The 56636-nt window shown below is 64.6% G+C and carries 57 protein-coding genes and 3 pseudogenes (2 of these 60 cut by a window edge); 33 read left to right on the top strand and 27 right to left on the bottom strand.

Annotated elements, in window-relative coordinates; translation table 11 throughout:
- From AB0L63_RS26640 to AB0L63_RS26625, 4 genes are all read right to left on the bottom strand, one after another.
- Positions 1 to 137, bottom strand: the 5' end (the start) of a protein-coding gene (locus tag AB0L63_RS26640; protein WP_364505832.1) for an ATP-dependent Clp protease proteolytic subunit. The gene continues 469 nt to the left of window position 1, outside the view; the window shows 137 of its 606 coding nt (coding positions 1-137); its start codon is at positions 135 to 137; its stop codon lies off the left edge, out of view.
- A 75-nt stretch (positions 138 to 212) separates the two neighbouring features.
- A complete protein-coding gene (locus tag AB0L63_RS26635; protein WP_364505830.1) occupies positions 213 to 488 on the bottom strand; it encodes a DUF2277 domain-containing protein in 276 nt (91 codons plus the stop codon).
- 263 nt (positions 489 to 751) lie between these two features.
- Positions 752 to 2551, bottom strand: coding sequence for a thiamine pyrophosphate-requiring protein (locus AB0L63_RS26630; protein WP_364505828.1), 1800 nt, complete (start codon positions 2549 to 2551; stop codon positions 752 to 754).
- A 396-nt stretch (positions 2552 to 2947) separates the two neighbouring features.
- A complete protein-coding gene (locus tag AB0L63_RS26625; RefSeq protein WP_364505826.1) occupies positions 2948 to 4204 on the bottom strand; it encodes a serine hydrolase domain-containing protein in 1257 nt (418 codons plus the stop codon).
- A gap of 172 nt (positions 4205 to 4376) precedes the next feature.
- Here AB0L63_RS26625 and AB0L63_RS26620 point away from each other — a divergent pair.
- The 4 genes and pseudogenes from AB0L63_RS26620 to AB0L63_RS26605 all read left to right on the top strand — a co-directional run bounded on the left by AB0L63_RS26620 (position 4377) and on the right by AB0L63_RS26605 (position 6679).
- Positions 4377 to 5046, top strand: a pseudogene (locus AB0L63_RS26620) (SAM-dependent methyltransferase).
- Between the two features lie 52 nt (positions 5047 to 5098).
- The gene (locus tag AB0L63_RS26615) at positions 5099 to 5662 is read left to right on the top strand and encodes a hypothetical protein (protein WP_364505824.1); all 564 of its coding nucleotides are present in this window, start codon (positions 5099 to 5101) and stop codon (positions 5660 to 5662) included.
- The gene (locus AB0L63_RS26610; RefSeq protein WP_364505822.1) at positions 5663 to 5914 is read left to right on the top strand and encodes a BON domain-containing protein; all 252 of its coding nucleotides are present in this window, start codon (positions 5663 to 5665) and stop codon (positions 5912 to 5914) included. It abuts the gene before it with no gap.
- Between the two features lie 21 nt (positions 5915 to 5935).
- Positions 5936 to 6679, top strand: coding sequence for a metallophosphoesterase (locus tag AB0L63_RS26605; protein ID WP_364505820.1), 744 nt, complete (start codon positions 5936 to 5938; stop codon positions 6677 to 6679).
- On the opposite strand, the pseudogene AB0L63_RS26600 reads toward AB0L63_RS26605, so the two are convergent.
- Positions 6657 to 7070: pseudogene (locus AB0L63_RS26600) on the bottom strand (TetR/AcrR family transcriptional regulator C-terminal domain-containing protein); the annotation flags it as partial. The gene AB0L63_RS26605 and the pseudogene AB0L63_RS26600 overlap by 23 nt on opposite strands.
- A 37-nt stretch (positions 7071 to 7107) precedes the next feature.
- On the opposite strand from AB0L63_RS26600, the pseudogene AB0L63_RS26595 reads away from it, so the two are divergent.
- From AB0L63_RS26595 to AB0L63_RS26560, 8 genes and pseudogenes are all read left to right on the top strand, one after another.
- Positions 7108 to 7647 (top strand): annotated as a pseudogene (locus AB0L63_RS26595) (FAD-dependent monooxygenase); the annotation flags it as partial.
- 272 nt (positions 7648 to 7919) lie between these two features.
- On the top strand, positions 7920 to 8099 hold the full coding sequence (locus tag AB0L63_RS26590) for a hypothetical protein (RefSeq protein ID WP_364505912.1): 180 nt from the start codon (positions 7920 to 7922) through the stop codon (positions 8097 to 8099).
- A 138-nt stretch (positions 8100 to 8237) separates the two neighbouring features.
- Positions 8238 to 8765: a hypothetical protein gene (locus tag AB0L63_RS26585; RefSeq protein WP_364505818.1), complete on the top strand. Its 528-nt coding sequence runs from the start codon at positions 8238 to 8240 to the stop codon at positions 8763 to 8765.
- Positions 8766 to 8878: 113 nt separating this feature from the next.
- Positions 8879 to 9550, top strand: a complete 672-nt coding sequence (atpB, locus tag AB0L63_RS26580; protein ID WP_364505910.1) for a F0F1 ATP synthase subunit A — start codon at positions 8879 to 8881, stop codon at positions 9548 to 9550.
- Positions 9551 to 9632: 82 nt separating this feature from the next.
- Positions 9633 to 9890: a F0F1 ATP synthase subunit C gene (locus AB0L63_RS26575; RefSeq protein WP_040687366.1), complete on the top strand. Its 258-nt coding sequence runs from the start codon at positions 9633 to 9635 to the stop codon at positions 9888 to 9890.
- 6 nt (positions 9891 to 9896) lie between these two features.
- Positions 9897 to 10400, top strand: coding sequence for a F0F1 ATP synthase subunit B (locus AB0L63_RS26570; RefSeq protein ID WP_364505816.1), 504 nt, complete (start codon positions 9897 to 9899; stop codon positions 10398 to 10400).
- Positions 10401 to 10403: 3 nt separating this feature from the next.
- Positions 10404 to 11012: a hypothetical protein gene (locus tag AB0L63_RS26565; RefSeq protein WP_364505814.1), complete on the top strand. Its 609-nt coding sequence runs from the start codon at positions 10404 to 10406 to the stop codon at positions 11010 to 11012.
- Positions 11013 to 11055: 43 nt separating this feature from the next.
- Entirely contained in the window at positions 11056 to 11784 is a 729-nt protein-coding gene (locus tag AB0L63_RS26560; protein WP_364505812.1) for a Mut7-C RNAse domain-containing protein, read from the top strand.
- Between the two features lie 298 nt (positions 11785 to 12082).
- Here AB0L63_RS26560 and AB0L63_RS26555 read toward each other — a convergent pair whose 3' ends face one another.
- From AB0L63_RS26555 to AB0L63_RS26535, 5 genes are all read right to left on the bottom strand, one after another.
- Positions 12083 to 12382, bottom strand: coding sequence for a hypothetical protein (locus AB0L63_RS26555; RefSeq protein ID WP_364505810.1), 300 nt, complete (start codon positions 12380 to 12382; stop codon positions 12083 to 12085).
- 253 nt (positions 12383 to 12635) lie between these two features.
- The gene (locus AB0L63_RS26550; RefSeq protein ID WP_364505808.1) at positions 12636 to 12875 is read right to left on the bottom strand and encodes a hypothetical protein; all 240 of its coding nucleotides are present in this window, start codon (positions 12873 to 12875) and stop codon (positions 12636 to 12638) included.
- Between the two features lie 67 nt (positions 12876 to 12942).
- Positions 12943 to 14280, bottom strand: a complete 1338-nt coding sequence (locus tag AB0L63_RS26545) for a glycosyltransferase 87 family protein (RefSeq protein WP_364505806.1) — start codon at positions 14278 to 14280, stop codon at positions 12943 to 12945.
- Between the two features lie 196 nt (positions 14281 to 14476).
- Positions 14477 to 16060, bottom strand: a complete 1584-nt coding sequence (locus AB0L63_RS26540; RefSeq protein ID WP_364505804.1) for a hypothetical protein — start codon at positions 16058 to 16060, stop codon at positions 14477 to 14479.
- A gap of 572 nt (positions 16061 to 16632) precedes the next feature.
- Positions 16633 to 17034 carry a nuclear transport factor 2 family protein gene (locus AB0L63_RS26535; RefSeq protein WP_364505802.1) on the bottom strand — a complete coding sequence of 134 codons (402 nt, stop codon included), beginning with the start codon at positions 17032 to 17034 and terminating at the stop codon, positions 16633 to 16635.
- A 467-nt stretch (positions 17035 to 17501) separates the two neighbouring features.
- Between AB0L63_RS26535 and AB0L63_RS26530 the strand changes: the two genes are divergently transcribed.
- The 5 genes from AB0L63_RS26530 to AB0L63_RS26510 all read left to right on the top strand — a co-directional run bounded on the left by AB0L63_RS26530 (position 17502) and on the right by AB0L63_RS26510 (position 21058).
- Entirely contained in the window at positions 17502 to 18338 is an 837-nt protein-coding gene (locus tag AB0L63_RS26530; RefSeq protein WP_364505800.1) for an alpha/beta hydrolase family protein, read from the top strand.
- A 79-nt stretch (positions 18339 to 18417) separates the two neighbouring features.
- On the top strand, positions 18418 to 18666 hold the full coding sequence (locus AB0L63_RS26525; RefSeq protein ID WP_364505798.1) for a CopG family transcriptional regulator: 249 nt from the start codon (positions 18418 to 18420) through the stop codon (positions 18664 to 18666).
- A complete protein-coding gene (locus AB0L63_RS26520) occupies positions 18663 to 19121 on the top strand; it encodes a PIN domain-containing protein (protein WP_364505795.1) in 459 nt (152 codons plus the stop codon). Before AB0L63_RS26525 ends, AB0L63_RS26520 begins: the two co-directional genes overlap by 4 nt.
- Positions 19122 to 19349: 228 nt before the next feature.
- On the top strand, positions 19350 to 20435 hold the full coding sequence (locus AB0L63_RS26515; protein WP_364505793.1) for an S-(hydroxymethyl)mycothiol dehydrogenase: 1086 nt from the start codon (positions 19350 to 19352) through the stop codon (positions 20433 to 20435).
- Entirely contained in the window at positions 20432 to 21058 is a 627-nt protein-coding gene (locus AB0L63_RS26510) for an MBL fold metallo-hydrolase (protein ID WP_364505791.1), read from the top strand. Before AB0L63_RS26515 ends, AB0L63_RS26510 begins: the two co-directional genes overlap by 4 nt.
- A gap of 89 nt (positions 21059 to 21147) precedes the next feature.
- On the opposite strand, the gene AB0L63_RS26505 is transcribed toward AB0L63_RS26510, so the two are convergent.
- Positions 21148 to 21990: an alpha/beta hydrolase gene (locus AB0L63_RS26505; protein ID WP_364505789.1), complete on the bottom strand. Its 843-nt coding sequence runs from the start codon at positions 21988 to 21990 to the stop codon at positions 21148 to 21150.
- Between the two features lie 93 nt (positions 21991 to 22083).
- Positions 22084 to 22923: a DUF72 domain-containing protein gene (locus AB0L63_RS26500; protein ID WP_364505787.1), complete on the bottom strand. Its 840-nt coding sequence runs from the start codon at positions 22921 to 22923 to the stop codon at positions 22084 to 22086.
- Positions 22924 to 23021: 98 nt separating this feature from the next.
- On the opposite strand from AB0L63_RS26500, the gene AB0L63_RS26495 reads away from it, so the two are divergent.
- The gene (locus AB0L63_RS26495; protein WP_364505785.1) at positions 23022 to 23333 is read left to right on the top strand and encodes a pyrimidine/purine nucleoside phosphorylase; all 312 of its coding nucleotides are present in this window, start codon (positions 23022 to 23024) and stop codon (positions 23331 to 23333) included.
- A 20-nt stretch (positions 23334 to 23353) separates the two neighbouring features.
- On the opposite strand, the gene AB0L63_RS26490 is transcribed toward AB0L63_RS26495, so the two are convergent.
- The 3 genes from AB0L63_RS26490 to AB0L63_RS26480 all read right to left on the bottom strand — a co-directional run bounded on the left by AB0L63_RS26490 (position 23354) and on the right by AB0L63_RS26480 (position 25897).
- Positions 23354 to 24220, bottom strand: coding sequence for an NAD-dependent protein deacetylase (locus tag AB0L63_RS26490; RefSeq protein ID WP_364505783.1), 867 nt, complete (start codon positions 24218 to 24220; stop codon positions 23354 to 23356).
- A gap of 108 nt (positions 24221 to 24328) precedes the next feature.
- Entirely contained in the window at positions 24329 to 24877 is a 549-nt protein-coding gene (locus AB0L63_RS26485) for a YceI family protein (RefSeq protein ID WP_364505781.1), read from the bottom strand.
- A gap of 318 nt (positions 24878 to 25195) precedes the next feature.
- Positions 25196 to 25897, bottom strand: coding sequence for a TetR/AcrR family transcriptional regulator C-terminal domain-containing protein (locus AB0L63_RS26480; RefSeq protein WP_364505779.1), 702 nt, complete (start codon positions 25895 to 25897; stop codon positions 25196 to 25198).
- A 53-nt stretch (positions 25898 to 25950) separates the two neighbouring features.
- Here AB0L63_RS26480 and AB0L63_RS26475 point away from each other — a divergent pair, with 53 nt between their 5' ends.
- Together AB0L63_RS26475 and AB0L63_RS26470 are read left to right on the top strand one after the other, a co-directional pair.
- Positions 25951 to 27408, top strand: a complete 1458-nt coding sequence (locus AB0L63_RS26475; protein ID WP_364505777.1) for an MFS transporter — start codon at positions 25951 to 25953, stop codon at positions 27406 to 27408.
- A gap of 177 nt (positions 27409 to 27585) precedes the next feature.
- Positions 27586 to 28380 carry a hypothetical protein gene (locus AB0L63_RS26470; protein WP_364505775.1) on the top strand — a complete coding sequence of 265 codons (795 nt, stop codon included), beginning with the start codon at positions 27586 to 27588 and terminating at the stop codon, positions 28378 to 28380.
- A gap of 144 nt (positions 28381 to 28524) precedes the next feature.
- Here AB0L63_RS26470 and AB0L63_RS26465 read toward each other — a convergent pair whose 3' ends face one another.
- Complete coding sequence (locus AB0L63_RS26465; protein WP_364505773.1) at positions 28525 to 29091, bottom strand: TetR/AcrR family transcriptional regulator; 567 nt, start codon at positions 29089 to 29091, stop codon at positions 28525 to 28527.
- Between the two features lie 66 nt (positions 29092 to 29157).
- Here AB0L63_RS26465 and AB0L63_RS26460 point away from each other — a divergent pair, with 66 nt between their 5' ends.
- The gene (locus AB0L63_RS26460) at positions 29158 to 30030 is read left to right on the top strand and encodes an alpha/beta fold hydrolase (RefSeq protein WP_364505771.1); all 873 of its coding nucleotides are present in this window, start codon (positions 29158 to 29160) and stop codon (positions 30028 to 30030) included.
- A gap of 4 nt (positions 30031 to 30034) precedes the next feature.
- Here AB0L63_RS26460 and AB0L63_RS26455 read toward each other — a convergent pair whose 3' ends face one another.
- On the bottom strand, positions 30035 to 31165 hold the full coding sequence (locus AB0L63_RS26455) for a serine hydrolase domain-containing protein (RefSeq protein ID WP_364505769.1): 1131 nt from the start codon (positions 31163 to 31165) through the stop codon (positions 30035 to 30037).
- A gap of 126 nt (positions 31166 to 31291) precedes the next feature.
- Positions 31292 to 31945 (bottom strand): SDR family oxidoreductase, encoded by a 654-nt coding sequence (locus tag AB0L63_RS26450; protein WP_364505767.1) that lies wholly within the window; start codon positions 31943 to 31945, stop codon positions 31292 to 31294.
- Between the two features lie 224 nt (positions 31946 to 32169).
- On the opposite strand from AB0L63_RS26450, the gene AB0L63_RS26445 reads away from it, so the two are divergent.
- From AB0L63_RS26445 to AB0L63_RS26420, 6 genes are all read left to right on the top strand, one after another.
- Entirely contained in the window at positions 32170 to 33714 is a 1545-nt protein-coding gene (locus AB0L63_RS26445; RefSeq protein WP_364505765.1) for an LCP family protein, read from the top strand.
- 125 nt (positions 33715 to 33839) lie between these two features.
- Positions 33840 to 35054, top strand: coding sequence for an Ig-like domain-containing protein (locus tag AB0L63_RS26440; protein WP_364505763.1), 1215 nt, complete (start codon positions 33840 to 33842; stop codon positions 35052 to 35054).
- 355 nt (positions 35055 to 35409) lie between these two features.
- Positions 35410 to 36006, top strand: a complete 597-nt coding sequence (locus tag AB0L63_RS26435) for a TetR/AcrR family transcriptional regulator (RefSeq protein WP_364505761.1) — start codon at positions 35410 to 35412, stop codon at positions 36004 to 36006.
- 96 nt (positions 36007 to 36102) lie between these two features.
- Entirely contained in the window at positions 36103 to 38553 is a 2451-nt protein-coding gene (locus AB0L63_RS26430; protein WP_364505759.1) for a glycoside hydrolase family 3 C-terminal domain-containing protein, read from the top strand.
- Complete coding sequence (locus AB0L63_RS26425; protein ID WP_364505757.1) at positions 38550 to 39470, top strand: alpha/beta fold hydrolase; 921 nt, start codon at positions 38550 to 38552, stop codon at positions 39468 to 39470. Before AB0L63_RS26430 ends, AB0L63_RS26425 begins: the two co-directional genes overlap by 4 nt.
- A 788-nt stretch (positions 39471 to 40258) precedes the next feature.
- Positions 40259 to 41119, top strand: coding sequence for a class I SAM-dependent methyltransferase (locus AB0L63_RS26420; RefSeq protein WP_364505755.1), 861 nt, complete (start codon positions 40259 to 40261; stop codon positions 41117 to 41119).
- 114 nt (positions 41120 to 41233) lie between these two features.
- Here the strand turns inward: AB0L63_RS26420 and AB0L63_RS26415 are convergent, their stop codons facing one another.
- The 6 genes from AB0L63_RS26415 to AB0L63_RS26390 form a co-directional block, all read right to left on the bottom strand.
- On the bottom strand, positions 41234 to 41779 hold the full coding sequence (locus AB0L63_RS26415) for an Rv3235 family protein (RefSeq protein ID WP_364505753.1): 546 nt from the start codon (positions 41777 to 41779) through the stop codon (positions 41234 to 41236).
- Positions 41780 to 41944: 165 nt separating this feature from the next.
- Positions 41945 to 43141 (bottom strand): ROK family protein, encoded by a 1197-nt coding sequence (locus tag AB0L63_RS26410; RefSeq protein ID WP_364505751.1) that lies wholly within the window; start codon positions 43139 to 43141, stop codon positions 41945 to 41947.
- A 62-nt stretch (positions 43142 to 43203) separates the two neighbouring features.
- On the bottom strand, positions 43204 to 44445 hold the full coding sequence (locus tag AB0L63_RS26405; RefSeq protein ID WP_364505749.1) for an ABC transporter permease: 1242 nt from the start codon (positions 44443 to 44445) through the stop codon (positions 43204 to 43206).
- On the bottom strand, positions 44442 to 45212 hold the full coding sequence (locus AB0L63_RS26400; RefSeq protein ID WP_364505747.1) for an ATP-binding cassette domain-containing protein: 771 nt from the start codon (positions 45210 to 45212) through the stop codon (positions 44442 to 44444). The genes AB0L63_RS26405 and AB0L63_RS26400 overlap by 4 nt, the downstream gene beginning before the upstream one ends.
- 75 nt (positions 45213 to 45287) lie before the next feature.
- Positions 45288 to 46370: a substrate-binding domain-containing protein gene (locus tag AB0L63_RS26395; RefSeq protein ID WP_364505745.1), complete on the bottom strand. Its 1083-nt coding sequence runs from the start codon at positions 46368 to 46370 to the stop codon at positions 45288 to 45290.
- 70 nt (positions 46371 to 46440) lie between these two features.
- Complete coding sequence (locus tag AB0L63_RS26390; protein WP_364505743.1) at positions 46441 to 46941, bottom strand: hypothetical protein; 501 nt, start codon at positions 46939 to 46941, stop codon at positions 46441 to 46443.
- A gap of 198 nt (positions 46942 to 47139) precedes the next feature.
- Between AB0L63_RS26390 and AB0L63_RS26385 the strand changes: the two genes are divergently transcribed.
- Both AB0L63_RS26385 and AB0L63_RS26380 read left to right on the top strand, forming a co-directional pair.
- Positions 47140 to 47592 carry a hypothetical protein gene (locus AB0L63_RS26385; protein WP_364505741.1) on the top strand — a complete coding sequence of 151 codons (453 nt, stop codon included), beginning with the start codon at positions 47140 to 47142 and terminating at the stop codon, positions 47590 to 47592.
- A 231-nt stretch (positions 47593 to 47823) separates the two neighbouring features.
- Entirely contained in the window at positions 47824 to 48402 is a 579-nt protein-coding gene (locus tag AB0L63_RS26380; RefSeq protein WP_364505739.1) for a TetR/AcrR family transcriptional regulator, read from the top strand.
- A gap of 439 nt (positions 48403 to 48841) precedes the next feature.
- Here AB0L63_RS26380 and AB0L63_RS26375 read toward each other — a convergent pair whose 3' ends face one another.
- Positions 48842 to 50131 carry a diguanylate cyclase gene (locus AB0L63_RS26375; protein WP_364505736.1) on the bottom strand — a complete coding sequence of 430 codons (1290 nt, stop codon included), beginning with the start codon at positions 50129 to 50131 and terminating at the stop codon, positions 48842 to 48844.
- Between the two features lie 24 nt (positions 50132 to 50155).
- On the bottom strand, positions 50156 to 50965 hold the full coding sequence (locus AB0L63_RS26370) for an SAM-dependent methyltransferase (protein ID WP_364505734.1): 810 nt from the start codon (positions 50963 to 50965) through the stop codon (positions 50156 to 50158).
- Between the two features lie 283 nt (positions 50966 to 51248).
- On the opposite strand from AB0L63_RS26370, the gene AB0L63_RS26365 reads away from it, so the two are divergent.
- From AB0L63_RS26365 to AB0L63_RS26355, 3 genes are read left to right on the top strand one after another with little or no spacing between them, the layout of a single operon-like run.
- The gene (locus AB0L63_RS26365) at positions 51249 to 52241 is read left to right on the top strand and encodes a cation diffusion facilitator family transporter (RefSeq protein WP_364505732.1); all 993 of its coding nucleotides are present in this window, start codon (positions 51249 to 51251) and stop codon (positions 52239 to 52241) included.
- A gap of 51 nt (positions 52242 to 52292) precedes the next feature.
- The gene (locus AB0L63_RS26360) at positions 52293 to 53384 is read left to right on the top strand and encodes a MerR family transcriptional regulator (protein WP_364505730.1); all 1092 of its coding nucleotides are present in this window, start codon (positions 52293 to 52295) and stop codon (positions 53382 to 53384) included.
- A complete protein-coding gene (locus tag AB0L63_RS26355; RefSeq protein WP_364505728.1) occupies positions 53381 to 53896 on the top strand; it encodes a hypothetical protein in 516 nt (171 codons plus the stop codon). Before AB0L63_RS26360 ends, AB0L63_RS26355 begins: the two co-directional genes overlap by 4 nt.
- Positions 53897 to 54074: 178 nt before the next feature.
- Here AB0L63_RS26355 and AB0L63_RS26350 read toward each other — a convergent pair whose 3' ends face one another.
- Positions 54075 to 54980 (bottom strand): sigma-70 family RNA polymerase sigma factor, encoded by a 906-nt coding sequence (locus AB0L63_RS26350; RefSeq protein ID WP_364505726.1) that lies wholly within the window; start codon positions 54978 to 54980, stop codon positions 54075 to 54077.
- A 72-nt stretch (positions 54981 to 55052) separates the two neighbouring features.
- On the opposite strand from AB0L63_RS26350, the gene AB0L63_RS26345 reads away from it, so the two are divergent.
- Positions 55053 to 56636, top strand: the 5' portion of a protein-coding gene (locus tag AB0L63_RS26345) for an MFS transporter (protein ID WP_364505724.1). It continues 189 nt past the right edge of the window; 1584 of the gene's 1773 nt are visible here — the first part of the coding sequence; the start codon lies at positions 55053 to 55055; the stop codon falls past the right edge of the window.

Genomic DNA, 56636 nt, shown 5'->3' with positions numbered 1-56636 from the left:
GCCAAGGTGAGCAGCTGTGTCATCAGCAACGTGCCGTTATCGTCGTCGAGTGGGCCGTCCAGCACCAGAATCCGCCTGCTGAGCAGCTGCTCCCTGGCGCGCCAACTGAACAACGGTGTCTTGTCATCGTGAGCCATGACTCCACCGTGCCCGGCGCCTACCGGAAAAATCTCGCGGCGCTGCCCTCGGCAGATCTGCTCACAGCAGCGTGATCAGTCGTGCGAATGCGCGCGGATGCGCGCCTGCACCTCGGGCCGCCGCAGCGGCGGCACGGTCTTCGGCGGCACCTTCCGCTCGGGCAATTGTTCGAGCAACCGCATGGTCGCGGCCGCGATATCAGCGACGGCGGCGTCGACCGCAGGCCGCGTAGCCGCGGAAATGCTGGACAGCCCGCCGACCTTGCGGACGTACTGCAACGCCGCCGCATGCACTTCGTCCGGGGTGGCCGCGGGCTCCAGCCCACGCAGAGCAGTGATATTTCGGCACATGACCCGAGGCTATCTCGGGTCGGCCCGGGTTTTGAGGGGCCGACCCGAGAGTAGGCCATACCGGCTCGGCCTGAGTCGATCAGATGAATGCCCAACGAGCGCGTATTCCTCGCGCCGACAGCCTCGCAGGTCTGCCGAAGGTCGGCAGATACGTCGCATGTCCCCTGATATGGCCATTACTCTGGATTCGCCAGCGGCAGCCTTCGGATGCGGCCGGGCCGCGGCCGTCAACAGATCGACGACATCCTCGGTCGATGCGGTGGTCATGTCGACGACCGCCGATGCGGGGCGAATTCCTGCGCTTTGGTCTTGGCGCCCTGCCACATCAGATGCCAGCCATCCGGATCGCCGCGCATCACCGCCTCGGCGGTGTCCTTCATCTGCTCGAAGCTCGCATGCGGCGGAATCGGCGGAACCTCGGGGTCGCAGCGCACATCGAGCAGCACCGGACGATCCGCGCTCAGCGCCTGGCTCCATGCGTCGGCGAGCTGGTCTGGGTCGTCGATCGCGATCGACGGCAGACCCATACCGCGCGCGAGATTCGCGTAGGAGGTCTCCGGAAGTATCTGCGACTCTTCGAACTTCGGCGCGCCGCCCATGGCACGCAGCTCCCAGGTGACCTGGTTGAGATCGTTATTGTGGAAGACACAAACGACCAGCCGAGGATCACGCCACTGCCGGTAATAGCGTGCGATTGTGAGCAGTTCGGCGAGTCCGTTCATCTGCATGGCGCCGTCGCCGACCAGTGCGATCGCCGGCCGCCCCGGATGCGCGAACTTGGCGCCGATGGCATAGGGCACACCGGATCCCATGGTCGCCAGGGTGCCCGACAACGAGCCGCGCACACTGAGGCGGAATCGCAGGCAGCGGGCATACCAGTTGGTGGATGAGCCGGAGTCCGCGGTGACGATCGCATTATCCGGAAGCTGTTGCGACAGTTCCCAAACCACGCGCATCGGGTTGACCGGCCTGGCCTGCAACATGGCTTGCCGCTCGACCGTCTCCCACCAGCGGGCCACATTCTCCTCGATCCGCTTCCGCCAGGATCGACCCGGCTTGCGGCGCAGCAGCGGAATGAGTTCGGCCAGTGTGGCTTGCGCGTCACCGACCAGATTGACCTCGGTCGGATAGCGCATGCCGATCATGGTGCCGTCGATATCGATCTGCACCGCGCGCGCCTGACCGAACTCCGGCATGAACTGGGTGTACGGGAAATTCGACCCGATGATGACCAGGGTGTCGCAGTCGCGCATCATCTCATAGCTCGGTCTGCTGCCGAGCAACCCGATCGACCCGGTGACGAACGGCAGATCGTCGGGCAGCACATCCTTGCCGAGCAGCGCCTTCGCCACGCCCGCACCGGTGATTTCGGCGAGTTCCACCACCTCGCGCGCGGCCGAACGGGCGCCCTGGCCGACGAGCACCGCGACCTTGGATCCGGCGTCGATGATCTCGGCGGCGCGTTCGATCTCGGTGTACGGCGCGATCACCGTCGTGGTCACCGGATGCGGTGGGCTGGACGGGACCTGTTTGAACTCGTGTTCGGGCGGTTCGTAAGGTTCGTCCTGCAGATCGGCGGGAATGATCATGGCGCTCGGCGCATGCCGGGTCATCGCCGTGCGGAATGCTCGGTCCAGCGCGTTGGGCAGCTGGCTCGAGACATTGACCTCGACCAGATAATCGCTGGCAACATCCTTGAACAGGCTCTGCAGATCGACTTCCTGCTGATAGCTGCCGCCCATGGCGCTGCGCGCGGTCTGACCGACAATCGCGACGACCGGGACATGGTCGAGTTTGGCGTCGTAGAGACCGTTGAGCAGATGGATCGCACCCGGCCCCGAGGTGGCCGTGCACACGCCGACCTTCCCACTGAATTTGGCGAAGCCGGTAGCTTGGAACGCCGCCATTTCCTCATGCCTGGCCTGCACGAATTGCGGTTTGTTGGCCGCGCGACCGAAGGCGGCGAGCAGACCGTTGATGCCGTCGCCGGGGTAGCCGAAGACTTGGTTTACGCCCCACTCCCGTAGCCGTTGCAGGACGTAGTCGCCAACCTGTTGTTTCATGAGGATCTCCTGTTGATATCCGGGTTGGTCAGACCCGTGATACCCAGCGAATGGGCAGGCAATCAGCAGATGTGCCGGGTGTCGGAGTGGGTGCCGAATGATTGATCTCCCACTGACGCGACTCGCGGCCGACCGTACCCGGCAGGTCGCCGGGGAAGTACGTTTCGATCCCGGATCCGGGCCACATACTCCACCGATGCCTCGAACTACCACGCGGTGCCGCTCAGCAAACCGGTGCGACCTCCACGATGCCGACCATCCGCCACCGAGAGCGCGAAACCCTGGTTCTGGCAGCTGGTTTCAGCTGTCGCACGCAAATCGAACACCTGGATCCGCGAGCCCGGCCGCAGCATTCCGCAGAAGTACTCGCCGCGGCGATCCGCCGCCACAACGGAATCAGTCGGTGTCGAACAGCCGATCGGCGGGCGCGAGTTGGCTGATGGTGTCAGAAATCTGGGCGACCAGGGCCCAGGGGCGTTCGGTATCGGTGGTGGCCTTGCCGCTGGTGAGGATCGCGCCGGAAAGTCCGCGGGTGGGGTCGGCCCAGCCGTATTGGGTTGTCAGGCCGGTGCGGCCGAAGTGGGACTGGGTATTTCGCCCGAACTTCGAGCGACGGGCGCCGAGTTCGAAGCCGGCGCGGCTGACGCGTCCGGCCAAGCCGGGCATGCGGCGGGCGGGGCGGATCGCTTCGCGGAGGGTGTCCGGCTCGATGATCCGGACGCCGTCGAGTTCGCCACCGCGGGTGAGGATTTCGTAGAAGCGGGACAGTTCATCGGCGGTGGTGACGATATTGCCCGACGGCAGTTCGGCGGCCAGGAAATCCCGATTCGCGGACCTGGCGGTCGCACCGTCCATCCGGCCGCCGAGCGCCTTGCGCGTCAACAGCATCGACATTCGCGACGGTGGCGGGCCGGTCTTCACGCTGGGCACGACCTTGTCGACATCCTCCGGCCGGACCCCGAAGTTGTTCCAGCGGAAACCCAATGGTTGGAGTACCTGTTCGGCGAGATGCTCACGCATCCGCTTCCCGGTGGCGCGCTGCACCAGCAGCCGTTGGATCAAACCGCTGGTCAACGCGTGATAGACCCGGAATCGCCCAGGCGGCCAACTCGGCACCAGATCGGCCAACCCCTGCACGGCCAACTCCTCGTCGAGCACCAAATCGACGCCCTTGTACGGCGGGGTAATGAACGGCACACCCGCCGAATGCGACAACACATCGCCGATGGTGATCGCGTCCTTGCCGTGCGCCGCGAACTCCGGAATGTATTTGCATACCGGATCATTCAGCTCGAACGCACCCTGTTCGATCAGCATGAACATCAGCGTCGCTGCGACGCCCTTGGCGGTGGAGAATCCGCAGAACAGCGTCTCCGGCGTCGCGAGCACCTTCTCCGCATCCGGACCGTCGCTCGGCGCATTCCCCCAGCCGTGCCCGATCGCCCGGTTCAGCACGATCTGCCCATTGCGCCGCAGACACGTCTGAATCGCGGGCGTCGTCCCCATTCGATACCACGCCTGCACCGAGGCCCACAGCGCCGCGACGTCCCCGTTCGTCAACCCCGCGGCCGCCGGATCGTCCTCGTGTCCGACCGTCGTCACCGCGTCCAGATCATCGGCGACGGCCACCATCGTGCCAGGTAACACCTTCACCTGGCCAGCATATCGACGCTGATCCGGCCCACGGTCGAGCCCACGCCGCGGCCTTGGTTTCGCGATGCGAGGTACCGACGGGCCGGAGGTATGGCAAGCCTCGTAGGCGTCTGAGGATGCGCTGCTCGGTGGGAAGGACCACTATCCCGTCGACGAAGAGGTTCGCGACCAGTTGCGCGCGGTCATGCCGAAGATCGATGATCTGGCGAAGCTCAACCGCGAGATCCTGGGTCGTGGCGTGCGTTATCTGGCAGGTGAGGTCGGACTGCGGCAGTATCTCGGGCCTGCCGACCGCGGAGAACACCCACCAGATCGTGCAATCGCTGCAACCGGGGGCGCATATCGTCTATGTGGACAATGATCCGATCGTTTTGGCGCACGGTCGGGCGATGCTGCAGGAAAACGCTGACACCGTTGTCGTCACCGCCGATCTCCGGCAGCCCGATACGGTGCTCGAACTTCCGGATGTGCGGCGCTTGATCGACTTCGGCCAACCGGTCGCCATCATGCTCGTCGGCGTGCTGAACTATCTGCACGACAAGGTGGATCCGGCAGGAGTGGTGGACGGATATCTGAACGCCGTCCCTTCGGGCAGCCATCTGTTCATCACGCACTTCTATGACTGCGGCCCGCAAGCCCAGTTGATCGAGAATGCCTTCCTGCACTCCCTCGGCACCGGCCGCTTCCGCACCCAGGACCAGATACACGATCTGTTCCGCGGCCTGGACCTGGTCGACCCCGGCCTGGTCTACCTGCCTCAATGGCGCCCGAACCGCATCGTGCGCGATAAGCCGACCGTCATCGAACGCCTGATGGTCGGCGGCATAGCCCGCAAACTCTGACCGCGCCACCGCGGCGGCGATTAACCGACCCAACCGCGGGTATGGCGCAGATATGGTCCCGACGATCGACGAACTACTGCACGCGCTCACCCGCGCGGTGAATACGCTTGCGGATGCCGGTATCCGCTTCGCGGTCGCGGGTGGCTGCGCGGTGTACGCGCGCGGCGGGCCCGCCTCGGAGCACGATGTCGACATCCTCATCAAGCCCACCGACCTGTCGCGGGCCCGCGGTGCGCTGGTCCGCGGCGGACTGCGGATCGCAGATCCGCCCGAGGACTGGCTGACCAAGGTCTATGACGACGGCGTCCTCATCGACCTGATCTACCGACCGAACAACCGTGCCGTCACCGACGAGCTACTCGATCGCGCGGACATGATGCGCATCGGCCCGGCGGTGGCACCGGTGATCAGCGCGACCGATCTGATGATCGACAAGTTACTGGTCTTCGACGCGCATCGACTGGACCTGAGCCCGCTGCTGGCGATCGCGCGCGATCTGCGCGAACAAGTGGAGTGGGAGCGGGTGCGCAAGGAAACCGATGTTTCGCCCTATGCCCGAGCCTTTCTCGGACTGCTGGACGATCTCGGAGTAGTCGAGCCGAAGCGGGTGGTGTAAATGGATCGACCGCAATATCTGGTCGCGCACCTGCGCCGGGCACTGGCCGAGGATCCGCGCACCGCGGAACTCGGTGTGCAGGTGACGATCCGCGGCGATGTCGTCGTCCTCGACGGGGAGGTGAGCACTATCGAACGCAAGCTGCGAATGGAAATGGTGGTGCGCGAACAGCTTCCGCGCGCCCGTATCCACAACGACGTGCACGTCACGCCGCCGTGCGCGCCGGGGGCCCCCGAGGCGCTGGCGGACTGAGCCCGGAAAGGAGCGGGGCACATGCGGATCGCGGCAATCGGAGACGTTCATCTCGGCGCCGAGTCGGGCGGCGAACTCCGCCCGGCATTCGCACAACTGCCCGACCGCGCCGACGTGCTGCTGCTGGCCGGTGATCTCACCAGGCACGGCACGGTCGAGGAAGGTCGCGTCGTGGCGGCGGAATTCGCCGATCTCGGTGTCCCGGTCGTCGCGGTACTCGGCAATCACGACCACCACAGCGACGCGCAGGACGAGATCACCGCCCAGCTCACCCAGCACGGCATCACCGTATTGGAGGGCACCGCAACGGAATTCGCGGTCGACGGACAGACCCTCGGCATCGCGGGGACGAAGGGCTTCGGCGGCGGCTTCGCGGGCAAATGCGCGAGCGTCTTCGGCGAACGCGTAATGCGGGAATTCGCCGCGCACACCGTCGACCTCGCGGAGATGCTGCGTGCGGCACTGGCCGGCCTACATACCGATATCACCATCGCGCTGACCCATTACTCCCCCATCAGCGACACCCTGCACGGCGAGCCGCGCGAGATCTACCCGTTCCTCGGCTCCTATCTACTCGGCGAAACCATCGACGACCAGCACGCCGACCTCGCCATCCACGGACACGCGCATGCGGGCATCGAACGCGGCACCACACCGGGCGGCATCCGGGTGCGCAATGTGGCCCAACCGGTGGTGCGCACCGCCTACGTCGTCTACGAGCTGACGCCGGAAACAACAGCGGTTACGCCGACACCGTTCGGGTAGCGAGAATTCCGGCCAGGATGACGCGCAGGCCGCGATCGAATTCCACATCGGCATCGGCCTCGAAGAGATCGGCCACCATGCGCGCGGCCCGCGGATAACGCTCGGCGTCGACGGCCTGCTCCAACCGCGCCGGATCGTAGGGGTTGCCGTCGGCGTACTCCGCGCCGGATTGGGCCTGTTCCTCTATGACGAACCCGATCGTGTAGTGCAGCAGGATCGGAAACACCCGCTCGGCATCGACCTCAGAGAAGCCCGCGTCCTCGAGTGTGCGCAAGGTCAGTTCCACGGTGCGCCACATGGCTTCATCGCTGACATAGGTTCCGGCCAGCACCTTCGCCCCGTCCCGATAGCGCAGCATCGACCGGCGCAACCGTCCGGCCAGCGCCACTACCCAGTCCTGCCAGCCCTAGGACGCGACGGGTGTCGAGGTGGAAATCGGCGGCCCGAATCCACGCCGGATTCGCGCTGCCTACCTGGTCGGCTGCGATGGCGGCCGCAGCACGGTGCGCAAGCTGGCGGGCATCGACTACGTCGGCACCGACGCGACGGTGACGGGCATGCTCGCCGATGTCGAACTGGCCGACCCGCCCGCGGAGACCGTCTTCGCACACCGCGCCGGTGCGGGTGACTTCTCAGCGTTCCAATTCGAGCCCGGCTGGTACCGACTGCTCGTACAGCGCCACGATCTGGTCCTGGAGCGCGGCGCCGAACTGAGCTTCGAGGACTTCCGCGCCAACTTCACCGAACTCGCCGATACCGACTTCGGCATGCACAGCCCGCGCTGGATCTCGCACTACAGCGATGCCGCCCGCCAGGCCGACCGATACCGGGTTGGCCGCGTCTTCCTCGCCGGGGATGCCGCGCACATCCACTACCCAGCAGGCGGTCAGGGCCAGAACCTCGGGCTGCAGGATGCCATGAATCTCGGCTGGAAGCTCGCCGCCAGCTTGCGCGGCAACGCATCCGACGAGCTGCTCGACACCTATGAGTCCGAGCGCCACCCCATTGCCGCCCGAGTCCTGCACAACACCCGCGCCCAAACCGCACTCGGGTGCCCGGGCCCGCACACCGACGCACTGCGCGACATCATGAGCGATCTGTTCGATATGGACCAGGTGCGCCACCGCCTCGGCCTGATGATCAACGCACTCGATATCCGCTATGACATCAAGGGCGAGCACCCGCTCATCGGCCGCCGCGTCCCGGATGCCGACATCACCACCGCGGCGGGCGCGACCGAATCGAAATCGTTGCCGCCACGAGGCACAGCAAGCAGTGGACAGTCCCGGGCGTCGGCGAGATCCCGACCCCTGCCGCCGTCCTGCTGCGACCGGACGGCTACGTCGCCTGGGCGAGCGAGGAACCCGATGCCGCGGGATTGCCCGAGGCGCTCACCGTTTGGGTCGGCGCACCGGCCTGATCGAAATCGCTAGCCTTTCCTGCCCGCTATGTCCAATTTGGGAAATTTGTCGCAAATTAGCGCATCGTAAATTGCCGAGCGCAAAGTCTGGTCGATCTTGTTCCGTGGTAGGTATTCAATTGATCTTGATGACTCGGGATGGACACTGACACCACAAGGACACGGCTCGAAAATCCGCCGGAGAAAGATCAAAAACGTTGCCCAGCAAAGGCGTTGTTGATGTGTATGCTATCGATCAATCACGATCCACTACGAGGTGGGCTGATGACCGAGGACGGTGTCGAAGTGGATATCAATGCACTCCGAATGCGCCGTGCGACTGTCTTCGCATTAGGCGTCGGCGTACTGACTCTGGCGGCGGCCGGGTCGCTCGACCGACTGCTGCTCGGCCTGTTCATCTGCATCGGACTCGGACTCGGTTGGCTGAATGCGCAACTGACCCGATTGACGGTCAACCGCGTCGCCGACGCCGAGAAACCGAGGAAGCAGGGCCTGTACCTCTCCTCGGCGACTCGACTGATCGCAATAACCGGTGGTTCGCTCGCAGTGGGTTTCCTGGCAAGGCCGCATGGCATCGGAATCTTCTTCGGCATGGCCGCCTTTCAAGTGATTCTGGTGTTGGTCACCGTCGTGCCTGAAGTGAAGGAGCTTCGCCAGCAATCATGACGAATCAACTCGCCTTCATCGCTCGATCAGCGCTTCCGGTCCTCGCTCAGGAAGCGCCCGCCGAAGAGCCGAAAATCAAGGTCGGCGAACATGCGGTCGCGCATCTGTGGGGCATGGACTTCAATGTCGACACGATCATTTCGACCGCCATCGCAGCGGCGATCGTGCTCGGCTTGGCGTTCTACCTGCGGGCCAAGCTGACTTCGGGCGTCCCTAACGGCGTGCAGCTGTTCTTCGAGACCGTGACGGTCCAGATGCGCAACCAGGTGGAAAGCGCCATCGGCATGAAGGTCGCGCCGTTCGCGCTGCCCTTGGCCGTCACGCTCTTCATCTACATCCTGTTGTCGAACTGGTTGTCCGTGCTGCCGGTACAGTACGGACACGGCGAATTGATCGCACCGCCCGCATCGGATGTCAATTTCGTCTATGCGCTGGCCCTGTTCGTCTTCATCATGTATCAGGGTGCTGGTATATATCGGCGCGGCCCGGGTGGACATGCCAAGCAGTTGCTGAAGGGCCATACCGGATGGGGCCCGATGGTTTTCATCAATGTCATCGAGGAAGTCGCCAAACCGCTCTCACTGTCGCTGCGATTGTTCGGCAACATGTTCGCGGGCGGCGTTATGGTCTCGGTGATCGCGCTGTTCCCGTTCTGGATCAGCTGGGGACCGAATGCCATCTGGAAACTCTTCGATCTGTTCGTCGGGGCGATCCAGGCATTCATCTTCTCGCTGTTGACCGTCCTCTACTTCAGCCAGTCGATGTCGCTGGAGGACGAACACTAGCCCGGCGGCCGCTGTCGGGTCGCTCGAAACAACAAAAGATCGGCGCCGCCGATCGAGCTCCGTAGAGAACAGGAAGTGAAAAATGGCAGACGCAACCACGGCGGCCATCGTCCAGGGCGCGCTCATCGGCGGCGGCATTATTATGGGCGGTGGCGCCATCGGCGCGGGAATCGGTGACGGACTCGCCGGCGCCGCGTTGATCAACGGCGTTGCCCGTCAGCCGGAAGCCGAGGGTCGCCTCCGCGGTAACTTCTTCCTGACCGTTGGTCTGGTCGAGGCGGCGTACTTCATCAATCTAGCGTTCATGGCGCTTTTCGTATTCGCTACTCCAGGTAAGTAATTCAGTATGACTCCGCGAACGGATGTTGTTGCCGAGGGGAACTTCCTCATTCCCAACGGCACATTCTTCGCCGAGCTGTTGATCTTCCTGATCGTGCTCGGGGTCATGTGGCTGTTCGTCGTTCCGCCGATACGCAAGGTATTGGCGGAACGCGAGGCGAGAGTCGCGGAGACCGCGGTCGACAACAAGGAAGCCAAAGCCTTGTTCGCCGACGCCGAAGCGAAATATCAGGCGGCCGTCGCGCAGGCGCGCAGTGAAGCGGTCGGGATCAGGAACCAGGCAAGGCACGAGGGCCGAATCATCCTCGAGCAGTTGCGAAGTGAGGCGCAGGAGGAGGCCGACAGGATCGTCGCGGAATCCGCGACGGAACTGCGGGCCCAGGCGGACCAGGTGGCCGCTGAGCTGCGTGAGGCTGTCGAACCGCTCGCCGAGACATTGGCCGATCGTGTGCTCGGCATCAAGGATCGGCACGCCGGCTTCAGCGCCGGCCATCAGTCAGAACGAGCGTAGCCAATGAACCTCAACAGCGGCATTCTTGCCGAAGGGGCCATCCGCGCAGCCCAGTCCGAGGACTCGGGCATCTTCCACATCACCTTCGACTGGCCGATCTTTTTCAGCCAGCTCTTCGGTTTCGCGGTCATCATCTTCGTCATCGTCAAATATGTGGCACCGCCGGTCAAACGGCTGATGACGAAGGCGCAGAACAATATTCAGAAACAGATCGAGGAGAACCAGCAGGCGGCGGACCGCCTCGTCGAGGCCAAACGATCCTATGACAACGCGGTCACCGACGCCCAGGCCGAACTAGAGCACATTCGCGAGGACGCGCGCGCCGACGCCGAGCGCATCATCGCCAAGATGCGCGAATTCGCCGATGCCGAGGTCGCCCGGGTGCGTAGCCAGGGCCGCGATCAGATCGCGCAGATGCGCACTCAGCTCATCCGCGATCTGAAGGAGGAGCTCATCACCACGGTGATGGACAGCACCGAGGAGAAGGTCCGCTACGAGATCAGCGCCACCCACGTGGCGGCCGACAGCATCGACAAATTCCTCGAGGACCTCGAGGCCATGGCCAACGCGGAGCCGCCGGTCCGACGCCGCGCCCAACCCTGGGCGCTGTAAATCCGGGTGGTCGCCGGACCGCATGCCCTGGCATGCTGGCCGCGTGACCACCGCGCAGATCACGATCGATTTCGCGCCCGAATTGCGGCTGTTCGTCGCGGCCGCACAGCGGCACGGTCCCTGCGCCGTGCCGATCGACAGCGTGTCGACGCTCGGACATATCGTGGAATCGCTCGGCGTACCGCTCACCGAGGTCGGCGAGCTGCTGGTCGACGGTCGGTCGATGAGCCCGGCGCATCTGCCCGCCGACGGCGCGGTGGTATCGGTGCGCGCCGTTGTGCGCCCACAACGATTCGCGGAACCGATGCGATTCCTGCTGGATATCCATCTCGGTACCCTGGCGCGGCGACTGCGGTTGCTCGGTGTGGACACCTCCTACGAGAATCCGGATATCGGTGACGCCGCCCTCGCGACGCGTTCGGCGACCGAACATCGGATCCTGCTCTCCCGCGATCGCGGCCTGCTGCGTCGCCGCGAAATCTTCGCGGGCGCATACATTTACAGCCACCGCCCGGCCGAACAGCTCGACGACGTCCTCTCTCGTTTCGCACCACCCCTGGCCCCATGGACCCGCTGCACCGCCTGCAACGGCCCACTCCGCATTGCCGAGAAACAAACCCTGCGCGGCCACCTACCCAGCGACACCGAACGCACCTACAACGCCTTCGCCCAATGCCTGGACTGCGGCCGCACCTACTGGAAGGGCGCCCACCACGCCCGCCTGGACGCCATCGTCACCCACGCCCTCCAGGACTTCGGCACCAGCCCATGATGGGGCGCACCTACTCGCGCCCCGCCCGCACGCCGCCCACGGTTTCCTACGCCGCGCACGAAATCGCGCGAAAACGGGCGCGCCGCCGAATCGGTGCGCGGGACGCGCTCAGGCTCCAAAGGTGCCGTCCAAGCGGCTGCGGGAGCCTGGGTGGCCCAGGCACCTCGTCGTCGAAATGCATCAGCAGCAAATGGGATACCCAATGGGTCGGCGAATCGTCGACCAAAGCAGTGCTCGCGCGCGAACCCGCTTGTCCCCCTTCCGAGTTGGACAAACGCGTAGGTTTGCGACTGAACGGCTACGAGGCGTGGTGCGTCGGGTGGTAGTGCTCCCAGGCGTCGGCCAGCGCCTTGCGCACGTCCGCGGGCAGGTAACCCCGGATTTCCGCACACAGATGGACGCTGTTCCCGCAGTCATCGCACCAGATCCGGACGGTACGCGCGTCCTTGGCGACCGCGTTGGCGATCCAGTCGGCGCGCATATTCCCGTGGTCGACGGTGGCCACCCACCTGTCCCCATAACCATCGACATCCTGATGGATGGCATTGACCATGGTCACCGCGAACATCGGATTAGGCTGAGCCCTCTTCTTCGTCATGGCGGTAAACCTCCAGCCCGGTCGAGCGATATGTTCGTGCGACTTCAGCAACCCGTTGGTGACCGGTTGTTTCGCGACGCAGACAGCAACCGTAACCCCGGCCGACGTGCCCGGCAAGAGGTCGATTTCGGGTGGAAACCGAAGGAAATCCGCAGGTAAAGAGATCGCAAAGGCGTTAGATCTATTGACGATACGGTGCGGCGGCGGTCCGCGCCGCCACGCTGAACGCCTGTCTGATCTGTGGCCGCAGCAATCAATCCACACACGAGTATTCGGGGAAGAATCCGTTGCAGTCCGCATCGCGCGGCCCGATCTCCAGCAGCAGCGCCGCCACACCCAGCGGGCCATAAGCCTGATCCAGGCTCGTTCCCGAGATGGGATAGCCGACAGTGTCGACCGAGGTGCCGGATGCGAATCCGGCCGGTGCGATCCGCGCGGCCGGATTCCGCAGTTGCGCGGCATTCTCGGGCGCTGCCACCGACGGTGTGATCACATTACAAGGCCACGAGAACGACGGCCGCCCGATGCGTTACGCGGACAGTTCCTCCTCGCCATGTACGTCAGACCACCTTGTCCGCCAACGGTTTCCGGCGTTGGTCAGGGGCAGAGGTTGGGCACGAAGGGGACTCCGGATCGTGCCGGCGCGCCAGCGGGAATCGGATCGAGCGTTCGGCCGAGCGCTCGCCCAGGGCCGACCAGCCGTCCCTGCGCAGGTGTATCCACGCCGCGATCAGGACGATGAGGAATTCGATGACGTAGCCGTTGATCAGTACCTTGGTGACCGGCCACCACGGCGGCAGCAGGAACACCCCGACCGACACCCACGTCTTGCTCCAGTGGTAGCTCCACGAGGCGGTCACGGTGAACAGCACCGCCGCCGCCACCCACCAGCGCCAGTTGTCCAGCCCCTTGTGCACGAGGAAGACGAACAGCGGCACGAACCACACCCAGTGGTGTCCCCAGGAGAACGGCGACACCGCGCACGCGGTGAGACCGGCCAGAGTGACCGACAGCAGCCGCTCACCCCGCTGATACAGCGCCGACGTGACGATCAGGCTGGCGACCGCGACCGAGCCCGCGATGAGCACCCACAACCACATCGGCGCGGGCCCACCGAGCAGATGCGCGATGACGCCACGGATGGACTGGTTGGCCGGGTGGTTGTCCCCGGCGATCCGGTTGGACTGGAAGAACGTCGAGGTCCAGTACTGCCGGGAATCGGTGGGCAGGATCACCCAGGCGAAGGCGAACGAGGAGAGGAAGGTGACGCATGCGGTAACCGCCGAGCGCCACTGCCGCAGGGCGGCGAGGTAGGCGACGAAGTAGATCGGGGTGAGTTTGATACCCGCCGCGAGTCCGACGCCGATGCCGAGCAGCTTGCTTCGTTCCGCGCGCAGCGCGTCCAACAGCACCAGCAGCATCAACACCAGGTTGATCTGCCCGAAGTAGAGCGTCTGGCGGACCGGCTCGATGAATGCCAAGGTAGCCGCGATCAGCACGCTGACCACCACCAGCCGAGTCGTGATCCGATAGCCCAGCAGCCGCCAGCTGAGCAGCACACAGGCGATGAGTACCGAGAGATTGAACACCAGCCAGGTGTTCGTCACGTACCCCCACGGCACCAGGTAAATCGGCACGAACGCGATAGTGGAGAACGGCGTGTAGGTGTACAGCAGGTCGCGCATGGTCGGTTCGGTGTACAGCGGCAGACCGTGCACGATGCGGAACGCACCGTCCCGATAGATGTGCACATCGAGGCCACCAACCAGGAATCCGCCCTTGTCCAGGAAGGGATCGATGGTGGTGAAGAGCAGGATCGCCGACAGCACGGCGCTCCCGGCGAGCAGGTATATCGCTGGTCCCGTACGCGGAAACTCCAGCTTCCGGGTGTCTCGCACCGATCCGCTACGACCGAGGCAATACCGTCACAGGATTGGCGGTAAAGGATCCTGCTGGGTGATAAGACCTCATGACTGGACCGATCCATCCCTTCATCCCGCACCAGCTGCACTACGGCGATAGCCAATTTCAACGTACGTAATGACCCGAGCCTGCATCATGCCCCCGAAGCACCGGGGCAAGCAAGCTGCTGGATCATCGTTGCCTGCTGGCCCTGGCCCGCCTGCGCTCCGCCTGTAGTTCGGCGAGTTCTTGTTCGAGCATCTCGGCGATGCGGAACTGTCCGGTGTCGTGGATATCGGGCGTGCGAACCACCTGCAGGTGCGAATCCGGCTCGGCGGATGCGTTGCCCTTGGCGCGCGCGTTCGCGTTCTCGGTTGTCCTGCTGTCCTTCCTGCCCTCGAGCGAACTGGGCTTGCGCGCCGTCGCCGCAGCCGAACCATTACCCCTTCGCAGTGCTGACACAACCGATTTGCTCTCCGCGGCCGGGTTTTCCGTGCTGGCCGCGGCCGCCTTGCGCGCGGGCGCCTTGGCCGGCGGCGGTGGGGTCTCGACCTTCGCGACCGGCTTGGTCTCGTCCGCGGTGATCGGCTCCGGATCGGCCGGTGCGAACGGGTTGTTCTTCGCGATCACCGGCTTTGCGGCCACCGGCGCGGCCGGCTCCTTGACGACCGCCGGACGGGGCTCGGTCTTCGCGGGCGCGGGCCGTCGCTCGGGCGCCGCATTGTCCGGCGCCTGGCCGTTGGTCGGCGCGCGATGCTTCTCGGGTGCGTCCGAGACATCTTGCGCTACAGGGTTTTCCCCGTCGACCGACTCCTCGACGGTGACCTCTTCGACCTCCACGATCGCGTCGACTTCCAGCTCGGCGTCTTGTTCCGCAGCTTCGGCGGTGGCCAGCGCCTCGTGTTCCGCGGACTCCTTCTCCGCCCCCGGCGCCACCAGGGCGGCCTGGGTGTTCGCGCGATAGGACGCGATCGATGGCATCGTCCGCTTGAGTTGTTCGGCCGGATCGGGCAATTCGCGGACCTGCTCGGTGGCCCGGTAGATGGCCAAGCCGTAGCGTGCGCTCGCCGCGTCGTGGATGAGCAGGGCGACACCGATCATCACTGGCGCGACCGCATGCACACCGGACTCGTACCATTCCCCGTCACGCAGATACGGGTAGGTATTGAGCGTGACAGTCAGTGTCAGCAGGGCAATTTCGGCCGCGGCGACCTGTCGGCGATTGTCGATCACGCCCCACTCGGCGACCTTATTGGTGCCGACCATGATGATGATCAAGCAGACGCTGATCATCGCCTCGATGAGATAGCTGAACCAGTACAGCGGATCGCCCGGCCCACCCGGCGCGATGTTGTGTTGCACATTGACCGCGGACCACAGCATGCCCGCCGCCACCACGCCCGCGAGCGCGCGCAGTGACCATCCGCGGTGCCGGTACAGCGACGCCAATTTGGCGTGCGGGCTCGACTCCCGCCGCTGTGCCGCAATTGCCTTGCGGGCTACCAGTAGATCTCTGATGTCGGCCTTCTCGATCGCTTCGGTGGTCTGCCTGGCGCGGTCGGCCGCGGCGGCCGCGGCCTGGACCTGTTTCCATCGCTGCGCGCGATCCTCGCCGCGAATCTTTTCCGCGAGCTCACGCTCGGCGACTAGTTCATCCTCGGAGAGCGCCTCTGTCAGCGCGGGATCGAACTGGTAGGCGAGTCGGCCCCGGGCCCGCTCGACCCTTCTCGCGAGCTGTCCGACCTCGTCCTCGACGGGATGATGCTCGATGGTCAATTCGACTCCCAGCGGGAGAGATTCGATTGCAGACAAATGATCACGCGTGGGAACGACACCAGACATTCATAGTCGATCCACCGTTGCCAGCGAAACTATCAATTCGCCGCCGGTGGGTCGTCATGCGGCGTGCCGCGCGCGACACACACGTCCGAAGTTTCGATTCAACGACGATTCGGTGCTCCGGAACGCCGCCCACGCTGCGAGGAACGTAAGGTTCACCGGCCCGGATTCGCTGCGGCTGCTTGCCATCAGCAGACGCCCAACCAGTCGGTTCGTTCAAGAGGTGCCAACACATTCAGGTGTATCGATCACTCCGCGTCATGCGGTTTCGCTGAACATGCTGACGTGAGCCCAGCCCGCAACATCGCCGCACGCGGCGCGGCAGCTGGGCAGTGGGTCACGCTGCCGACGACGTGGCCAACCCACGTCCGGACGCGGGGCCAAAGCTCCTACAGGACAGAGAAGTTGACCTCCGCCTCCAGCTCAGCCTCGGGCAGGCCGCGAACGAATGCGGCGAGATCAGTCGACATGCGGCCATCGTCCTCGAGGACGGCCGCTGTCGGGCGCGTTCAGGCCGCGTCCGACAGTGCCTCATGCCAGTGCCAGGTGTCGGTGTATTGATGCAGGGCGAACAGCTTTCCGTCGGCGATATGCCAGATGTGGGCGAATTCGGCGGCCACATGCTTGCCGGTGGCGCGCGCGGTGCCGCGGTAGTGGCCGGTCACGATGACAGTGTCCGGATAGGCGTCGAACCATTCCTCGGCGAAGGGCGCGATCTCGTATTCGCGGAATACCGGCTGCCAGATGCCCGCGAGCACCGCTTGCGGGCTGTGCGCCTGCGTGACGGTCACGCTGGGCATACCGGGGGCCACCCACCCCTGGAAGCGCGGATGCAATGCGTCGAGGATGGCGACGGCGTCTCCGGATTGCGTTGCTTTGTAGAACTTCTCGACTACGTCTCGATTGGCCATATCCTCATATTAGAGGGATCGTTCTATATCAACACGGCGGCAGCCGGTGATCCGCGGCACAACCCGCGGGCGCGAATGAGTTCTGCGCCGAGCGGAGCAGCGCCGAGCGAACGGCCACGCCGACTCGTCAGTTGGTGCGGATGCTGGATCGCAGCGCGAGAACGCCTGCGGCCGAGCCGTTCATGGCGAGGCGGACGACCCGCAGTCCAGCTACTGTCGCAGACGGGCGTGCGACTTCGGAGAGACCGAGCCGGGAGAGGTTGGTAGCTATGGGTGTTGGTGGTCTTCGCGTGGCCTCGGTTGTCGCCGCCGTGGTTGTGCTCGGGACTGGATCCGTGCTGGCCGGACCTGGTTCGAACGCGGCACCTCCGGAACCGGGATCGGTGGTGACCGGGGATGGTTCGAGGATTACCGGGGTCCAGATTCGGGATGATCGGCGTCTCACGTTGACGACATATTCGGGGGCGATGGGGAAAGAGTTTTCGGTGGAGGTGCAGCGCCCTGCGGATAGCAGGGTGCCGCGGCCGACGTTGTATCTGCTGGCCGGGGTCGATGGTGGGGTCGATGGGGCGACGTGGACCACGAAGACCGATGTCATGAGATTTTTCGCGGATAAGAATGTCAATGTGGTGCAGCCGCTCGGCGGGGCATACAGCTATTACGCCGATTGGCGGGCAGCGGATCCGGTGCTGGGGGTCAATAAGTGGCAGACGTATTTGACCCAGGAATTGCCGCCGTTGATCGATGCCGCATTGGGCACCAATGGGCGCAATGCCATTGCGGGGATCTCCACCTCGGGTACGTCGGTGCTTTCGCTCGCGATTTCACGTCCTGGGCTGTACAAGTCGGTGGGCGCATTCAGTGGGTGCGCGCAGATCAGCGATCCGGTCGGGCAGGCGTTCGTCGGGCTGTCGGTGCGCAAGGGTGGTGGCGATCCGGTGAATCTGTATGGTTCGGAGCAGGATCCGATGTGGGCGGCGAATGATCCGTATGTCAATGCCGAAGGCCTGCGTGGCCTGAATTTGTATCTGTCGGCGGGGAGCGGATTGCCCGGGCCGTATGACAATCCCACCGATCCGCATACCCAGAGTTGGGCAGAGGGCGGGCTGCCCCTCCAGGTGACGATGGGTGGTGCGATCGAGGGCGCCACGGCCTGGTGCACGCGCAACCTGCGGGGCAGGTTGCATGAACTCGGTATTCCCGCCACCTACGACCTCGAACCCACCGGCACCCACTCCTGGGGGTATTGGGAACGCGCACTGAAGGATTCATGGCCGGTTCTCGCCGACGGATTGGGTACCTGACGTCTTAACCTTCGCACTCGGATTCGGCGCGACCACGGATCTACGACACCCACGCTGACATATATGACACAATACTCATATGGCTCTCAAACGCACTATGGTCTACGCGGAAGCCAGCGATCTGGCTGTCATCAAAGAGGCGGCGGCACGAAGCAACGTCAGCGAGGCCGAGATCATCCGCAATGCGATCCATCTGGCAGCCCTCCGCGTGCAACGTCGATCGGAGCCGCTGCGGCTGAGACGATTCGCAAGCGGCGATCCCACGCTGGCCGAACGCGTCGACGATTACCTCGCCGATGACTTCGGCCGCGACACAGAACATCCATGACGCTCGGCATCGAAGGCCCCGGGATTGTCATTGCCGACACCTCCGGCCTGATCGCCGCGTTTGATACCTCGTCACCAGACAGTGACGGCGCGTTTCACGTTCTCGAAGCAGCGGGTTTGGTCGTGCTCTCGCCCCTTGCGCTCGCTGAACTCGACCACGTCGCCCGCCGGGCCGTCGGACGCCAGGTCTCCATCAACATGATCGAGGACCTCACCGCACAAGCACGCACCCAACACTTCGAGATTGCGACGGTGACGCCCGACGTACTCGACCAGGCGAACGCCGTCCGCAGGCTGTACCCGTCGTTGCGTCTCGACCTCGCCGACGCCGTCATCGTCGCGTTAGCCGCCGACTACGAAACCAACGCTGTCCTCACCCTCGACCGGCGCGACTTCCGAGTTCTGACGCCGCTCACTCAGCACAGGACCTTTCGCATACTGCCCGACGATCTCTGATACCTCGCCAGATGGCCCGCATCGGGCACCAAACCGCACCGCCGAACGGTCACCACCTGCTCATTCCGGCGTGGGCGAGATCTCCATCAGGTGGATGAACGGTCCGGAAATCGCTGGCGGTTTCCGCTCGCCACAGTCACTCTCCTAGGCTTTAGCGCGAGTGGATACGGCATATGCCTCAATACTTGTATTGGCACTCGGCGACATCTCTAGCTCCTAGGAGGATTCGTGTCCGAAACCGTGCGTGGCGTGATCGCCCGGAGCAAGGGCGCACCGGTCGAACTCGTCGATATCGTGATCCCGGATCCCGGGCCGCACGATGTGGTGGTTCGCATCCAGTCCTGCGGGGTATGCCACACCGATCTGCACTACCGCGAGGGCGGTATCAACGACGAATTCCCGTTTCTGCTCGGGCACGAGGCCGCGGGCATCGTGGAGACCGTCGGGGATGCGGTAGCCCATGTTGCGGAGGGCGATTTCGTCATCTTGAACTGGCGCGCGGTCTGCGGTGAATGTCGCGCGTGTAAACGCGGCCGCCCGTGGTACTGCTTTGCCAGCCACAATGCCAGCAAGAAGATGACCCTCACCGATGGCACCGAACTCAGCCCCGCCCTCGGCATCGGCGCATTCGCGGATAAGACGCTGGTGCATGAGGGTCAGTGCACCAAGGTCGACCCGGATGCCGACCCGGCCGTCGTCGGACTGCTCGGCTGCGGCGTCATGGCGGGTATCGGCGCGGCGATGAATACCGGCAATGTGTCACGCGGCGATACCGTCGCGGTCATCGGCTGCGGCGGTGTCGGCGATGCCGCCATCGCGGGTGCGCGACTAGCGGGCGCGCGGACCATTATCGCGATCGACCGCGATCCCGAGAAGCTCAGCTGGGCAACGGAATTCGGCGCCACTCACACGATCGACGCGACCGAAACCGATGTCGTCGAGCAAATCCAGGCATACACCGACGGCTTCGGCGCGGATGTGGTCATCGACGCGGTCGGCCGCCCGGAAACCTGGAAGCAGGCCTTCTACGGACGCGACCTGGCGGGCACCGTCGTGCTGGTCGGCGTCCCGACCCCGGATATGACCATCGATATGCCGCTGATCGACCTGTTCTCCCATGGCGGCGCGCTGAAATCCTCCTGGTACGGCGACAGCCTGCCCGAACGCGATTTCCCGATGCTGGTCGATCTGTACCGGCAGGGCCGACTTCCCTTGGAACGCTTCGTCACCGAGCGCATCGCCCTGGACCAGGTCGAAAAGGCCTTCTCCGCAATGCATGCCGGTGCGGTACTACGTTCGGTGGTGGTCTGGTGAGCCTGCGCATCGACCGGATCGTCACCTCCGGCACCTTCGCACTCGACGGCGGTACCTGGGATGTCGACAACAATGTGTGGTTGATCGGCGACGATGCCGAGGTGGTCATCGTGGACGCGGCGCATGATGCGCGCGCGATCATCGAGGCCGTCGGCAATCGCAATGTCCGTGCGGTCGTCTGCACCCACGGTCACAACGACCACATCACCGTCGCACCGGAACTCGCGAATCGCCTCGACGCCCCGATCCTGCTGCATCCGAGCGACGATCCGCTCTGGCGCATGACCCACCCCGACGTCAACTACGAATCACTGGCCGACACGCAGCGAATCACCGTGGCGGGCACCGATATCGAAGTCCTGCACACCCCCGGCCACTCCCCCGGCTCGGTCTCCCTGCACCTGCCCGAGGCCACCGCCCTTTTCACCGGCGACACCCTGTTCAACGGCGGCCCCGGCGCCACCGGCCGCTCGTTCTCCGACTTCGGCACCATCATCGATTCCATCCGAGACCGACTCCTGACCCTTCCGGCGGATACGACCGTCCACACCGGCCACGGCGACGGCACCACCATCGGCGCCGAAAAACCCGCACTGGCCGACTGGATCGCCCGCGGCCACTGAGCCCGACTCGAGATCAGGTGGAACCGGTGGCGGCGGCCTCTCGGCCGCTGCCACCTGATCTTGATTACGCCTACGTCGCACCGGGCCATTCAGTGCCGAGCCACATCGGTCCAGAAGGCGACCAGGTCGGCGCAGACGCGGGCCGGGAGCTCGGCGTCCGGTAGATGGCCGACACCCTCGTAAACCGCGGTGCGCGCGTCCAATTCCTCGGCATAGCGTTCATGAACGCTCGGCGGCCAGAGATCGCCGGAGTTGCGGTAGGCGAGCAGGATCGGCAGGCCGATCGCGCGCAGGGCGGCGGTGTAGTCGGTCGGGCCTTCCATGGCTCGCATGATGCCGACCATATTGGCCTTCTTGGTCGTAAAGAAGCGGTTCCGCAGGAATTCGAGTTCGGCGGGTGGGACCAGTGCCGCAAAACTCTGCCGCAGCTGCTCCCACAGCGCTTGCTGGCCACCGCTTTCGATGAGTTGGGCGACCAATTGCGGTGGCGCGAAGGTGATATCGGAGGTCGCCGACGGGCCGGAGGCGAGCAGGGTGAGGCTGCGGAAGCGGTCCGGATGGGTGGCAAGAGCAGCGCGCGCGACGTAGCCGCCGAATGAATAGCCCACTAGGTGAACAGGAGTGCGGTCCGAGATCTGGTCGACAACGAGAACCAGGTCATCGGCGAAATCGGCCATGGTGTATCCCGATACGTCATCGGGACCGTCGGACTGCCATTGTCCGCGCTGATCGTAAGCGACACAACGGAATCCGGCTGCGGACAGTATCGGCAGCATGGGCTCGAAGTCTTCTTTGGAGCCGGTGAAGCCGGGGACCAGTAGCACCGTGCCGTGCACCTCGACGCCATGCGGCGGCGCGGATTCCCAGGCGGCCAGCGTGCCCGCCCCGCCACGCAGGGTGCAGGATGTGGAGTGCGCGGTGGCGTGACTCATCGGTTTCCTCCATCGGCGTGCTCGGCACTAATGCGGCAACACCTGGCATTTTAACCGAACGCGCATTCGGGATTGTTATTTATTCGAGATATTTCAGAATAAAGTCATCGGTTCGGTCGGGATGGGTTCGGGCAGCGGCTCGAGTTCGGGCAGGCAGGCGCGGACCTCGTCGTGGAAGCGGCGGGCGAGGTGTAGCGCGGAGGCATTGTCCGGGGTGTGAATGAAAACCGTGGGTGAGCGGCCCTCGCGCAGCCATGCGCTGACGATCTCGAGCCACGGCTGCCAGCCGGCAATCGTGTGCTCGGCCGAATCGCGCCCGTGATAGCGGACGATCGGGTACTCCGTGAGCGCTCGGGTGCGGCGCGGCACCCGTGGTTTCTTCGCCCGCGCCTCGGCCTCCGCGGCGCTCTCCGCGAGTCCGTCGAAAAGCACCTTGGTGTCGAAGGGCACCCATTCGGCGCCAACGCGCGCGAGCATCTGCTCCAATTGCCGTGCGGCGCTGTCATTTTCGAAGAATGCCGGATGCCGGACCTCGACGGCGGATCGATACGAGCCGGGCAATGTGCGCAGGAATCCGGCCAGCGTCCCGAGCTCGGTCGGCCCGAATGAGCCAGGCAACTGGACCCACAGCGCATGGATGCGCGGGCCGAGCGGCTCCATCGCATCCAGGAAGGCGCGCAGTTCCGGCTCCGCGCCGTGCAGCCTGCGCTCGTGCGTGATCGGCTTGGGCAGCTTGATGACGAATCGAAAGTCGGGATCGGTCTGCTTCGCCCATGACTCCACCGTGTTGCGCGTCGGCGTCGCGTAGAACGTCGTATTGCCTTCCACCGCAGTGCACCACGAGGCATAGTGCCGCAACCGCTCGGCCGGAACCGGTTGATATTCCTGCCATGCCGCGTGCGTCCACATCGCACATCCCACGTGAAGCCGCATGACAGCGACGCTAACGCACCCACCGGCCACCCGTCCGAGCGGTCGGCCGTGGTCACGTACGCTGACGGCGGCAACTCCAACACGTTGGGAAAGAGATCATGACGCGGTTCGAGAACGTCAGTGTGGCCAAGCAGGCCAATGTGTACTTCGACGGCAAGTGCATCAGCCACAGCATCGAGCTGGCCGATGGCACCGCGAAGTCGGTCGGTGTCATCCTGCCGTCCACTCTGACGTTCAATACGGTCGAGCCGGAGATCATGGAGCTGATCCAGGGCGAGTGCACGGTCACCCGGGCGGGCGAGACCGAAGCCGTGACCTATCGCAGCGGCGAATCGTTCGAGGTGCCGGGCAATAGCTCATTCGAGATCGAAGTGGTTTCGACGGTGCACTATGTGTGCCACTTCGGCTGAGCCGGTCAACCCCGAGGGTCTCAGGCTGTTGCGCCGAGTGTCTCGGCCCGCGTCGGAGCCAAAGAATCGGCCACTGCGGTCAGCACCTGCGCGCACCCGGCATCGACGGTGAGCGTGGCGAGTTCATCGCCCCGCGTCCGGCCGCGGTTCACGATGGCGACCGGCTTGCCCTGTTTCGCCGCATATCGCACGAACCGCAGCCCGGACATCACCGTCAACGACGATCCCGCCACCAATAGCGCGTCCGTCGACTCGACCAACTCGAATGCGGCGGCCACGCGCTGCTTGGGGACGTTCTCCCCGAAGTACACAATGTCCGGTTTGAGCATCCCGCCGCAGCGTGCGCAGTCCACCATCCGAAAACTAGCGGTATCGGCCACCACCGCATCCGCATCGGGCGCCACCTCCACCCCGGTCGCCGTCGCCGACGCCGCGAGACCCGGATTGGCCGCCTCCAACCGCTCGGCCAAGGTCATCCGGGAGATCAGCGCCTCGCAGCCGAGGCACCGCACGCGCGCATACGTTCCGTGTAGATCGATGACCCGGCGGTGCCCCGCCTTCGTATGCAGCAGATCGACATTCTGCGTAATCAATCCGGACACAATGCCCGCGCGCTCCAACCGTGCCAACGCCCGATGCGCCGCATTCGGCCGTGACCCGTCCATGGCCCGCCAACCGATATGGTTGCGCGCCCAATACCGCTGCCGAAACGCCGCATCCCCCACGAACTGCTGATACGTCATCGGCGTCCGCTCCGGCGACCCAGGCCCTCGATAATCCGGAATCCCACTGTCCGTGGACACCCCGGCGCCGGTCAGCACCGCGACCCGCCCCGCCAGCAGCCTGGACAACCGCTCGACAGCGGATGCATCGAATAGTGCGGACATGGAATTCAGCGTAAGCGCGGGGGACGGCAGCCGGCGGAGCCGAGGTGGGTAAGCACAGCCGCCCGGTCGCTGCCCCCAGGCAGCGTCGCGGCACTGCACCGGTGCCGATCAGGCCTGGAGGCCGACCTCGATCTCCAAGGTGAGGGTGATCTTGTCGCCGATCACTGCGCCGCCATCGGGGAGCGGCATATCGATGGTGATGCCGAAGTCGCGGCGGTTGATGACGGTCTTGGCCTCGAAACCGGCCACCGGGCCCTGGCCCATGCCCGGGTTGACGCCGAGGAATTCGACATCGAGGGAGACCGGGCGGGTGGTGCCGCGGATGGTGAACTCACCGTCGACGACGAAGTCCTCGCCATTGACGCGGAATCCGGTCGACTTGAAGGTGGCCACCGGGAAGTCAGCGGCGTGGAAGAAGTCCGCGGTGCGCAGGTGGGCGTCGCGCTGCTCGTTGTCGGTGGTCACCGACTCGACCAGGATCTCGGCCTCGGCCGAGGCGGTGCCGTCTTCATTGATGACCAGCTTGCCGGAGAAGTCGGCGAAACGACCGCGGACCTTGCTGACCATCAGGTGGCGCACGGTGAATCCGAGGGTGGAGTGGGCGGGATCGATGACCCAGGTGCCTGCGGTCAGGTCCTTGGCGGTGGTGGTCGACATTGTCGGTCTCCTCATATAGTTGATATTTCAATTACTTGGTTGTGAAACGGGTATTCAGTTCTGGCACTACCGGACCGGTGCGCCGTTGCACCGAGGGATTGGGTCACGGCGGCGAACTCCACCGCGGCACGGTCGATTCCGGCGATCGGCCGGGTCGACGACGGCGGTCGTCGGGTCGACCGTGACATCGCCCACGGTGAAAATTCCGAACCGCACGCCGCCTCCTCTCGCAAAGTGTGACACCCATTTGGTGGATATGGCAACCAACAGGGCGGTGACGTCAACTATTCCCGAGCATCCACCCAAGCCGCTACCGGGTCATTTGCGTAGCCGCGACTCCAGGCCGTCCAGCACGCAGAGCAGCCCGAAATCGAATGCCATCGCGCGGGCGGTCCGAGAATCGGCGGGTAGCGCCTTGCGGTATTCCGCGAGCATCTCCGGATAGTCGGCAGCGAGTGAATCCATGGCGTCGAGCAGCATCTCGGTATCGAAACCCTCGTCACCGAATGCCTTCGCCGCGGTGACCTCCGGAACGACCTGCCCGAGTACATAACTCATCAGTGCGCTACTCGCGAGATAGATATCGACGCCGGTGAATCCGGCACTGATGAAGGTGCGGCGCAGTCGGTCGGTGAGCACGAAGGCATTCGGGCCGACGCTCGGCAGAGAGCCGATCAGGGTGGCCACCCAGCGGTGCTCGAGCATGGTAAGCCGGAAGTTGTAGGAGAAGGTCGTCGCAACCTCGCGCCACGGCGTCTGGTCCGGATCCGGGATGTGGACCAGACCCCAGATCTCGTCGAGTGCAAGTTCGAGCAGTTCATCCTTATTCGCGACATGCCAGTAGAGACTGGTCGCGCCGACATTGAGCTTGGCGCCCAGCTTGCGCATGCTCAGTGCGCCGAGGCCTTCGGTATCGAGAACTTCGAGTGCGGCGGCGACGATCTGGTCGCGGCGCAGTCCGGCCGTCTTCGGCTGGCGCGGCTCGCGAGTCCACACCGAGGAGAACTGCTGCTTTATCACTCGATCAGCATAATTCTCTCGCACATTGTGCGATCCTATCGTACGGTGTTCGAATGGAATCGAACGTTGTACGAGATCCTCGCCGTTGGTGGATTCTGGGAGTCCTCTGTCTGTCGCTGCTGGTACTGATGATCGACGGCACCGTACTCAATATCGCCATTCCGTCCCTGATCCGGGAACTCGACGCGACACCGTCGGATGTGCAGTGGATCCTCGACGCCTACGTCCTCGTCTTCGCCGGACTGTTGCTCACCGCGGGCAGCCTGTCCGACCGGTTCGGCCGACGACGCATGCTGGTGCTGGGACTGGCACTGTTCGGCGCGGCATCCCTCGCGGCCGTCTTGGCGACCGAGCCGTGGGAGGTGATCGGCGCCCGCGCGCTCATGGGTGTCGGTGGTTCGCTGCTGATGCCATCGACCCTATCCATTCTGATGACCACCTTCGCCGAGGACGAACGGCGCAAGGCGATGGCGGCCTGGTCCACCGTCTCCATGGTCGGCATCGTCCTCGGGCCGACACTGGGCGGCTTTCTGCTACAACACTATTGGTGGGGTTCGGTGTTCCTACTGAACATCCCGGTCGCAGTACTCGCGATTGTCGCCGCACTGGTTCTGATGCCGGAATCCACGGGTGAACAGCGGCCGGTCGACCTGGTCGGCGTGCTGCTGTCCGTCATCGCACTCACCTCGACGGTCTACGTGATCATCGAGCGCGAGTGGAATGTTCCGATGATCGGACTCGCGGTCGTCACGGGACTGGCATTCGTGGTCTGGGAGAGCCGGTCGGCTCATCCGATGCTGCCGCTGGCGGTGTTCCGCAATCGCGATTTCACCGGCACCTGCTGCACACTGCTGCTGATGGTGTTCGGTATGGGCGCGATCATGCTGATGCTCACCCAGTACCTGCAGTTCGTACTCGGCTACGGGCCAATGAAGGCGGGTCTGGCGCTGCTGCCGTATGCGGTGGCCGCGGCGGTATGCAACGGTCTGGGTGCGACGCTGGGCAAGAAGCTGAGCAATAAGACGCTGATCGTCGCCGGTCTGCTGGTGATGGGCGGGGCATTCGCGATCCTGGCCGTCGGTTCCGGATATTTCGCGGTCCTGGCCAGCATGCTGGTCATGGGGATCGGCGGCGGTCTGGCGGGCCCGGCCGCGTATGCCGCGATCATGAGCGCCATTCCACTTGAGCACGCTGGCGTCGGCTCGGCCATGAACGACACGCTGCAGCAGGTCGGTATGGCGATCAGCATCGCGATCCTCGGCAGCGTGCTGGCGGGTGTGTTCACCTCGCATATGCCCGACGACGCGCCCGCCGCCGCGCGTGAATCCATTGGCGCCGCTTTCCAACTCGGATATGTCGAACAGGCCAAGACAGCGTTCACCGACGCCATGTCGACCGGCGCTTGGATCAGTGCGGGCTTCAGCATCGCCGCCGCCCTACTCGGACTGGCACTGCTGCGCACCCGACCCGCCCCGCAGGTCGACACACCGGAAGAAGTAACCGTGTCATAGCTGACATCGATATTCGTTCCGAATCCGCTGGCCTCGCACCGCAGGCTCGGCTAGGCTCCCCTCGATCTCCTTGCCGCGCATATGACTACATTGCACGGGGAGTATCTCGGGCAGGAAAGTCGAGCCTGCGCGGGCATTGCGAAGAGCGAAAATGCTGATGACTGAACGGAATACCGAATGAAGCTTTGCGATAGCACTGCGGCGGCGATCCTTGTCATCGGTGCCGTGACCTTGGGCGCCGGAGTTTCGCATGCCGAGCCGATCGCCGCGCCCCCGCGGCAGGACATCACCTACTCGGTCAAGCTAGTCGACAAGACTGTCGTCGCCAGCGTGCGCGGCGGCACCTTCACCCTGTCCAAGGCAGCGGAAAGCGAGCTCGCGGCGGGCAGCGACAAGCGACTGGTCGACCAGGACGGCACGCTGGTCGATAGAGACGGCAAGGCCGCCGATATCGCCGATGTCGTCGATGTCGTCGATCTGGCCGACACCGACGGCCATGTCGTCCTGACGCTGCCGCTGCGATTCCGGGTCGCCGGTACCGAGATCCCGGTCCAGCCGGCGCTCGAGAAGGACGGCACGATGCTGGCACTGGCGCCGCAGAAACCCGCCGGACTCGAGATCACGCAGCCGCTGGCCGTCAAACCGGTCGCATCGATGACCGAAGACCAACGCGCCCGTAATGAATTCGCCACGCAATTCAGTCTGGCCACGGCGGTCGGCAGCTTCGTCGGAACCGCCATCGGCGCGGGCCTCGGCTGCGTAGCCACTCTTGCCATCGGATGCATCGCCGGCTTGATCACCGGTGCGACCCTCGGCGGAATCATCGGCACAATTGCGGTGGGCGGGCCGGTCCTGATCACCTCCGGCGTGGATTTCGTCAATACGATGTTCGCTCCGGACGGCACCACCCGGTTCGCGGATAAGCCGACGACGGCCCAGGCCGCGCCGACTACTCCGGCCGCACCGAAGTAGTCCCACCGAACCGGGTCGAGCTGCGGCGAGGCGTGCAGGTGGCGTCTCTGGGGACTGCTCATCACGGTGGACTCACGTACCGAAAGTGGGCGGGCAATGCCGAGATGAGTCGAATCATCACTCGCCGACCAACATTCGACTCGGCTATACGCGGTCGCCAGCCAAGCGAAAGGCCAGCGACTGCCCTGCCGCGCGTAGCGGTTCGGTGGAGCGCAGGGTGCGACTGAGGATGAACGCGCCCTCGAGTGTGCTCAACAGCGCGAAGCCGAGTCGGCGTGCCTCGGGGGCGTCCAGACCGCGACGGGTGAAGTAGTCGGTGCATTCGCGTACCCACGAATCGATGACCTCGGCTGTGACTTCGCGCAGCGCCGGTTCGCTATCCGCGATCTCGCCCGCGATGGTGACGACCGGGCACATATTGATCCACCCGGCCCGCTCCATCTGCTCGGCCGCCTCGGTGAAGGCGGCGGACACTGCCGCGCGCACATCCTCATGCGGATCCAGCAGCAGCGGCAGCAACCGGATATAGGCCGCACCCGCCGCACGCAGGGCCTCGGCGGCGATCTGCTGTTTACCCTGCGGAAAGTGGTGATACAACGAGCCCATCGGCGCATGCGCCAGCTCGCTCACCTGTTTCACGGTCGTCACGCCGTAGCCCTGTCGGCGCATCAGCTCGGCCATGGCGGTAAGGATCCGCTCCCTGGTTGACATCGCTGCATCCACACCGTAAGACTAGAGCATGCGCTCTAGAGCAATTACTCTAGCGGAGGTTCGCCGATGCCAACTGTCGAAATAGCCGCCGGTCGAATCGACTACGTCGAACGCGGCACCGGGCCCGCGGTGGTGCTACTGCACGGGTTGCTGATGAACCACACCCAGTGGGATCAGGTAATCGACTTGCTGCCCAACGGCTTTCGCTATGTACTGCCCGACCTGCCGCTCGGTGCGCATGCGACACCGATGCATCCCGATGCCGATCTGTCGCTACGCGGACTGAACCGGATCATCGCGGACTTCCTCGCCGCACTGGACCTGCGCGATGTCACGCTGGTGCACAGCGATTGGGGTGGCGGACTGTTCCTCACCGCGTACGGGTTGGATGAGCGCGTCAGTCGGATTATCGCGTTACCGTGCGAGGCGTTCGACAACTTCCCGCCGGGCCTGCCGGGCAAGATGGTCGCCATCGCGACAGCGCTACCCGGCGGCATTTCGCTCGCCCTGCGGCAGTTGCGAATTCGCTGGCTGCGCAGTTCGCCGCTGTTGATGGGCTGGATGGCACGGCGGCCACTGCCCGATGCTCTCGTCCACGGCTGGACCGAGCCCGCATTGCGCGACAAGGCGATTCGGCGGGATCTGCTGAAGTACGCGAAGTCCGGGTTTCCGAAGCCGGAGCTCATCGCGAACACCGAGGCGCTGCAACGCTTTTCCGGCGACGCGCTGATCCTATGGTCGTCCGCGGGCAAGGTCATGCCGCGCGAACACGGCCGCAGGCTGGCCGAATTGCTGCCGAAGGGCGAACTGGTCGAGATCGACGACGCGTACGTCCTGTCCATGCTCGACCGTCCGCAAGCCGTCGCCACGGCCATGTCGGCCTTCCTGTTCAGCGCGAATGCGTCGGCCGCGCCGCACAACCGCACGCTGGAGAGCTGACCCCTCACCCGCACAAAGCGGCGTCTACCAGGTCATCCATGATGGGCTTGTAGCCGAGGCCGAACAGGGGTGGGAGTTGGTTGAGGCTGATGGTTATCGTGCGGGCGGAGGTGTATCCGCCGAAGACGAAGAATCCGTCCATGGCGCCGCCGTGACTCCAGATATCGATGCCGCAGGCGTTGATGCGGTGGAACAGACCGAGGCCGGCATCGCTGGGTTGGGCCGGATCCATGGTCTGGATGGTGTGCTGCATTTCGGCGAGTTCGGTTGGGCGAAGCAGTTCTCCGGCGAGCAGGGCGCTGAAGAAGCGGTTCAAGTCGGCGCCGGTGGCGACGAGCGCGCCATCGGCCAGGCCCCAGCCCGGGTCGATATCGGTGATGTCGACCCGGGCGCCGTTGACGACCTGATATGCGCGTGGGTGTGGACCGCGAATCACGTTCTCCAGTGGGAATTCCGGCCAATAGGTGTCGCGGAGTTCCAGCGGGATCAGGATCCGGTTGGTCACCTCGACCCCTACCGGCCGTCCCGTGACCTGCTCGATCAGCTTTCCGACCAGCAGGTAATCGGTATTGGAGTAGCCGAATCTCGAACCGGGCGGGAACTGCGCGGGCGCATCCAGACCGATTCGGATCAGTTGATCCGGGCTTCGGTACTGCTGTAATGCCTCGGGGGACCGCAGATTCAATCGAACGAGATAGTCCGGAATACCGCTGGTGTGCTGCAACAGATTTCGGACGGTGATCAGATTTCCGTCGCCGCCAGGGCCGCGCACCACATAGGGCAGATAACGCTCGATCGGAGCGTCGAGCTGAATTCGCCCCTCCCCCACCAACTGCAGCACCACGGCCGCCACGAATGTCTTGGTATTGCTGGCGATCCGGACCTGCGCGTCATCTGGAAACGCAGTGCCGGTCACGATATCGCCTACGCCACTATTGATTTGGGTCGTGTCGCCATCGACGGTGACGATCAGCTGCGCACCCGGAACGACAGCCAAGCGGACCAGGCTATCCAGCCGGGCTTGCAGCACGTAGCAGCGCACCGGGCCCGGTTGGGCCGAGGTCGTCCCGAGATTCGGCAGCACCGAAATCATCAGTGCGGCAACCAAAGCCGTCGCTACCTGGAGCCGCCGCATCCCTGCTCCTTCGCCACGGCGACGGCGGCCGATCCTGCGGTGCGGACGGTGCTGGCCGCACGAGTCCCATTCGGCTCGAAGCAGACTGCGGCGCCGGCGCGTCGTTGGTCGGCATGTCCGGGCGGATCAGCCGTTATAGGACACATGCGGTGTCCAGTCGTCGAGGGGGCGGACGGCTGCGGCGTGCAATGCCGCGGCGACCCGCTCCCGAGTGAATGCCCCCTCCCCGAGTACCCCATTGATCTGCACCGCGACGGCGCGGAAACCCTCGGGTGCCAGGGTGGTGTCCAGGCTGGTGACGAGATTGCGCACCGCCGCCTTCTGCACGCCGAGCGATGGCGCCCGATGCCACGGCTTATCCGCCGCCGCGCTTCCCGTCACGAGCACGCGGGCACCGGCGGCGAAGAACGGCCGTGCGGCCTGCACCGCGGGCAGCAGCGCCGCGGCGCCGATCGTGAAGTCCTCGATCAACTCCGCGACCGTCAACCGCAACGGATCCGCCTCCCGGAAGACGCTCGGGTTGAAGTGCAGCACATCGATCCGCCCGTGCCGCTCGCCCACCGCGGTCACGACACGAGTGATATCGGCGGGATCAGCCAGATCCACACCGACGCCTTCGGCATCGAAACCTTCGCCCAGCAACTCGTTCGCCAACGGTTCGGCCTCCGTGACGAGGCGACAGGCCAGCACCACTGAATGCCCGTCGCGCGCGAAAAGACGGCCGACGGACAGCCCGATGCCGGGTCCGGCACCGAGAACGAGCAACACGGGAGCAGCCATACCTAAGAGACTAGATCGTTGATCTGTGCAGATCACATGTCCGATTCTTGCCTGGCCGGAAGGGAGTCGGTAACACTGAAAAGGTTGACCCTTTCGAGTGACCTGCAAGCAGTCATCAGCGGTGCAACTAGTCGGTAGCGGGTATGAACCGGACGTGCCCTGCGTCGAGTGACTCGAGACGAAAGTCGAGGCGGCGAAAATGATCCGGGACCCAGGCCGCCGCCATGGATGACGACACCGTCGAGCTCCCCAAAGTCACCGAGACTCGCCACGCCAAACACCGACGAGCGGCGCCCAAACCCCATCGCGGCCGCAAAGCGGCCAAGATCGCGATGCGTGTGCTGACATCGATGGCCGCTCTCGCCGTCCTGTCCGGCACTGGATTCGTCTGGTCGGCCACGACCGAATTCGATAACGGCTTCACCCACACCGACGCGATCGGCAAGGACGCGCCACGCTCACTCGGCGGCGACTTGAATATCCTGCTGATCGGCCTGGATACCCGCAAGGATCTGGACGGCAAGGATTTGCCGAAGGAGATCCTGGACCAGTTGCACGCCGGCGATGGCGACAACGGCGGCTACAACGCGAATTCGCTCATCCTGCTGCACATTCCGGCGGATATGCACAAGATCGTGGCCTTCTCCATCCCGCGCGACGACTATGTCGCGGTCTCCGGCATTCCGGGCTACGACCACGCCAAGATCAAGGAAGCCTACGGGCTGAAGAAGGCCGCCACCGAGACCAAACTGGAAAACTCGGGCATGAAGGACACGGTGGCCCTGGAGCGCGCGGGCCGCGAGGCGGGGCGGGCATCCATCGTGCAAACGGTGCGCAACCTGGTCGGCGTCCCCATCGACCGCTTCGCCGAAATCTCGCTGGCCGGCTTCTACGACCTGGCCGATAAGCTCGGCGGCGTCGATGTGTGCCTCAACCACGCGGTCGACGACAGCTACTACTCCGGTGCCGTCTTTCCCGCGGGCCCGCAGCACCTCGATGCCGCCAACGCGCTCTCCTTCGTGCGCCAACGCCACGGATTGGACAACGGCGACCTCGACCGCACCCACCGCCAGCAGGCCTTTCTCACTTCGGTCGGCAAATCGCTGAAGGACACCGGCACGCTGACCAACTTCGGCGAGCTTTCCGGACTCATGGACGTGGCGCACCGCGATATCGTGCTGTCCGACGGCTGGAACCTGCTCGACTTCGCCCGCGACCTCGGCTCGGCGGGCTCGATCTCGGTCGAATTCCGGACGCTTCCGGTGCGGCGCTACGACAATATCGACGGTCAGGACGTCAATATCGTCGATCCGGCGGCCATCAAGAAGGAAGTGCGCGCCGCCTTCGGCATCGAGACCACGCCGACCACCTCGCTGCACACCCCGACCGGCATCGTCGATGTCCGCAATGCGAGCGGATATACCCGCCGGGCCGCCCAACTGTCCGCCGCGCTCACCAAACGCGGCTATCCAGCGGGCACGGTCGCCAATGGCACCCGTGCCGACGGCACGACCACCACGATCACCTACGGCATCGGTGCCGAGACCGATGCCACGCAGCTTGGCGATCTGCTCGGCCTCACCCCGACCGCGTCGCCGAATGTCGAATCCGGCCACATCACCGTCGTCGTCGGCAGTGATTTCACGATGCCCGCCGAACTCGTGCCGACCACCAGCGCGACTCCGACCAAGTCCTCCGCCGAGCCCGTACCCGATGCGGGCAAGCCGGTCGCGACCACGATCGGCAGCAGCGTGCCCTGCGTTAACTGACGCCGATGTCCGCGCAGGTCACACCCGCGGCGGCGAAGTGGGCTCGAAATGGCCGGTAAACTACGGCACGGGCCAGTACATCGCAGGTGCACCACACGGAACGCACGGCGCAACACAGGAGAGTCATGTCGAGTCGCCGCTTCCGTTGGAGAGCAGCTGCGGGTTTTGCATTGGTGATGACGTTGCTCGTCGCCGGATGTTCGTCGAAGTCGGAAGCACCGACCACCAAGGTCGGACCGCCCCCGCCGGCGATCGTCATCACTCCGGGCGGCGGCAATAATGTCGATCCGCTCGCGCCGGTCGTGGTGACCGCGAATGACGGCATGCTGACCTCGGTGAGCCTGACCAATGAGGCGGGCCGCGCGATCGAGGGCATCTACACCCCGGACAAGACGGCGTGGAAGCCCACCGAACCGCTCGGCTACGGGCACACCTACACGATCAGCGCCGAAAGCCTCACCATCACCGGCCGCGTCGGGCCGACCACCTCGACGTTCAATACGCTGGCGCCGAACAACCAGACCAAGGTGTATCTGACCACCACCGGCGGCACCCCGCTGACCGACGGCGGCACCTTCGGTGTCGGCACCGTCGTCGTCGCACACTTCGACGAGGACGTCCCGGATAAGGCCGTAGCGGAGAAGCGGCTCACGGTGACGACCAACCCACCGGTCGAGGGTTCCTGGTATTGGCTCGACAAGCGCAACGCGCACTGGCGGCCGCAGCAGTACTACGCACCGGGCACCAAGGTGACCGTCGCGGCGAATATCTATGGCGCGGACCTCGGCGGCGGTCTCTACGGCCAGGAGGACAGCAAGACCACCTTCACCATCGGCCCGTCGCATATCTCCATCGCCGATGACAACACCAAACAGGTGCAGGTCTTCGAGAACGGCAATCTGATCCGCACCATGCCCACCTCGATGGGCATGGGTGGCAGCGAGGTCATCGCGGGTAAGACGCTGTCCTTCTGGACCCAGCCGGGCATCTACACCGTGATGGATAAGGGCAATCCGGTGATCATGGACTCCTCGACCTACGGTCTGCCGGTCAATTCCCGGCTCGGCTACAAGGAGGCCATCGGCTGGGCCACCCGTATCAGCACCGACGGCATCTATCTGCACCAGCTCGATTCCACTGTGTGGGCGCAGGGCAGCCAGAACCTCTCGCACGGCTGCCTGAACCTGAGTGGCGCGAATGCCCAGTGGTTCTACAACTTCGCGATTCCGGGCGATGTGGTGGAGGTCCGCAATACCGGCGGCGCACCGCTGCAGGTCTGGCAGAACGGCGACTGGGGCCTGCCGTGGGACGAGTGGGTCCAGGGCAGCGCGCTGCACTGAGGTCTTTGCAGCGCACCGCACTGACTCTCTGGTGCGCCGCGTGCTGTGCGCCGCACCGGATTCCTGGGCGAAAGGCCGTAGGCGGACAGATCGAAGCAGCGCCTACATCAGTGGCTCCGCCAGGCCGGGGATGGCCAGCACCGAGTCGGCGATATTCGCCACCAGTTCGGTGTAGGGCGTACGGTTCACGACGGTCGGCGTCGGCTCGACGATCGACTGGCCGGAGGCATTTATTTGCTCTGATTTCTATCAACGCTAGAGCTAGCGTTGATAGAAAGTAGACGCGCCGAAACCGCCGCCGTCAATGGCAATTCGCTAGTCTGCGAACAATGGACGCAGCAGAAGAGTGCACCACATGAGACGGGCCCAGGGCCGGGTCGGTCACGAGGTTCGACGCCGGGCAATCCTGGAGGCAGCCCTGGAGGTTTTCGCGGAACGCGGCTACCAGGGTGCGACCATCGCGATCGTCGCGGAGCGGGTCGGGTTGAGCCAGCAGGGCGTGTTGCACTATTTCCCCAATAAGCAGACGCTGCTGACGAATGTGCTCGAACTGCGCGATCAGAACGATCTCGACGTGCTGCTCGCCACCGCGCAGGGCCATGCGACAACCCTGGATTTCCTTGCCGAACTGGTGGAACGCAATGCCGAGCGCCCCGGAATCGTGCAGTCGTTCACGGTGCTCGCGGCCGAGAGCGTCACCGAGGATCATCCCGCGCGCGAGTACTTCGTCGATCGGTACGCGCAGGCCCGGGAGCGGCTGACGGCGTTACTGGAGCGCGACCTGGGCGGCGATCCGCCGCACGGCGTCTCACACCGGGATGCCGCCGTGCTACTGATCGCAGCCCTGGATGGTTTGCAGCAGCAGTGGTTGCTGTCGCCGGATGATGTCGATATGCCCGCGCTGCTGCGCAAGTTCCTGCAATTGATCCGCCCCGACGACGGTTCAGATTGATAACTTATTGATAACATTACCTACCGACTACTAGGTAGATCAACCATACTTCGAGGTAGATACCCCCGCGTCAGACAAACAAGGGAGTCGACCGATATGGCGAATCACCGCGCCGACCGCGAGGCAGTAGTCGAAAAGGCATTGGCCGCACTGGATCTGGATACCCGTTGCCGGCTGCTTGCCGGACAGGACATGTGGTCCTTGCCCGCGGTTGCGGATATCGGGCTGGCGTCCGTCGTGATGTCCGACGGTCCGATCGGCGTGCGCGGCGTGCACTGGGGTCCGGAGGATCCCTCGATCACCCTGCCGAGCCCGACCGCGCTGGCCGCCACCTGGGATCCGCCCCTTGCCCGCAAGGCCGGGCAGCTGCTCGCGCAGGAGGCCCGGCGCAAGGGCGTGCACGTGCTGTTGGCTCCGACGCTCAACCTGCACCGAAGCCCTTTGGGCGGCAGGCATTTCGAGTGTTACTCGGAGGATCCGCTGCTGACCGGGGCAATCGGTGCGGCCTATGTGACCGGGGTGCAGGAGGGCGGTGTGGCCGCGACACCGAAGCATTTCGTGGCCAATGACTCCGAGACCGACCGATTCACCGTCGATGTGCGGGTATCCCAGCGGGCATTGCACGAGCTGTATCTGGCGCCGTTCGAAACCGTGGTCGAGCAGGCCGAGCCGTGGGCCCTGATGGCGGCATACAACAGTGTCAACGGCGTAACGATGACCGAGCACAACGCATTGCAGAACGAAATCCTGCGTGCACGTTGGGGTTTCGACGGCGTAATCGTCTCGGACTGGACGGCGGCTCGCAATACCGTCGGCGCTGCCGTTGGCGGACTCGATATCGCGATGCCGGGACCGCAGTCGGTCTTCGGTCGAGCTCTCGCGGAAGCGGTTCGCGCAGGGCATGTTCCAGCCGAGACGGTCGAACGGATGACACGGCATGTGCTTCGGCTGGCGGCCCGGGTCGGCGCATTGGCCGGGACGCCACCAGAAGTCGTGACGCTCCCCGCAACGATCAATGGCGATGCGCTGGCTCACGAGATCGCGCAACGCTCGATTGTGCTGCTGCGCAACGAGAACGATGTGCTCCCGCTCGGTAAGGTCGGCCGGATCGCGCTGATCGGCCAGACCGCCGACCAGCCAAGGGCGCTCGGCGGTGGTAGCGCCCAGGTCTTCCCGTCGCATACCGTCGCACCGCTCGACGGCCTGCGGGCCGTGCTCGATGCGGATACCGAACTCGTCTATGCCGTCGGTGCGGATCCCCGAGTCAAGATTCCCGCCGCCAAGGAAGGTTTCGAGCTGCGGGTCCAGCTATACGGATCGGGTGACCGCCTGCTCGGCGAGCATCCGCTGCCGGAGGCCGCAATCGAGTGGATCGGGGAATTCCCGGACGGTATCGCGGTCGGCGAACTGCATCGGGTCGTTGTCACCGGGACGTTCACCCCACGGGCGACGGGAACGCATACCTTGGCCATCACCGGCATCGGGCCGTTCCGGCTGACCGTCGGCGATGCGATCTGTTTCGACGACCGGATCGTCCCGCAGGGCGATCCACTGGCCGCCTTCCTCCGCCCGCCCGAGATGCCGATCGATATCGAACTCACTGCGGGACAGCAGGTTTCGGTGAACCTCACGCATACCATGACGACGATGCCAGAGCTGCCGATTGCCTTCGCGAAGTTCTCGCTCGGTCATCAGGACCCAAATATCGATCCCGAGGCACTCATCGAAGAAGCGGTCGCCGCAGCGGCCGCGGCCGATGTGGCGGTGGTAATCGTCGCCACCACCCCCGAGGTGGAGAGCGAAAGCTTCGACCGCGCATCGCTGCTACTGCCCGGTCGCCAGGATGAGCTCGTCGCACGGGTCGCGGCCGCCAATCCGCGCACCGTGGTCGTGGTGAATACCGGCTCCCCTGTACAGATGCCGTGGGCCGAGGATGTCGCGGCGATCCTGCTGACGTGGTTTCCGGGACAGGAAGGCGGTGCCGCACTGGCCGATGTGCTCATGGGCCGGGCCGAACCGAGCGGACGGCTGCCGACCACCTGGCCCGCGGATCAGGACGACGCGCCGGTACTGAATGTCACCCCGACCGACGGCGCTCTGTCGTACGCGGAGGACATCTATATCGGATACCGTGCGTGGCAACGACTTTCGACAGCACCGGCGTATTGGTTCGGACACGGAATCGGTTACACCACCTGGCAATACGAGACCGCCGCGTTCGCTCCCGATCCGGAGGCCGGCGCTCTCGGCACGCTGACCGTACGGGTTCGCAATACCGGCGATCGCCCCGGCCGCGAAACGATCCAGACGTATATCGCCCATTCATCCCGACCGGACCGGCGACTGGCCGCCTTCGCGGTCGTGCGGGCCGAGCCGGGCGAGACCGCTGAGGTGGCGATCCCGATCCCCCGCCGAGCCGCCGAATCCTGGGATGAGACAACGGAAACCTGGGTACAACCCACCACCGCCTACGACCTGCTGACCGGTCGATCGGTTGCCGATATCCGTTTGACCACCGCCATCGAGCTCGAAGGACCGCACGCATGAGATTTCGCCGAAGCACACTGGCCCTCATCGCATTAGCATTCTGCGCGGCCGCGATGCCAGTGGCCGCCGCCGAGCCGGGACCGTATCCGACCGCCACCTGGGAGCAGGTGCAGGCCGAGGAAACCCGATGGGCACAGGAAGGCAAGGTCGACGCGCCGACACCACCCGGTGTCAACCGGTACGACTGCGTGCCGACCGTGCCGGGCGCGGTTCCCGTTGTCTTACTGCATGGTTTCGCGGGCGACGAGTATCGAGCCTGGGGCTATCTCGGACCGGCCCTTGCCAACGCGGGTCTGTGCGTTTATTCCTTCTCTTATGGCGGCAGCAATGCCATGCAGGCCGGCGGCAAAGGTCCGGTCGCCGATTCGGCGGTCGAGATCAAGCAGGAACTGTCCGCGCTGACCACCCGACTCGGCGTCGCCCAGGTCGACCTGATCGGCCATTCCGAGGGCGGCATCTTGGCGCAGTACATCGTGAAAACCGATCCGGAGATCGCCAGCGGCGTCCGTTCGGTGACCACCATCTCGTCGCCGACACACGGCGCACTCGGCGATCTCGGCGCGACTGTGCTGAATACCGGAAATCTCCGCGACAAGCTACCGGTACCGCCCGCGGTCCGGGATCTACTGGCCGGGTCGGCCTTTCTACAAGACCTGAACTCCGGACCGGTCACCGTCCCCGGCGTCGCCTACACCACCATCAGCAGCCGGTTCGACCCGATCGTGGCATTCGGCCAGAACCCTGCCGTGATCGCGGAGCCCGGTGTCGACAACTACGTCCTCCAAAACGTTTGCCCCGCCAGCAAGGCCGGACACAACGGCACGGTCTTCTCACCCACCACCGCCGCACTCGTGCTCAATGCCCTCGATCGTTCGACGGTGCGCCCGATTCCGTGCCAGGACGATTCAACCGGCTAATTCATGAGGGCGAATGTCTCGGATGCAGGCCCGATCGCTTGTGCGCCAACGATATCGAAACGGTGGCGAGCGTCGACGGCGTCGGCAAGAGGTAGGTGGGACCGAACTGCCCTGATCCGCCTATCGGTGGCCCAAAGCCAGAACGAGATCATCGAGAACGTCGCCGTCGACACGATGGCGCAGATGTCGTCCGCGAATGAATTCCACGAGTAGCCGCTGCACCCTGGCCCCGTTTGCTCGCCACCAGTTCGGCGGGCGGTTGGTAGAAGCCCGGATCCGATTCAGGCGGCGGTGGCACCGGTGCCGCGGGTTGCACCGCGACCGGTACTTCCTGCGGTTGGGTGACCGTAACCGCCGTCGTCGTGCGCAGTGCGATAGCCGTGATTGTGGCGCGATGACGGCACAGCCGTAGTGCACATCGCGACAACGTTGCGATGTGGCCACGATAACGGGCAGATATCGACCCGATTTGCCGACTCGATATACCGAACGGCGGCGAATGGCGTAGTTTTCACCGAACCGGCCATTTGGTGCCGGGCAGCTTGCTGGGGAAGCTTCGAGGAAACATGAACATTCCCACTGAACCGATCTCGATGGTTCTGTACTACGTCCTCTTGCTCTTCTATGGCGCACAGGATGTGCTGGGCGGGACCATCCGGGACTGACCCGGGCCGACGTATCGCATCGAGCAGACCGAATGGCTGCTCGGATACCGCGGCACCATGACCGAGCGCAGCGAGGGAACCGAAGACATAGCGCGGCGGGCAGCACCCACGTAGGTTCGGCGTATGCAACTCGGTCAGCCAAGTCGCACCGCCCTCGCCACCGCCTACGCTCGCGCCTACCACCAGATCGCGAGTGAACCGCGCATCTTCACCGATCCGCTGGCCGTTCGCATCGCGGGCGCCACGCCCGAGCAACTAGCCGATCTGGAGACCGCTACGGTTCCGGACGACATCACCACCGATATGCGCCGCCGTCGCCGTCTGTTCCTGGCCGCCCGTGCGCGCTTCGCCGAGGACACCATTGCCGACACGGTGGCGACGGGCACCCGGCAGGTGGTGATTCTCGGTGCCGGACTGGATACCTTCGCCTACCGCAACCCCCATCCGAATGTACGGGTATTCGAGGTCGATCATCCGGATACCCAGGCGTGGAAGCGGCAGCGACTCGAATCGGCGGGCATCGAACTCCCGGCGTCGCTGACCTTCGCGCCGGTAGACTTCGAAAGCCAAACGCTCGCAGCAGGATTGGCCGCCGCCGAGTTCGATCGGAGCCAACCGGCCGTATTCATCTGGCTCGGTGTCGTCATGTACCTGACTCGGGATACGATTCTGGACACCTTGCGGTTCGTCGCGGACCAGGCGACGCCGATGCGGTTGGTATTCGACTATCTCTATCCCACCTCGGCGGCCACGCCCGAGGAAATGGGTCAGCGCACCGCGCGAGCCGATCGAGTGGCTGCCATGGGTGAACCCTGGCTGAGCTTCTTCACCGCCGATGAGATCGCAAATATCTTGCGGGAGGCGGGATTCGATCATGTCGACGATCACGACGCACCGCACCTCATCGCCGAATATCTCGGTATCGAGCCGCGACAAGTCGCTACCGTTGCGCCACATGTGTTGTGTGCCACGCGAACCGCGTAGGTCAGCAGCCGAGTTGGTCCAGCACTGGCACGCATCGGATTCACCGCACGGGCGGATTCTCGGCCGTCCGGCCCGCGCGGCGATACCACCGACGCGGGCCGAACACCCAACCCCTCACCGCACCCGGAAGACAGTCAACTTCCAGTCCGTTGAACGGGTGCGGGCGATGCGGGCGGCGATGGCGAAGTGTTGGCGGCCGCGGTCGTAGCTGGCGAAGACTTCCGCGGTCGAGGCGTCGATCATCATGAGGTTCGCGCGGAAGAGCACGGCGACGCCGAGTGTGCGGCCGGGTGCTAGGTCGGCTCGGACTATGGTCCGCACTGCGGCGACCACCGCGGGCGTGGCCATCGTGGTGAGTTGGGCGACGGGGCGGCGGTGATCGAGTACTTCGAGTGCAAGCCGCAGCGCACGCTCGACGAATAGCTTTGCCGTCGAATCCAATTCGACGACCGGCGCCAGCCCGCCATGCCCGGCACCGAGCGCCCGCCGCACACCTGGCGGGCCGGATCGTCCGGTCTGATCTTTCCGCGGTAGCGGCGTACGGCACGGTGCCGCACGTCGCGGATCCTCGAATTCCGCACGGCTCCCGGCCGGACGGTACGGCAATAATGGTGGCTCGGTCCTCGGCGCATACGAAAGCCCCGACGGATGTCTTTCCATGCAGCACCCCCAATTGAGTTCGAACTACTACCCCGAGCTCGGACCGCGACAGCATTCCACGAATATCGCCGCAGGTAAAGCATCACACGATCAAGGTCAGGTGGAACTGGTGGCGGACGCTTATCGGGGCCGATGCCTGCACAGATTCCACCTGATCTTGATACGTCAGTCGGTGGAGATGCGGGCGAAGGTTTGGAGGGGATCGGTGAGGACGTCGGCGAAGGCCAGTTCGGCGGCGCCGACCAGGGGTGCGTCGTCGGCGAGGGCGGAGGTGCGCAGGCGGACCCGTTCGCGCACCGCGAGCAGTCCGTTCACCGCGAGCCTGCTGCGGACCTGGGCGGCGGAGGCGAGGTAGACCTCGCGGAGCACGCCACCGAACACGACCATGGTCGGGTTGAAGATATTGACCAGATTGGCGACACCGTATCCGAGCCACTCCCCCACCTGGTGCAATGCGTCTCGGGCGGTAGCGTCACCGCGCGCGGCGGCATCCACGATCGCCTCCACCGCCGCACGCCCGGTGAGATCCGTCCGTCCGGCAGCCGCGATCAACGCGAGCTCGCCCGCCTCGGCCTCCAGGCAGCCATACGACCCGCATGTGCAGGCCCGTCCACCCGGATTGACGATCATGTGCCCGACCTCACCGCCATAGCCGCCCTCCCCACCGAGCAGCTTGCCGCCCATGATGATTCCGCCCCCGATACCGACCTCACCGTGCAGGTAGATCATGTCCGCGACACCGATGCCGACACCGCGCTCGCGTTCGGCGAGCGCACCGAGGTTGGCATTGTTACCGACCGAGACGCGCAACCCGAGACGCTCCGAAAGCCGCGCCCCGACCGGCACATCCACCCAGCCGATATTCGGTCCGTACCGAACGACACCGTCCTCTTCGCGCACCATCCCGCAGAACGCGACTCCCACACCCACACAGACGGTCTCGGGTCCGGACCCGCGAATCATGTTCTCCGCGATGGTCGCCAGCGCACCGATCACATCATTCGGATCGAATGTGCCACCGGGACGGCGCGTTTCCCGCCGATCGAGAATCACCCCGCCCAAACCGACCCGAGCCACCGCGAGCCGGTCCGCCCCGACATCCAGCGCCAACCCGTATACCCGCTCCGACTCGGGCCGCACCACCAGCGACGGTCGCCCCGCCTTCCCCGTCTGCCCCGGCAGCTCCTCGCTGACCAGACCGGCCGCGGCGAGGTCGGCGGTCAGCGCCAGGATGGTACTGCGATTGAGCCCCATCCGCTCGACGAGCGCCGCCCGCGATATAGGGCCGCTCGAGTGGACATGCCGCAGCAGCACGGCAAGGTTCTGCCGCCGGATCTCGTCCGGGGAAGGTGCAGCTCTCATTCGGGCGAACCTCGTCCCGGTCGCTGGCGACTGCTTGCAGGTCGCTCGAAATGGTCAGTCGGTCAACTTCCTGGCAACGCACGCTTGCGTGACAGCGCATCCACTCCCGCCGCCAACAGCAGCACGAATCCTGTCACAACGAATTTGGTGCCCGCGCTGTAGCCCATCAGGCCCATTCCGTTATTGATCACCGCGACCACCGCCGCTCCGAGCACCGCGTCGAGCATTCGACCGCGCCCGCCGAACAGACTCGTACCGCCGATCACCGCCGCTCCGACAGCGGTCAGCAACACATCGCTACCGCCGGTATTCGGGTCGACGGAATTGGCTCGCGATGCCGCGATCAGTCCGCCCACCGCGGCCATTGTGGAACACAGTACGAAGGCACTGATTCTGATCCGGTCGACCGGAATGCCCGCGCGCCGAGCCGCTTCGGCGCTACCGCCGACCGCGTAGATATGTCTGCCGAACGAGGTGCGGTTGAGCACGAACGTCCAGAGCAGGAGCAGCGCAACGATCAGCGGCACCACGATCGGCATGCCCTCCAGCGAGTTGATCGCCGGATTGCGGCTGCGTTCCTCATTGAGGATCAGCACCGCAGCACCCGCCACCACGGCCACCGCCGCGATCCGCAACGCGATCACCGGTGCGGTCTCGCCCGTAAGCCCACGTTTGGTGCGCGCCCGGAGTTTTCGGTATTGGATCACCGAGAATCCCGCCACCAGTACCACATACATGATCCAACCGAGCCAAGGCGGCACATTCTTATTGGCAATCGCGACGATCGTCTCATCGTGGATCGAGATATTGCGCCCGTTGTCCATGATCTTCAGCGCGACACCCTGCAAAGCCAGGAACGCGGCCAATGTCACTACGAACGAGGGGATTCCGATCTTCACCACGATCGTGCCGATGGTCAGGCCGATTGCGACGCCGGTCAGCAGTGAGACGAGAACCGCCGCGTACCAGGGCCATCCCTTATCGGTGAGCAATACCGCGAGTACCGCCGCACACACGCCACTGGCGAAGCCGGCCGACAGGTCTATCTCACCGAGCAGCAACACAAAGATCAGCCCCATGGCGATCACCGCGATGGCCGCGCCCTGGGTGAAGAGATTCGCGAAATTGCCCTGCGTCATGAAAACCGGCCGTGCGATCCAGAACACCACCGACAGCATTGCCAGCGCGATAATCGACGGCAGCGCACCCATATTCCCGCTGCGCACCCGCCCGACATACGAGTTGACCAGCTCATTCACCGGCGAGGACGTGGCCTCGAGCTTATCCGTAACCACGGCGCTCATACACTTGCTCCATTTCCGAGGCCGAGACTTCCACTGCGACCGGCGGTGATCAATTCGACGACCTGCGCGTGCGTCACGTCAGCAGTGCGCACCTGGGCCGCCATCCGGCCGAGATACAGCGCGGCAATCCGATCCGAAACCGCGAAGACGTCATTCATATTGTGCGAGATCAAAACCACCGCAAGGCCTTTGTCGGCAAGTCGGCGAACCAGTTCGAGCACCTGCTGGGTCTGCGCGACACCCAGCGCGGCCGTCGGCTCGTCCAGAATCACCACTTTGCTGTTCCACAGCACGGCTTTCGCGATCGCGACCGTTTGGCGCTGACCGCCGGACAAACTCGCCACCCGCTGTCGCACCGACTTCACCGTCCGAACCGATAGGCCCGCCAAGGTCTTTCCGGCCAGTTCCTCCATGCCGTATTCGTCGAGAACCAGCCCGTGCTTCTTTTCTCGACCAAGGAACATGTTCTGCACGATGTCGAGGTTGTCGCAGAGCGCGAGGTCCTGGTAAACGATCTCGATTCCGAGATCGGCGGCATCGCGCGGATTGTGCACATGCACCGGGTTGCCTTCGAACAGGAATTCCCCCGAATCGATCGGATGGGTGCCGCCGATACACTTGACCAGGGTGGACTTGCCCGCGCCGTTATCGCCGACCAGCGCCGTCACCTCACCCGAGTACGCGGAGAACGCGACCTCGTGCAATACATGGACAGGACCGAAACTCTTTTCTATCCCGCGTAATTCGATGACCGGTATCTCCGGCATGGGCGTAGCTCCTCGAGTTGGGGCGCCCCTTCCGCGGTCCCCTCATCGAATCGCGGAAGGGGCGGGATATCACGATCAGCGGACCCCATTATCCGCACAGAGCTTGGCGAAGTCGCCGGTGCACAGCTCGGCCTTGGTGACATAGCCGTCCGTGACAACGTCGTTCACGTTCTCCTTGAATATCGCCTTCGGTTCCAGCAGCACCGCAGGCACTTTCGCATTCGCCTCGGGATCATCGACGGTGCTGTTCGCCTCGCCCTTTTCACCCCGCGCGAGCGCGATCGCCAACTTCGCACCCGCATCGGCCTCCGTCTTGATGGCCTTGTAGACAGTCATGCACTGATCGCCCGCGAGCACGTTCTGCAAGCCATGGACCGTGGCATCCTGGCCGGTCACCGGGATCTGGCCGTTCAGCTTCTGCTTCTTCAGCACCGCGATCGCGGCATTGCCGAGCCCGTCGTTGGCAGCGACGACTCCGCCGAGATTCGGTGTACCGGTGAGCATTTGCTCGAAGATGGTGCCCGCTTTGGTGTTATCCCATTCCGGCACCGCCTGATCCGGCCCCTTCACATACTCACCCGCATCGAACTTCGGCTTCAGCACGCTGTCGTAACCGTTCTTGAACAGCGTCGCATTGTTGTCGGTGGGTCCGCCGTTGAGATAGGCGACGATCGGATTGACCGCCTTCTTATCGGTAAGACACTTGGCCAGCCCGTCTCCCATCAACTTGCCGACCTTCACATTGTCGAAGGAAACATAGAACGGCGCCCCACCGCCGAGAGTCAATCTGTCGTAATCGATTACGGTCACACCCTGCGATTTCGCCTTCTGGATCACAGCCTTGCCGGTCCCGCTGTCGAGGTTGGTGATCATCAGCACCGAGGCGCCATTGGTGATCATCTGATCTGCGATGGTCTGGAAAGCGTTCTTATCCCCCTGCGCGTTCTGGATATCCGCCTTGATCCCCGCCGCATCGAAGGCCGCTTGCAGATACTTCCGATCCGCCGTCTCCCACCGTGCCGATGTCTTGCTGTCCGGCAGGATCACACCGATCTTGGCACCTCCACCACCGGAGTCCTTGCTGTCGTCCCCGCAGGCAGTGAGCGAGGTGAGAAGCGCAACCGATACGGCCGCGATGCCGAGGATCCCCTTACGCATGAGGGCGAGCCTTTCGTCGAACCACCGCCCGACCAGGCCGGGCAGCGAATGTTGTTTGATGCAACATATTTCACCGTGACCCGAAGCACAGCCGTTTCGCAAAGATATTTGTTGTTCGCCATAACAATCCGGCCACGGCCGGTGAGCGCCGATCAACGACCCGGTCCTCGGAAGCCTGTGTCCGCATGGATAAGTCGATGCAAGTACGGACCATGTCCAGGGTCTGCGATGTGGTGCGTACCTTCATGGCACAGCCGATGTCGGCCAGGTCGGTCTCGAACCTGCTGGCCACGGAGTCCTTACTTCGGATGACCGAGGCCAGCCGAGCCATTGCCGTGCGCGGTAATCGCTTGGCGGGCTGGCCATTTGCAACCACTTCGCCGGACCAGTGGATCGCGATCGGAGTTCGGTCGGCTCTGAGTTCGGGGGCGAGGACGTAGGCAGCGGTGGGGACGCCAGCATCCAGCCGACATACCACGCTGCAGAATTCGCGCCCTTCAGGCGAATCCAAAATCACCCACGCGCCCCTCCCGCACGTTGTCGTGTTTCGTTCAGCCTCATGCTCGATCACCCACGACAGTGGCTGTTACCTGCGATTAACCGCCCTTGCCCGCGCCCAATTCGGCCGACATCGCCGCGCCGCCGTGTCCGCACCGGTCGCCGCGCGTGTCGACACCCCGTCTATCGGGATGGTTGAAACGAATACTTGGATAGGTTCGACAGACAAGTGGTTCGACTTCCGCACTATCGACATTGTTGAGGAGTTCGCATGCGACACATCGTGAAACAGGTTGTTGGGATGTTGGCGGTGGCGGGGTTGGCACCGGTGCTATTCGGCGCAACGGCGCAGGCCGATGACGGGGGTAAGGTGTACTTCTCGTCCGGGTCCATGAACTGCTCGATTGCGGGAGATGGGGCTGTCGGGTGCGATTTCACGAATCAGGTGCAGGTTCAGTACAAATTTTTGCCGTTTCTGTTTCCGGCACGGGACATCGTGATCGATCAGGCGTGGTTGCCTGCGCATCCGACGTTTGGGGTTGGGGCGCATACGTTGCCGGGTGGTAATCCGGATCTGGTGAATGTGAAGACGGGGGCTGGTACGTGGGGTGCGTTTATCGAGCACGCGGGGGCGCGGTGCGAGTCGGGGTTTCATGGCAGTTTCAGTTGCACGTCCAAGGGGCGGACCTGGAGTATTTATGGCGGGATCATTTCCGCTTCGTAGCGGCCGGAGCCTGGGGCGGTGACGTCCCAGGCTTGTCCGGTGCAATATCCTCGAGTAGTGGGGATAGCTGTCCGATAGCGAACTCCGATCGAACTCGGCATGGAGCATGACGAGTGGCGCGGCGCGGTTCACGAGGCGGGACTTCCCGGTGGGCAACAGGTTTGGGTCGTCAGCGGAGGCATCACGATTGTTGGGAATGCGCGGCTGAGTGTGAATAAGCAAGATGTCGGTATGTCCGCCGTCAAAGAGCGCCGCGAACGTGAACGCGCCCAACGCCATCAGCTGATCATCACAGCAGCCCGCGAACTCGCCGAAGCCGAAGGCTGGGAGGCGGTGACGACGCGAAGGCTCGCTGAGCGGGTCGAGTACAGCCAGCCCGTGCTCTACAGCCACTTCAGCGGCAAGGATGCCATCGTCCGCGCCGTCGCGATCGACGGGTTCGGCGAACTCACCGCCCACCTACGCCGGGCCCGGCTGGCCAACCCCGAGCCACGGCAGGCCCTGCACGCCGTCTGCTGCGCCTACCTGGAGTTCGCTACCGAGCGCCCCGCCCTCTACCAGGCGATGTTCGTCATGCCGACCGACGTGAAGTTCGCGCACGCCGAGACACCGCCCCCACTGCGCGCCGCCTTCGACGAGTTCGTCAGCTGCTTTCGCCCGGACAACGCGCGACGCGAACTGTTCGCCGAAGTCATCTGGAGCGCGTTGCACGGCATAGCCACCCTGTCGGCCAGCGGCCGCATTCCCCCGGACGGTCAGGACGAGCGGCTCGACTTCCTCATCACCCAGCTCGCCGACACCCCGAGCTGACCGGCCCAACGCCATAAAAGGGCCATTGGACGGCCAAGGATCAGAGCCGCGCCACTCGCCGATCGGTATGGCGCGTTGCGTGATGCCCGCGACCGCGATGGTGACCTACGCGGTCACTGGTCATCCCCCACCCTTGTGTCCGCACACGGCGCCACCAGCTACCTGCGCTGCATCTGCGGGCGGTGGCTGATCAGCGAGCACGGATCGGTGGTGGCACTGGCAGGGACCAGCACAATGGGCCTGGCCGATGCCCGCCACAACGGAACCAGCACTGATCAGACCGGCACATCTAGCCGCCGCCCCCGATGCGGGTAAAACTCCCGCAGCACAACGTCTTTGGTCATTCCCAACCGCCGCGCCACGGCGATGCCGGCGGGTGGCTCTACGGGTCATCTATGACACCACTGACAAGTGGATCTGGTCGACCTTCGGTTGGCGGCTAAGGCAATCCGCGCCGGAGGCGGCGTCCTCCCGTGGCCTTGTTGCGGTACATCGCGGTGTCGACGGCATGCATCATTTCGTCGATGTCGGCGGGGCGGTCCTCGGCGAAAACGGTTCCGATGCTGGCGCCCACGACCACCGGTCGTCCGGCCACCTGCATCGGGGTGGCCAGACCGGCGAGCAGGAGTGCCGATACTGTTTCCAATTGTTCTGTGCCCGTGCACTTTTCGACTAGCACGATGAACTCGTCGCCGCCGATTCGCGCAACCAACCCGCCGACGGATTCGACGGATTCACGAAGGCGCTGGGCGACGTCGCGCAGCACCCGGTCCCCTACCGTATGTCCCCACACATCGTTCACTTCCTTGAACCCATCGAGGTCCAGATAGCAAACACCAACCGGCGGAATAGCATTCGCCAGTCGATCGAAGAAGAGCACACGGTTGGGCAGGCCGGTGAGGCTGTCGTGATTGGCATCGTGCCACAGCCGATCAGCGAGTTGTTTTCGCTCGGTGACATCGACGGCGACGCCGATCAGGAAGCGGACCTGTCCACTGTTGTCGCGGACCGCGGACATGGACAGGTCGATGCTGGTGATGGTGCCGTCGCGTCGGAGATGGTCGGTTTCGAGGCGGAAGCGGTCGGTCCGACCGCTGAGTAGGTGCTCCAAATTGGCATAGGCGTCACTGATATTCGCGGGGCCGAGTAATTCGGCGACCGACCGGCCGGGCATCGTGGCCGCGGGTAGGCCGATCATATCGGCCATGGCCGCGTTCACCTCCAGCACCCGGCCGGTAACGTCGACCGTCCCGATACCAACCGACGCTCCCGCGAAGACCGCTTCGAACCTGGCCTCCGACAACTGCCTTCGCACCTCGGCCTCCTGCGCGGCCGAAAATGCCGCAGCGAGTATGGTTTCCTGCTCCCCTAACGCCGCGTTCCGCAGCGCTGAGGTAAAGCCAGCGGCGAACTCGGCAGCGACAACTATTGCACGCTCGCGAACTGCCACGTAATCGGATTCGGTTCCGGTGGGGCAGATTTCACGAACCATATCCCGGCAGATGACCAGAACCGAACGGCTGACGGCAATCTGGTCACGGTAGTTCGCCGCGACGAGCACGGCGGCGGCGTCCTGTGCGACCGCCACCTCCCGCCTCCCGCGCACCGCCGCGACGAGCACATCGACGAGTTCCGCTAGCAGAGTTTCGATTTGGCTTCGGGTGAGGACCGGAGCGACAGCGCCATCGAGCGCATCCGCCCATCGAACCGCTAGCTCACGGATCCCCACACGAACCCCCTGCCACCGCTCCGGTCAGACCTTCCGGCCGACGCCCGCCAGGCCGAGCGATCGGCCCGGCGTCTCGTGTAGGTCACGTTCGGATTCCGGCCGCCAGGCGGGTAGTTCGACAACGCCGGGTTCGACCGGCGCCCACCCTTCGAACATCGCGGAAATGGCGTCTTTCGAGCGGAAGTGGATGCCGACATGAGTCACGTCGGCCGCACGGCGGCCGAGCTTGCCCGCATCCTCGGGGCGTAGCTCCGATGTCAGGTGCGAGATCGCGACGTAACTCCCGGCGGGGATGGCCGCACGCACGACGGAAACCTTCTCGACCGGCTGGTCCTCGTCGGAGAGCAGGTGCAACACCGCCACCAGCAACAGGCCGACCGGTTGCGCGAAATCGATGAGGCCGGTCTCGCGGACTCGCGCGAGCAGCTCATCGGGCTTGCGCAGATCCGCCTCGACGGCCGCGGCCTTGTCGTTGGCCACCAGGATGGCGCGGGCGTGTGCGACGGCCACCGGATCGATATCGGCGTACAGCACGCGAATCTCCGGATCCAACGACTGTGCGATCTCATGCACATTGCCCGCGGTCGGAATGCCCGAACCGATGTCGAGGAACTGACGTACCCCTTGGTCGACCATGAAGCGAACGGCGCGGCGTAGGAAAGCCCGATTGCTCAGCGCCAGGCGAGGCAGGTCGGGCACCAGTTGCTTACCGACCTCGGCGGCCTTGCGATCGATCTCGAAGTTGTGTGAACCGCCCAGCAAGGCGTCGTACATCCGTGCCGGGCTCGCCTGTTGCATATCCACGTCTTCGGGTGCCCACGCCGGCCTGTCCATCGCATCCCCTCTGCCTCTGCCTCATCGGACCAACCCGTCCAGGTCCGCACCGCCGGATACCGCCTTGTTGATCACCGAGAGGTGTAGTCCGCATAGTAGTCGGGCCGATTGGTCCGAATGATCACGAATTCGCCACTGTTGGTCGGCACTTTCGCACGGCGATCCATATTCACACATGCGCATGAGTGCAATGTAAGCTACGCTGTCGAACGGCAGCATTCTGCAGCGGAAGGAGCGTTCGACTATGGGCGAGCAGTGCGTGTCGCCGAAGGGGTCGGCAGCGATGGTCGAAGAGGCTGAGCACACGGATCATGACCATGCGCATGACCACCATTCGGACAAGCACGGCCACAGCCACGACCACGGCGTCTCGGCGGATTCGAATCCGCGCTGGCTGGCCATCGCACTCGGCTTGATCGTCACGTTCATGCTGGCCGAGGTGGTCGTCGGCCTGCTGGCGCATTCACTCGCGCTGATCTCCGACGCCGCGCATATGCTCACCGATGCCGCCTCGATCGTGCTCGCGATGATCGCGATCCGGTTGGCTCGACGTCCGGCGCAGGGTCGGTACACCTACGGGTTCAAGAGAGTCGAGATCCTGTCGGCGCAGGCCAATGGGATTACCTTGCTGCTGCTCGCGGTGTGGTTCGTGTATGAGGGCATCAACAGGCTGATCAATCCGCCGGATGTCGAGGGGCCGCTGGTGTTGATCACGGCGTTGGTCGGGATCATGGTCAATATCGCCGCCGCGTGGAGCATCAGCCGCGCCAATCGGACCAGCCTGAATGTCGAGGGCGCGTTCCAGCACATCCTCAACGACCTCTATGCCTTCATCGGTACCGCCATTGCGGGCGCGGTGGTGTGGTTGGCCGGATTCGCCCGGGCCGATGCGATCGCGGCGCTGGTCGTCGCGGCATTGATGATCAAGGCGGGCTGGTCCCTGGTTCGGGAATCGGGGCGCATCTTCCTGGAGGCCGCGCCCGCCCACCTGAATCCCGACACCATCGGCGCGCGCATCGTCGCGATCCGACAGGTCACCGAGGTCCACGACCTGCACGTCTGGCAGATCACCTCTGGACAGCCGTCGCTGTCGGCGCATGTCCTCGTCGACGATGCGGCCGACTGCCATGCGATTCGATCGACGATCGAGACCGTGCTGCACGAAGAATTCGCAGTGGAACATACGACGTTGCAGGTGGACCACTCGTCGGACCTGGACGCCTCCACCGACGATGCGCACTGCGCGGCGGCGCACGGGCCGATACACCGGTCCTGATCGCACACCGCTGATTGACCTTCGGGTTACCTGAGACTCCATGATGAGCCGGTGGCGAGCGATGGGTTGATCACGATCGGCGGGCTGGCGCGGGCCTGCGGGCTTACGGCCAGTGCGCTGCGGTTTTACGACGATTTCGGGTTACTGGTTCCGGTTCGGGTGGATGCGGTGACCGGATATCGGTACTACAGCGAGGCGCAGGTCGATCGCGGGGCGATGATTCGGCGGCTGCGGGGAATCGGGGTGCCGCTGGAGGTCGTTTCGGAGATTTTGCACGGGGACGGGGCACAGGCGGGACGGTTGCTCGACGAGCATGTGGCGGAGCTTGCGCAGCGGGCTCGGGAGGCCGCTGCGGTTGCGCGGGTGATCAAGGAGGAGATCGGGGCGGGCGTGGTGCTGTCCGCGGCGGTGTTGGCGGCAGCCATCGATCAGGTGCGGTCGGCAGCGGCACTGAATCGCGAAATACCCGTGCTTACTGGGATTTTGGTGGAGTCGAGTGCTGATTCGGTGACGTTGACAGCCACGGATCGGTATCGACTGTCGACGCGGGCGATGGTGCCGGTGCGGCCGAGTGGCGGGGCGTGGTCGGTGGTTGTCGACGCGGGCGAGTTGGGCGGAATCGGTTCCTGGCTGCGGGAATTGGATGAGGTGAGCCTGCGTGCCGCCGCCGATGGACTTGTCTTGACCGGCGATCGCTCCGAGCGTCGATGCGGCACCATCGATGCGGCGTTTCCGGACTATCGGGCGATGTTGGCGGGGCTGGGGGCGGTTCGAACGCGGGTGGTAGTTGGGCGTGATGCGTTGCTCACTGTGCTCGAGAATGGCACTGCCGCGCAGGTTATCTTCTCCGTCGATGGGTCCGAATTTTTCGTGACCTGCGATCGACACATCGGGCACGGCTCACCACAGTCGCAGCCGACTGCGCACCTGCGTGTCCCGGCAGCCGTCACCGGACCTGATATCGAATTCGCCTTCTCTCCCAAAACATTACGGCCCGCATTGATGAGTGCGATCGGTCCGGAAATCATGCTCGATATCGCTGCGGCCGACACACCAGTAGTCGTTCGCTCAGCGACCGATGGTGACTTGACCATGCTCGTCATGCCCACTGCCATCACGAATTCGAAAGGGCACAGCGCATGAATGTCAGTGACACAACGCAATCGGCACAGGAGACGATGACCGCCATTACGCGGGCCGTCGAACTCGGGCGGACGGGATCCGCGCAGGCCGCGCGCGACACACTGCTCGAGATATGGGCGGCCCTCGGACCGCAGGGCGATCCACTGCATCGGTGCACACTGGCGCATTACCTCGCCGATCTATATGACGATCCGGCACAGGCGCTGTGCTGGGACGTTCGCGCGCTGGACGCAGCGGACGGCCTGACCGATGAGCGGCTACGACGACACGACCAGAATCTCGATGTGCGGGGTTTCTACCCGTCGCTGCATCTGAATCTGGCGGACAACTATCGGCGGCTCGGTTCATTCGATGCGGCGCAGCGCGAGATCGACGCAGCACAAGGGTATGTGGATGCGCTCGGCAATGACGGTTACGGCGCAATGATTCGCACCGCGATCGACGAAGTCGCCGCAGCGATTCGGACGCGGACGACCGCTCGACGAGCCTCGGCTCCACACGGACACGGGTAGCTCCACCGGACACGCAAATCCGATGCGTCAATATCGAACACGGCTTGGGCATCTCGAACAGCCGATAGGCACTGACGTAGACACCGACAGCGCGGGGTCGCGGAGTTCCGAGCAGCCAGCCGTAGCTCCAGCGGGCACCCAGCCACACCGCGTTTCGTTCTCGAAAGCTGTTCCGGCACTATCTTTCTGGCCGCTCCTCCTGATCAGGAACGGTGAGAGAGATACGCGCGATGCGGTTCGGTTCGGCGATGATGTCGATGGTGGTTATGCGATGGTCGGTGATGGTGAAGGCGAGGAGGCACTCCAGAACTCCGCTGGGTGCGACGACCAAGCCCATGTGGCCGTCGATGAGGGCGGGGCGGGTGTAGCGAGCCCGCGCGGAGAACATCAAGGCGTTGGCGGTGACGCGGCGGGCACCACGCATGCGGATCGGGTGTCCGCTCGGGGCGGCGACAGCGTCTGCGTGCAGTTCGACGTCCGGGTCGAGAACGGCTATCAGCGCATCGAAGTCACCGGCATGCGCGGCCCGCAGGAAGGCATCGACGACCACACGTTCATCGGCGACGCGGCGGGTCTCGGCGGCGGGTGCGCCTCGGACACGGCGGCGGGCGCGGGCGGCGAGTTGCGCGGCCGCGGCCGGGGTGCGGCCGATGATGGGCGCGAGTTCGGCGTACGGCAGATCGAAAAGGTCGTGCAAGACGAAAGTCAGCCGCTCTGCGGGGGTAAGGGTGCCGAGCACGACCAGCAGTGCGAGTCCGACCGAGTCGGCCATTACGGCCTCCTGTTCGGGATCCATGGTGTCCGCGGGGATAGCGGGCAGGTCGGTCGGTAGCGCGCCGACCGAATCTTCCCGGCGAGCTTTGCGGGCGCGCAGCATATCCAGGCAGATGTGGGCGACGACCACGGTCAGCCAATTGCGCAAGTTGCGCACGCCCGCGGTGTCGGCGCGGTCGAGCCGCAGCCATGCCTGTTGGACGGCGTCGTCGGCCTCGCTTGCCGACCCGAGCATGCGGTAGGCGATCGCGCCGAGGTGGGCACGGTGGTCTTCGAAGCGCTGCGCGAGCCACTGGTTCTCGTCGGTCATCGGTGATCTCCTTCCGCGTCATGTCGAGGTGTCGTGCCCCGTCATATCTATGACGGCCGAAACCGCGGTGACATGACACGCCCGCGGATCCACCTCGAACAGGAGGGCGAGCTGATGCACAAGACAACAGACCTGCTTCCGATGCAGGCAGCCATTGCGCCGATGCCGGATCGACGGCGCTGGCTCGCATTGGTGGTATTGCTGGTGGCCGGGTTCATGGACCTACTCGATGTGACGATCGTGAATGTGGCACTGCCGACGATCCAAAGCGATCTGAACGCACCCTACGCGGATCTGGAGTGGGTGGTGTCGGGTTATCTGCTCGGATTCGCGGCCATGCTGATCACCGGCGGCCGACTCGGCGACCTGCTCGGCCGCAAAACCATCCTGCTTGTCGGCCTCACCCTGTTCACGCTCGCATCGCTGGCATGCGGAATCGCCCCGGGCCCGCCGTGGCTGATCGCCGCACGAATAGCCCAGGGCGCGGCGGCCGGGCTGATGATCCCGCAGATCCTGGCGATCATGCACGTATCGTTCCCCGCCGCCGAACGCGGGAAGGTACTCGGTATCTGGGGTGGTGTGCTCGGCTCGGCTTCGGTGGCCGGATTGATCGTGGGCGGAATCCTGGTGCAGGCCAACCTTTTCGGCTGGGCGTGGCGGCCGATCTTCCTGGTCAACGTGCCCGTCGGGATACTGGCCATTCCCGCGGCCATGGTGCTGGTCCGGCAGTCCCGCTCGGCCACGGCGGATCGATTGGATCCGCTCGGTACTGTCCTCGCGATCGGCGCGGTGCTACTGCTGGCGTATCCGCTGACCGAGGGACGCGCGCTCGGCTGGCCGGTGTGGACCTTCGCGCTGATGGCCGCCGCCGGGCTGGTCCTTGCGGTATTCGTCGCCTACGAGCGGCGCCGGAGCGCGACGGTCGGATCGCCGCTGGTGGTGCTGAATCTGTTCCGGGAGCGCTCATTCAGTGCTGGTATGGCCTTATGGCTGTTGTTCTGGATCGCCCTCGGCGGCTATTTCCTGGTGTGGACGCTGTATCTGCAAGCGGGGCTGGGCTGGACCCCGCTGCGGGCCGGGCTCAGCGCATCGCCGTTCGCGATCGCCGCTGCCGCGGGGGCGGGAACCAGTGTGGAGGTGTTCGTGCCATGTTTCGGGCGGCGGGTGCTGTTCGCGGGCGCGATGATCAATGCCGCCGGATTCGGTCTGTACCTCTATCTGGCCGCGCACTACGGCCCCGCAATCACCTCCGCGCAGATGTTCGCACCGCTCGCGATCAGCGGATTCGGCTTCGGACTCTTCGTCGCCCCCACGGTCGACCTGATCCTGTCCGGCGTTCCCGGCCACGACGCCGGGTCCGCGTCCGGACAGTTGTCGACCATCCAACAGATCGGCATGGCACTCGGTGTCGCGCTGGCCGGGGTGTTCTTCTTCACCCAACTCGACAACACCTCCGCCCACGGCACCACCTCGGCCATCCCCGCCATCCAGCAGCAACTCACCAACCTGGACATCCCGGCCACCGCTCGAGACCGGATACTCACCCAGTTCCGTGCCTGCGTCCACGATCGCTCCGCCGCAACCGATCCCACCGCTGTACCGGCCAGCTGTCGGCCCGCACCCGGACAACCATTCTCCGAACCACTGCGGCAAGCG

The organism is Nocardia sp. NPDC051990, from assembly GCF_040680755.1.
In the GTDB taxonomy this organism is placed as follows: Bacteria; Actinomycetota; Actinomycetes; order Mycobacteriales; family Mycobacteriaceae; genus Nocardia.
The sequence above is the reverse complement of the archived record's forward strand: the minus strand, read 5'-3'. Positions and strand labels throughout refer to the sequence as shown.

Bases quoted from the DNA above. Each gene is read 5' to 3' on its own strand.
- AB0L63_RS26415 (WP_364505753.1), bottom strand. From the start codon at position 41,779: ATGGAAAGACATCCGTCGGGGCTTTCGTATGCGCCGAGGACCGAGCCA.
- AB0L63_RS26610 (WP_364505822.1), top strand. From the start codon at position 5,663: ATGGATCGACCGCAATATCTGGTCGCGCACCTGCGCCGGGCACTGGCC.
- AB0L63_RS26440 (WP_364505763.1), top strand. From the start codon at position 33,840: ATGTCGAGTCGCCGCTTCCGTTGGAGAGCAGCTGCGGGTTTTGCATTG.
- AB0L63_RS26450 (WP_364505767.1), bottom strand. From the start codon at position 31,945: ATGGCTGCTCCCGTGTTGCTCGTTCTCGGTGCCGGACCCGGCATCGGG.
- AB0L63_RS26470 (WP_364505775.1), top strand. From the start codon at position 27,586: ATGAAGCTTTGCGATAGCACTGCGGCGGCGATCCTTGTCATCGGTGCC.
- AB0L63_RS26435 (WP_364505761.1), top strand. From the start codon at position 35,410: ATGAGACGGGCCCAGGGCCGGGTCGGTCACGAGGTTCGACGCCGGGCA.
- AB0L63_RS26395 (WP_364505745.1), bottom strand. From the start codon at position 46,370: ATGCGTAAGGGGATCCTCGGCATCGCGGCCGTATCGGTTGCGCTTCTC.
- AB0L63_RS26460 (WP_364505771.1), top strand. From the start codon at position 29,158: ATGCCAACTGTCGAAATAGCCGCCGGTCGAATCGACTACGTCGAACGC.
- AB0L63_RS26430 (WP_364505759.1), top strand. From the start codon at position 36,103: ATGGCGAATCACCGCGCCGACCGCGAGGCAGTAGTCGAAAAGGCATTG.
- AB0L63_RS26630 (WP_364505828.1), bottom strand. From the start codon at position 2,551: ATGAAACAACAGGTTGGCGACTACGTCCTGCAACGGCTACGGGAGTGG.
- AB0L63_RS26400 (WP_364505747.1), bottom strand. From the start codon at position 45,212: ATGCCGGAGATACCGGTCATCGAATTACGCGGGATAGAAAAGAGTTTC.
- AB0L63_RS26535 (WP_364505802.1), bottom strand. From the start codon at position 17,034: ATGGCCAATCGAGACGTAGTCGAGAAGTTCTACAAAGCAACGCAATCC.
- AB0L63_RS26455 (WP_364505769.1), bottom strand. From the start codon at position 31,165: ATGCGGCGGCTCCAGGTAGCGACGGCTTTGGTTGCCGCACTGATGATT.
- AB0L63_RS26385 (WP_364505741.1), top strand. From the start codon at position 47,140: ATGCGACACATCGTGAAACAGGTTGTTGGGATGTTGGCGGTGGCGGGG.
- AB0L63_RS26530 (WP_364505800.1), top strand. From the start codon at position 17,502: ATGGGGAAAGAGTTTTCGGTGGAGGTGCAGCGCCCTGCGGATAGCAGG.
- AB0L63_RS26370 (WP_364505734.1), bottom strand. From the start codon at position 50,965: ATGGACAGGCCGGCGTGGGCACCCGAAGACGTGGATATGCAACAGGCG.
- AB0L63_RS26490 (WP_364505783.1), bottom strand. From the start codon at position 24,220: ATGTCCGCACTATTCGATGCATCCGCTGTCGAGCGGTTGTCCAGGCTG.
- AB0L63_RS26380 (WP_364505739.1), top strand. From the start codon at position 47,824: ATGTCCGCCGTCAAAGAGCGCCGCGAACGTGAACGCGCCCAACGCCAT.
- AB0L63_RS26445 (WP_364505765.1), top strand. From the start codon at position 32,170: ATGGATGACGACACCGTCGAGCTCCCCAAAGTCACCGAGACTCGCCAC.
- AB0L63_RS26605 (WP_364505820.1), top strand. From the start codon at position 5,936: ATGCGGATCGCGGCAATCGGAGACGTTCATCTCGGCGCCGAGTCGGGC.
- AB0L63_RS26570 (WP_364505816.1), top strand. From the start codon at position 9,897: ATGACTCCGCGAACGGATGTTGTTGCCGAGGGGAACTTCCTCATTCCC.
- AB0L63_RS26505 (WP_364505789.1), bottom strand. From the start codon at position 21,990: ATGAGTCACGCCACCGCGCACTCCACATCCTGCACCCTGCGTGGCGGG.
- AB0L63_RS26525 (WP_364505798.1), top strand. From the start codon at position 18,418: ATGGCTCTCAAACGCACTATGGTCTACGCGGAAGCCAGCGATCTGGCT.
- AB0L63_RS26350 (WP_364505726.1), bottom strand. From the start codon at position 54,980: ATGACCGACGAGAACCAGTGGCTCGCGCAGCGCTTCGAAGACCACCGT.
- AB0L63_RS26475 (WP_364505777.1), top strand. From the start codon at position 25,951: ATGGAATCGAACGTTGTACGAGATCCTCGCCGTTGGTGGATTCTGGGA.
- AB0L63_RS26355 (WP_364505728.1), top strand. From the start codon at position 53,381: ATGAATGTCAGTGACACAACGCAATCGGCACAGGAGACGATGACCGCC.
- AB0L63_RS26495 (WP_364505785.1), top strand. From the start codon at position 23,022: ATGACGCGGTTCGAGAACGTCAGTGTGGCCAAGCAGGCCAATGTGTAC.
- AB0L63_RS26420 (WP_364505755.1), top strand. From the start codon at position 40,259: ATGCAACTCGGTCAGCCAAGTCGCACCGCCCTCGCCACCGCCTACGCT.
- AB0L63_RS26500 (WP_364505787.1), bottom strand. From the start codon at position 22,923: ATGCGGCTTCACGTGGGATGTGCGATGTGGACGCACGCGGCATGGCAG.
- AB0L63_RS26575 (WP_040687366.1), top strand. From the start codon at position 9,633: ATGGCAGACGCAACCACGGCGGCCATCGTCCAGGGCGCGCTCATCGGC.
- AB0L63_RS26615 (WP_364505824.1), top strand. From the start codon at position 5,099: ATGGTCCCGACGATCGACGAACTACTGCACGCGCTCACCCGCGCGGTG.
- AB0L63_RS26485 (WP_364505781.1), bottom strand. From the start codon at position 24,877: ATGTCGACCACCACCGCCAAGGACCTGACCGCAGGCACCTGGGTCATC.
- AB0L63_RS26465 (WP_364505773.1), bottom strand. From the start codon at position 29,091: ATGTCAACCAGGGAGCGGATCCTTACCGCCATGGCCGAGCTGATGCGC.
- AB0L63_RS26635 (WP_364505830.1), bottom strand. From the start codon at position 488: ATGTGCCGAAATATCACTGCTCTGCGTGGGCTGGAGCCCGCGGCCACC.
- AB0L63_RS26565 (WP_364505814.1), top strand. From the start codon at position 10,404: ATGAACCTCAACAGCGGCATTCTTGCCGAAGGGGCCATCCGCGCAGCC.
- AB0L63_RS26410 (WP_364505751.1), bottom strand. From the start codon at position 43,141: ATGAGAGCTGCACCTTCCCCGGACGAGATCCGGCGGCAGAACCTTGCC.
- atpB (WP_364505910.1), top strand. From the start codon at position 8,879: ATGGACTTCAATGTCGACACGATCATTTCGACCGCCATCGCAGCGGCG.
- AB0L63_RS26585 (WP_364505818.1), top strand. From the start codon at position 8,238: ATGGACACTGACACCACAAGGACACGGCTCGAAAATCCGCCGGAGAAA.
- AB0L63_RS26555 (WP_364505810.1), bottom strand. From the start codon at position 12,382: ATGACGAAGAAGAGGGCTCAGCCTAATCCGATGTTCGCGGTGACCATG.
- AB0L63_RS26520 (WP_364505795.1), top strand. From the start codon at position 18,663: ATGACGCTCGGCATCGAAGGCCCCGGGATTGTCATTGCCGACACCTCC.
- AB0L63_RS26425 (WP_364505757.1), top strand. From the start codon at position 38,550: ATGAGATTTCGCCGAAGCACACTGGCCCTCATCGCATTAGCATTCTGC.
- AB0L63_RS26405 (WP_364505749.1), bottom strand. From the start codon at position 44,445: ATGAGCGCCGTGGTTACGGATAAGCTCGAGGCCACGTCCTCGCCGGTG.
- AB0L63_RS26365 (WP_364505732.1), top strand. From the start codon at position 51,249: ATGGTCGAAGAGGCTGAGCACACGGATCATGACCATGCGCATGACCAC.